Origin of the sequence: Bacillus cereus (assembly GCF_007678085.1) — a bacterium.
Classification (GTDB): domain Bacteria; phylum Bacillota; class Bacilli; order Bacillales; family Bacillaceae_G; genus Bacillus_A; species Bacillus_A cereus_BE.
Window position 1 is genome coordinate 1 of record NZ_VEDW01000005.1, and the last position, 57,671, is coordinate 57,671.

The following is a 57,671-nucleotide window of genomic DNA, read 5'->3' on the forward strand; positions in this document are numbered from 1 at the left end:
GGATCAAACTCTCCAATAAAGTTAGTTTGTCTAGCATCTAAAAATAAAAATTGACGTTTCACGTTGTTTGTTTCGTTTAGTTTTCAAAGTTCAACATCGCGTTTCAGCGACTTTTATAATATATCATAGTATATTATTTTCGTCAACAAGTTTTTTAAGATAACTTGTATCTCTCATTTGCTGACTCTGCCTATTATATAGACTTTCTCTTTTCTATGCAAGTATTATTATAAAAAAATAAAGAGGGGAGAAATTCCCCCTCTTATTCTTCTGAAGAAACTTCTTCGCTCGTTTCTTCCTCATCATCTTTTTGTGCTTTTGCTACCGTCGCTACCTCTTGCTCATCCTCTAATCGAATTAGACGAACACCTTGTGTATTACGTCCCATTTGAGAGATTTGATCAACTGGCATACGAATAATAACACCTGCTGCCGTAATTAACATAATATCTTCTTCACCTGTTACAGATTTAACAGCTACTAATTTACCGTTTTTATCTGTAATATTACAAGTCTTCAGACCTTTACCACCACGGCTTTGTAAACGGTATTCATCAATTGGTGTACGCTTTCCATAACCATTTTTCGTTACAATTAGAACATTTACATCCTCTTCGACAATTTCCATACCTACAACTTGATCTTCATCACCTAATGTAATTGCTTTTACACCAGCCGCGTTACGTCCCATAGAACGCACATCTTGCTCGTTAAAGCGAATTAACATACCATTGCTTGTTCCTACAATAATATCCTTATCACCAGATGTTAAACGTACAGATATTACTTCATCCTCTTCACGAAGAGAGATTGCAATTAAACCATTCGTACGTATATTCGCAAATGATGAAAGTGGCGTTCTCTTAGAAATACCTTGTTTTGTTGTGAAGAATAAGAATTCATCGTCACCAAATTCACGAATTGGAATAATGGCATTAATCCATTCACCCTTATCTACACCTAATAAGTTAATAATAGGTATACCTTTTGCTGTACGACTATACTCTGGGATTTCATATCCTTTCGTACGGTATACTTTCCCCTTATTAGTAAAGAATAAAATGTGATCATGCGTAGAAGTAGTTAATAAATGCTCTACGAAATCATCATCATTTGTTCCCATTCCTTGCACACCACGTCCACCACGGTTCTGTGTTTTGTACGTAGAAGCTGGTAACCTCTTAATATAACCATTATGAGTTAACGTAATAGCGATGTTTTGCTCTGGAATCAAATCCTCATCTTCAATAAATTCCATGCCACCAATTGTAATTTCCGTTCGTCTCTTATCATTGAAGCGCTCTTTTACTTCCGTCAATTCTTCACGGATAATCTCAAGAACTTTCTCTTCATCTGCTAAGATTGCTTTTAATTCAGCTATTAACTTCATTAAGTCTTGATATTCTTGCTCAATTTTTTCACGTTCTAACCCTGTTAAACGTTGCAGACGCATATCTAAAATTGCTTGTGCTTGTTTCTCACTTAAACCGAAACGTTCCATTAAGCCTTGCTTTGCGATATCTGCTGTTTTCGAACTACGAATTAACGTAATAACTTCATCAAGATGATCTAGGGCAATTCTTAATCCTTCTAAAATGTGAGCACGTGCCTCTGCTTTTTCTAATTCATAAGCAGTACGTCGACGAATTACTACCTTCTGATGCTCCAAGTAATGATATAAATTTTGTTTTAAATTCAATACTTGTGGCTCTCCATTTACAAGAGACAACATATTAATACCGAAACTTGTTTGAAGTGCTGTATGTTTATATAGATTATTTAATAGTACATTGGCATTGGCATCACGGCGTACTTCCATAACAATACGCATACCGTTTCGATCTGACTCATCACGTAAATCCGTAATACCTTCAATTTTCTTGTCACGAACTAATTCTGCAATTTTTTCAATTAATCGCGCCTTATTAACTTGATAAGGTAGTTCAGTTACGAGAATAGATTGTTTGCCATTTGACTTCTCCTCAATTTCAACTTTAGCTCGAAGCATAATAGAGCCTCTACCTGTTTCATAAGCTCTTCGAATACCACTTCGTCCCAAAATTAAACCTGCTGTTGGAAAATCCGGTCCTGGAATAAACTCCATTAATTCCGCAATAGTAATGTCGGGATTATGACTTAATGCCAATACACCATCAATTACTTCACCGAGTTGATGTGGTGGAATATTTGTTGCCATACCAACCGCAATACCCGTCGTACCATTCACTAATAAATTAGGGAAACGCGCTGGCAATACAATTGGCTCTCTTTCAGAACCATCATAGTTATCTTGATAATCAATCGTATTTTTTGAAATATCACGTATTAATTCCATAGAAATCTTAGACATTCTTGCTTCTGTATAACGCATTGCTGCTGCTGAATCACCATCAACAGAACCAAAGTTACCATGCCCATCAACAAGCATATAACGTTGACTGAAATCTTGTGCCATACGTACCATCGTCTCGTAAACAGCTGAATCACCATGAGGGTGATACTTACCGATTACTTCACCGACAATACGCGCTGATTTCTTATACGCTTTATCAGCTGTAATTCCTAAATCATTCATCGCATATAAAACCCTACGATGCACAGGCTTTAATCCATCACGAACATCTGGTAATGCACGAGATACGATAACACTCATTGCGTAATCTAAAAATGAGGTACGCATTTCATGACTAATATTAATTTCTCGAATTCGTGCTTGTTGTTGATTGTCTGACATCAACGAGCACCTCCTCTTACATTTCCGTTACACATACATTGATTTATATGTAGAAGACAGGAATACTTAGATTCCTGTCATTACCCATTTAAATATCAAGGTTTTTCACGTATTTTGCATTTTCTTGGATAAAGTTACGACGTGGCTCTACTTTATCTCCCATTAAAATTTCAAATGTTTCATCCGCTTCAATTGCATCTTGAAGGGAAACTTGAAGTAATGAACGGACTTCTGGGTCCATTGTCGTCTCCCAAAGCTGAGTTGGATTCATTTCCCCTAGACCTTTATAACGCTGAATCCCTGGCTTAGGTTGCGCTGGTAATTCCGCTAAGATTTTTTCAAGCTCCTTATCGTTATAAGCATATTGAATTTTTTTACCTTGTTGTATTTTAAACAAAGGTGGCTGTGCAATATAGATATAACCACACTCAATTATTTGACGCATATAACGATAGAAGAACGTTAATAATAGGGTACGAATATGTGCACCATCAACATCGGCATCAGTCATAATAATAACTTTATGATAACGTGCTTTTTCAATATCGAAGTCTCCACCGATATTTGTACCAATCGCCGTAATAATTGTACGAACTTCATCATTTGATAAAATCTTATCTAAGCGTGCCTTTTCAACATTAATAATTTTACCCTTCAGCGGTAAAATTGCTTGGAAATGACGATCGCGCCCTTGTTTTGCAGATCCACCGGCAGAGTCACCCTCTACGATATAAATTTCACTAATTGCTGGATCTTTAGAAGAACAGTCTGCCAATTTCCCTGGTAAACTTGAAACTTCTAAAGCACTCTTTCGGCGAGTCAACTCACGAGCCTTTTTAGCTGCTACACGCGCACGCGCTGCCATCGTCCCTTTATCTATAATTTTACGTGCAACATTGGGATTTTCCAGTAAGAACTTTTCAAATGCCTCTGAGAATACTGACTCTGTGATCGTTCTTGCTTCACTATTTCCAAGTTTCGTCTTCGTTTGTCCTTCGAATTGCGGATTCGGATGTTTAATTGACACAATTGCTGTTAAACCTTCACGAACATCTTCACCAGTTAAATTACTATCCGCATCTTTTAAAATATTATTTTTACGACCATAATCATTGATCACACGAGTTAAGGCTGTTTTAAATCCTACCTCATGTGTACCACCTTCATACGTATGGATATTATTTGTAAACGAGTAAATATGATTTGTATATCCTTCGTTATATTGAAGCGCAACCTCAACTTGAATACCATCTTTTGATCCTTCTACATATACAGGTTCTTCATGGATTGGTTGTTTTGAGCGATTTAAATGCTCAACATATGATTTAATCCCACCTTCATAATGGAATTCTTTCTTTTGCTTATGTTCACGTTTATCTTCAATCGTTAATTTAATATTACGATTTAAAAATGCTAATTCACGCATACGAGTTGCTAACGTATCAAATTCGTATACTATTGTTTCCTGAAAGATTTCTGGATCTGGTTTAAATCGAGTTATCGTTCCCGTTTGATCTGTATCACCAATGACTTTTAAATCCGCAACCGGAATACCTCTTTCGTATTTTTGATAATGGATTTTACCTTCACGGTGTACAAATACCTCTAGTTCTGTTGATAGAGCATTTACTACAGATGCCCCAACACCATGCAAACCACCAGAAACTTTATAACCGCCACCGCCAAACTTACCACCAGCATGAAGAACGGTCATAATAACTTCTACAGCAGGACGTCCCATTTTTTCTTGTATCCCAACTGGAATACCACGTCCATTATCCGTTACACGAATACTATTATCTTCTTCGATACTAACGTTAATTTCATCACAATACCCCGCAAGTGCTTCATCAATACTATTATCGACGATTTCCCACACAAGATGGTGAAGTCCTTTTCCACTTGTAGATCCAATATACATCCCAGGGCGTTTTCGAACTGCTTCTAGTCCTTCAAGTACCTGTATCTGACTTTCATCATATGAATTTTCTTCCATCTGCTTTTGTTCCATTGACACAAAGATCACCTACTTTTCCATTTAAACAGGGGTTACGCCCTATCTATTTCACAATCTACCGTGCCGTTCGTTACATGAATTGTTTTCGCTTCTTTTAATGTTTCGTGTTCAATTCCGTCGACACTCGTCGTTGTCACAAATGTTTGCACTTTTCCTTGAATTGTATTTAACAGATGTGATTGACGATAATCATCTAATTCTGATAATACATCATCCAATAAAAGAATCGGATATTCTTTAACTTCTGAGTAAATCAATTCAATTTCAGCTAATTTTAGGGACAGTGCGGTTGTTCGTTGTTGCCCTTGCGAACCAAAGACTTGAACATTTTTACTATTAACGAAGAATTGTAAATCATCACGATGAGGACCAATTAAAGTCGTACCACGGAAAATTTCACGTTGTTTCACAGATTGAAAATTTTCATAGTATACTTCTTTTATTTTCGACAAATCCATTGATTCTGATACATCTACACTTGGTTTATAGACAATTTCTAATTCTTCTAATCCACGGCTTATACCGCGATGAATTGGGGCTGCCCATTCTTGTAGTAAATGCAAAAATTCAAACCGTTTTTGCAATATTTTTGTACCATGCTCAATAAGTTGAAGCGTAAATACATCCAACATCGTTTCCTCATTCTTACTATTCCCTTGCATCTTTTTCAGCAAGTGATTTCGCTGCGTGAGCACCTTTTGATATTGACTCAATTCATACAAATAGACCGGAGCTATTTGACCTAATTCCATATCTAAAAAGCGTCTTCTTACTTGAGGGCTTCCTTTTACAAGATTTAAATCTTCTGGGGCAAACATGACAACATTCATCACGCCAATATATTGACTCAATTTTTGTTGTTCAAGTTGATTTAATTTTGCCTTTTTACCTTTTTTCGAAATATTTAATTCCAAAGACAAAGAACTATTTCTCTTTTGTAATTTCCCTTTAATTTGACCGAAATCTTCATCCCAACGGATAAGCTCACGATCATTAGAGGTTCTATGAGATTTCGCCATCGCTAAAACATAAATAGCTTCCATCAAATTCGTTTTCCCTTGTGCGTTTTCACCGATAATGACATTCACTTTATCTTCAAAGGAAAGCTCTAACTTTTCATAATTGCGATAGTTTTTTAATTGTATTTCTGAAATAAACAAAGGGCTCCCCCTTTATGCCTGAACTTGGAAACTTCCGCTTCCCGGTATTTCAATAATATCGTTCGCATATAATTTGCGACCTCTTCTATTTTCAAGTTCTTGATTCACGTACACTTCATATTCTTGTAAAAACCATTTTACAGCGCCACCTGTATCGATTATATCGGCTAACTTTAAAAATTGTCCTAGTGTAATATACTCTGTTGAAATTTTAATACGTTTCATAAAATCGCTCACTTTCTGAAAGTGTTCATTCTTTCATTGTACTAAATAAACTAACATTAGGAAAGTAATACCCAAAAATCAAATAAGGGCTACTAGCATCTGAAAACTAGCAACCCTTATTTCTTACTTAGTAAGTACGAACCGGTAAAATTAATTGAATAATGGACTCATCATTTACTGTACGAATTAAGAATGGTCTCATTGCTCCAGTAAAGCTAATTTTAATTTCAGTACTATCTAAGGCTTTTAGTGCATCCATCATATATTTTGCACTAAAAGATATTTTTAACTCTTCCCCATCTACTTTTTCACATTGAACTTCTTCTACTACTTTTCCGATTTCTGGTGAATTCGAAGAAATTTCTAGCATTTCTTGTTCCAAAGTTGATAATTTCACAACATTGTTACGACCATCTCTTGCTAATAGAGATGCACGATCAATTGCTTGTAAAAATTCTTTTGTATTTACAAAAATATCTGTTTTACTCTCCGCTGGAATCAAACGAGTTGTATCAGGATAATTTCCTTCTAACAATCTTGAGAAGAATAATAAATGCTTTGTACGGAATAATACTTGATACTCCGTAATAACGATATCTACCATTTCTTCAGACTCATCTAGAATTTTGCTTAATTCATTTAAGCTTTTACCTGGAATAACAACATTCGCTTGGAATTCATCTGCGATTCCTTCGATTTTTGCTTTTCTAAGAGCTAATCTGTGACTATCTGTAGCAATGCAAGTCAATTCGCTGTTATATACTTTCCAGTTTACACCTGTCAAGATCGGTCTTGTTTCAGAAGTGGAAACTGCAAATACAGTTTGCCTGATCATATGTTTAAGTAAATCCGTTGGAATCTTAAAAACATGATGTTCTTCAATTTGTGGTAACAATGGATATTCAGCAGAATCTAAACCATTTAAATTAAACTCTGATTTTCCAGACGTTATTTTTGTCATAAAATGATTTTCTACAGAAATTTCAACAGTCTCTTTAGGTAATTTTTTTACAATCTCACTAAAATATTTTGCTTGTAAAACAATACTTCCTGATTGTGCTACTTCTACAATTTCTTTTCCATCTTCTTCAACTGGGATAAAAGATTCGATAGAAATATCAGCATCGCTTCCTGTTAACGTAACTCCTTCTTCCGTAGCGACAACTTTAATTCCTGTAAGGATCGGAATTGTTGTACGAGAAGAAACAGCCTTCATTACATCTTGCACACTTCTTACAAGATAGTCTTTTTGTATTGTAAAACGCATAAAGAAAAACCTCCGGTAAGTATAAGATTTTATTTAATTAATAAAGATAAAAAATAGTAGTAATAGTAATAGGGCTTGTGGATATGTGGATAACCCCGTTAAAGGATGTAAAAACAGTCTATCTACATGTGGATAGACTGTGCGTAAAACAAGGGAAGTTATTCACACTATTCAGCTACTACTTTAAAATATCGTTAATTTCTTCAACTTGCTTTTGTAATTGCGTATCCGTTTTAAGCAACTTAGAAATTTTTTCATGGGCATGGATAACTGTTGTATGATCACGTCCACCAAATTCTTCACCTATTTTAGGTAAGGAGGAATCTGTAAGTTCGCGTGATAAATACATTGCAATTTGGCGAGGGAAGGCAACTGATTTTGTTCGCTTTTTCGCCTTGAAATCTTCCAATTTTATTTGATAAACATCCCCGACAGCCTTTTGAATATCATAAATGGAGATAATTTTTGGTTTAGAATTTGGAATAATATCTTTAAGTGCTTCAGCCGCTAAATCAGCATTAATATCTTTGTTAATTAAAGATGAATAAGCTACAACTCGGATGAGTGCACCTTCTAGTTCACGAATGTTTGAATCAATTTGATTTGCAATATAAAGCATAACCTCATTTGGTATATCGAGTCCTTCGGCCTTTGCTTTTTTACGTAAAATTGCAATTCGTGTTTCTAAATCTGGTGGCGTAATATCCGTAATGAGTCCCCATTCAAAGCGAGAACGAAGACGATCTTCTAAAGTTGGAATTTCTTTTGGTGGCCGATCACTTGAAATTACAATTTGTTTACTTTCTTCGTGTAATGCATTGAATGTATGGAAAAACTCTTCTTGAGTTTGTTCTTTTCCTGCTAAAAATTGAATATCATCTATCAATAAAACATCTACATTACGGTATTTATTTCGAAAATCGACCGCTTTATTATCACGAATAGAATTAATGAATTCATTTGTGAATTTTTCAGATGATAAATATACAACCTTCGCGTTTGGGTTATGTTCAATCACATAATGACCAATTGCATGCATTAAATGGGTCTTTCCGAGTCCAACTCCCCCGTAAATAAAGAGGGGATTATATGCTTTAGCTGGCGCTTCGGCTACGGCCAATGAAGCAGCGTGAGCAAAACGGTTACCAGAGCCAATAACAAATGTATCAAACGTATATTTTGGATTGAGCATACTCTGTGGTAAATGATTAGAATCATCTTGTGCTGAATTTGGTTTAGAAGGAGGAAGATCAATCTCCTCTTCAGCTTGACTTTGGGGAATAATAAATCGAATAGCTAATTTTGCCCCTGTTAAATCATAAAGTGTTTCCGAAATTAGCTCTGAATAATGAGATTCTAACCAATCACGAGCGAATTCATTTGGAGCTGTAATTGTTAATACGTCTTTCTTTAAATTATGTGCGGTTGTTGATTTTAACCATGTTTCATAACTTGGTTTACTGACCTTTTTTTCTAGTTCTTTTAAGGCACTGTTCCATAAATCAGAGATGTTTTCCAAAGGTGTCCCTCCTTTACTAAGATGGTAAAAGAATAAGGTTGCGCAACAAATGTACAACCTAAATAAATATAAAATGTATATTTATACGAAACGTATTTTAAAACCTAAAAACGTCGTTTGTATATGAGATAGGGTTTTCGACAAAAAAAGCAAATGTGGATAATCATTTACCCACATGTGATTAAAACTGTCCACATGTTATACACAAATTGTGGATAAGATAGAGATGTGGAAAACTTATTCAAAGTGAAAACACAACTATAATATCAAAAAAAAGTAGCTATAGCAATGAAATTAAGAAAGTTATCCACAAAATCAATACCTTGTGGAATAAACTTGTCCACAACACGATATACTGTGTAAAAGTGTGAAAAGAGTTTGTGGATATAAAAAACAAGAAAAAACATTTATCCACAAGGAAATATAGGTTCTGTGAAAAAGTATGTGAATAGGTTCAAAATGAATATTTGATGAAAATTTCGAGAACCATTGACATTTTCCTAGTTGATTAACTATAATTTATAGGACTGTCTTTAACAGATATTCCTCAGGGAGGTGTCATATAATGAAAAGAACTTACCAACCAAATAAACGTAAGCGCAGCAAAGTACATGGTTTCCGCAGCCGTATGAGCACAGCGAACGGACGTAAAGTGCTAGCAGCTCGTCGTCGTAAAGGAAGAAAAGTATTATCTGCGTAGACCACTGATCGTTCAGTGGTCTTTTTTTCTAATAATAGTGAATTTCCGCTGATGAACTACAGGAGTGTCAATTGATATGAAGAAAAAACATCGTATAAAAAAGAATGATGAATTCCAGACGGTTTTTCAAAAAGGAAAATCGAATGCTAATCGTCAGCTTGTTGTCTATCAACTAGATAAGGCAGAGCAGCCAAACTTTCGTATTGGTCTTTCTGTCAGCAAGAAAATAGGAAATGCAGTAGTGCGTAACCGAATTAAACGTATGATTCGCCAGTCGATCACGGAATTAAAAGATGAGATAGATTCTGGAAAAGATTTTGTTATAATAGCAAGGAAGCCTTGTGCAGAGATGACATATGAAGAATTAAAGAAAAGCTTAATTCATGTCTTTAAACGCTCTGGTATGAAAAGAATAAAAAAGTAGCGTAAGGAAATGAATTACACTATATACATACCGATACAAGGAGGAGTAGGCTTTGAAAAAGAAATTAGGTTTACTAGCCATGGTTGTTGTATTAATGGCGATTACTGCTGGCTGTAGTGAAGTAAATCAGCCAATTACACCAAAAAGCACTGGAATTTGGAACGAATACTTCGTATACCCGCTTTCTCAGTTAATTACGTATTTTGCCAACTTATTTGGTAGTAATTACGGTTTAGCGATTGTTGTTACAACTCTTATTATTCGTTTTGCATTATTACCATTAATGATTAAACAAACGAAGAGTACGAAAGCAATGCAAGCGTTACAACCAGAAATGGTGAAGTTAAAAGAGAAATATAGCTCTAAAGATCAAGCAACACAGCAAAAACTACAACAAGAAATGATGCAGTTGTATCAAAAAAATGGTGTAAATCCATTAGCAGGATGTTTACCAATCTTTGTTCAGATGCCTATTTTATTCGCGTTTTACCATGCGATTATGAGAACATCAGAAATTAGTAAGCATACATTCTTATGGTTCGACTTAGGACAGGCAGATCCGTTCTATATCTTACCGGTTGTTGCGGCAATTACAACATTTATTCAGCAAAAGCTTGCAATGGCAGGAACAGCTGGTCAAAATCCGCAAATGGCAATGATGCTTTGGTTAATGCCAATCATGATCTTAGTCTTTGCAATTAACTTCCCAGCTGCATTATCACTTTACTGGGTTGTTGGTAATATCTTTGGTATCGCTCAAATGTACTTGATCAAGGGGCCGGAAATTAAGGCTAGTAAGGCAGGAGGATCAAGCAAGTGAGTATAATTACTGCTAAAGGACAAACAGTCGAGCTGGCAGTACAAGATGCTTTAAGGCAACTAAATGTTCCAAAAGACCGAGTAGATATAAATATTATCGATGAGGGTAAAAGAGGGTTCCTAGGTTTATTTGGGAATCGACCTGCAGTAGTAGAAGTTGTATTGAAGAAAGATCCGATTCAAGAATGTGAAGAATATTTAAAAGATGTTATTCACGATATGGGTGTGGAAGCTAAGATTAGTAAAATTGTAAAAGGACGCGAAGTTGAATTTACAATTTCTGGCGAAAATATAGGTGTTTTAATTGGTAAAAGAGGAAACACCTTGAATTCTTTACAGTATTTAACAAAACTTGTGGCGAATCGTAATACGAAGCAGTATATTGGCATCACACTAGATGCTGAAAATTATCGTAGTAAAAGAAAAGGTACGTTAGAAGCACTTTCTTATCGATTAGCAAAACAAGTAGTAAGTACGAAAAAAAGAGTTGTGTTGGAGCCTATGCCATCTTTTGAACGAAAGATTATCCACCAAGCATTATCTAATCATCAAAATATCATTACAACTTCTGAAGGAAAAGAACCACATCGACATGTTGTAATCTCTTCCAAGTGACCGGTTACTCAATTGAGTGCCGGTTTTTTTGAGGGGAAAATAGGTGTGGATAACTGAAAAACACTAAACTTATCCACTGTGAATAAGTTTAGTGTTTTTCACATGAGGACATAATAAAATGAGTTATTATTCTTTTGTAGATAGGTTCGTTATGGTATTCTAATAATTTAGTGAAGAAAATAATCATGTTGAAATAGAGATAAATAAGCAAGTGAGGTGAAAGGACATGGAATTTGATACAATTGCCGCGATTTCCACAGCGCTTGGAGAGGGTGCAATTGCCATTGTTCGAGTAAGTGGGGATGATGCGGTTGAAAAAGTTAATCGTATTTTTAAAGGGAAGGATTTAACAGAGGTTCCTTCTCACACAATTCATTATGGTCATATTGTTGATTTAGATACAAATCAGGTTATTGAAGAAGTGATGGTGTCTATTATGCGTGCACCAAGGACTTTTACACGTGAAAATATAGTTGAAATTAACTGTCACGGCGGACTTGTTTCGGTAAATAAAGTATTGCAGCTTATTTTAGCGCAAGGAGTACGATTAGCGGAGCCTGGTGAATTTACGAAACGTGCTTTTTTAAATGGACGTATTGATTTATCACAAGCAGAAGCAGTTATGGATTTAATCCGCGCCAAAACAGATCGTGCAATGAACGTAGCGATTAATCAAATGGAAGGGCGATTATCTAAATTAATTGGCCGTCTGCGTCAGGACATATTAGAAACATTAGCTCATGTTGAGGTAAATATAGATTACCCGGAATATGATGATGTGGAAGAAATGACACATAATATTTTAATTGAGAAAGCTACACATGTTCGTGTTGAAATTGCAAAAATATTAGAAACATCAAAGCAAGGAAAGATTTTACGTGAAGGTATTGCTACTGCAATCATTGGTAGACCTAACGTTGGGAAATCATCGCTATTAAATAGTCTCGTTCAGGAGAAAAAGGCAATTGTAACTGATATTGCAGGAACAACTCGTGATGTTATTGAAGAGTACGTTAATGTGCGTGGTGTACCACTTAAACTTATAGATACAGCCGGAATTCGTGAAACAGAGGATGTTGTGGAACGAATTGGTGTAGAGCGTTCAAAAGAAATGATGAGTCAAGCTGATTTAGTGTTAGTTGTCGTTAATTATAGCGAAGCTTTAACGAATGAGGATGAAGATCTATTCCGTGCCGTACAAGGAAAAGATTTCATTGTTATTGTAAATAAGACAGATTTACCGCAAGTAATTGATATGGAACGTGTTACAGAATTGGCAGCGGGAAATCGTGTTATTACAACGTCGTTAATTGAGGAACAAGGAATAGATGAGCTTGAAAAAGCAATTGCTGATTTATTCTTTGAAGGAACAATTGATTCTGCAGATGTAACATATGTTTCTAACGCAAGACATATTGGATTATTAACACAAGCAGGAAAAACAATTGGAGATGCAATTGAGGCGATAGAAAATGGTGTTCCAATTGATATGGTGCAAATTGATTTAACAAGAACGTGGGAAATACTTGGTGAAATTACTGGTGATACAGTTCATGAAAGCCTAATTGACCAGTTGTTCTCTCAATTTTGTTTAGGAAAATAATATAGTGATGTTTCAGAAAGATAGAGATTATTAGGAGGAATAAACAATGGGATACAATGCCGGTTCTTACGATGTCATAGTAATCGGTGCAGGTCATGCAGGATGTGAAGCTGGTCTTGCGGCAGCACGAATGGGTTCCAAAACATTAATGTTAACAATTAATTTAGATATGGTAGCGTTTATGCCATGTAACCCTTCTGTTGGTGGACCAGCAAAAGGGATTGTTGTTCGTGAAATTGATGCCTTAGGCGGAGAAATGGGACGCAACATCGATAAAACACATATTCAAATGCGTATGTTAAATACGGGTAAAGGGCCAGCTGTACGCGCACTTCGAGCACAAGCAGATAAGTTCTCTTACCAGCATGAATTAAAGAAAACAATTGAAGAAACACCAAACTTAACGTTGTTCCAAGGAATGGTAGAGCGTTTAATCATTGAAGATGGCGAATGTAAAGGAGTAGTTACGCAAGCTGGAGCTGAATATACAGCAAAAACAGTTGTAATTACGACTGGTACGTTTTTACGCGGTGAGATTATTATGGGAGAGTTAAAGTATTCGAGCGGTCCGAATAATCAACAACCATCTATTACTTTATCTGAACATTTAGAGGAGCTTGGATTTGATCTTGTTAGATTTAAAACAGGTACACCTCCGCGTGTAAATAGTAATACGATTGATTATAGTAAAACAGAAATTCAGCCAGGTGATGATAAACCAAGATCTTTCTCTTTTGAAACGACAAAATTTATTACGGATCAAATTCCATGTTGGTTAACGTATACAAGTACGGAAACACATCGTTTAATAGATGACAACTTACATCGCTCAGCTATGTATTCTGGTATGATTAAGGGAACGGGGCCTAGATATTGTCCGTCAATTGAAGACAAAGTAGTAAGGTTTAATGATAAACCACGTCATCAAATTTTCTTAGAGCCAGAAGGACGTAATACACAAGAAGTGTACGTACAAGGTTTATCTACAAGCTTACCAGAAGACGTACAGCGTGATATGCTTAGAACAATCCCTGGTCTAGAAAATGTTGAAATGATGCGTACAGGTTATGCAATTGAATATGATGCAATTGTGCCAACGCAACTATGGCCAACACTTGAAACGAAAAAAATTAAAAATTTATATACAGCAGGACAAATTAACGGAACTTCTGGTTACGAAGAGGCAGCAGGGCAAGGGCTTATGGCTGGAATTAATGCAGCGTGTCGTTCTTTAGGTAAAAAAGAAGTTATTTTAGGTCGTGAGGATGCTTATATCGGTGTTTTAATTGATGATCTTGTAACGAAAGGGACGAATGAACCGTATCGTTTATTAACGTCTCGTGCAGAATATCGTCTATTATTACGCCACGATAATGCGGATCTTCGTTTAACTGAAGTTGGTCGTGAAATTGGATTAATTAAAGAAGATCGCTATGAGCGATTTACAAATAAAAAATTACAAATTGAACAGGAAAAGGAACGTTTAAGCAGCATTATTATTAAACCACGTCCTGAAGTTCAAGAGTTAATTCGCAGTATTGGTGGAAGTGAATTAAAAGATGGAATACGTGCAAGCGACTTATTACGTCGTCCGGAGATGACATATGAGCATATTCATCTTTTAGTACCAAGTGAAGTAGAATTAAGTGATGAAGTTACAGAACAAGTTGAAATTCAGATTAAGTACGAAGGCTATATAGAAAAGTCTTTACAGCAAGTAGAGCGTATGAAGAAAATGGAAAACAAAAAAATCCCTGAGGATATTGATTATGATGCAATTTCTAGTCTTGCCTCTGAAGCTAGACAGAAATTGAAAGATGTTCGTCCACTATCAATGGGGCAAGCTTCACGTATTTCTGGTGTAAATCCAGCGGATATTTCCATTTTACTTGTGTATATCGAACAAGGAAAAATTGCGCGAGTATCGAACCAATAAATAGTAAGGAGATATTGTTAGATGAACATAGAACAATTTCAATCTATGCTAGAAGAGAAGGGTATCACCCTCTCTTCTAGACAGTTAGAGCAGTTCGAAATCTACTTCGAAACATTAGTAGAGTGGAATGAAAAAATGAACTTAACGGCTATTACGGAGAAAGAGGAAGTATATTTAAAACACTTTTTTGATTCCATTACAGCTGCTTTTTACTATGATTTTTCAAAGCCATTCTCAATTTGTGATGTTGGCGCAGGAGCTGGATTCCCAAGTATTCCTTTAAAAATCTGTTTCCCGCACTTAAAGGTGACAATTGTAGACTCATTACAAAAACGTATTAATTTCTTAAATCATTTAGCACAAAAGTTAGAATTAAGTGACGTTGCATTTTGTCACGATCGTGCTGAAACATTTGGCAAAAAAGAAGGTGTACGTGAATCGTACGATATTGTAATGGCACGTGCAGTTGCGCGTCTTTCAGTATTAAGCGAGCTATGTTTACCACTTGTAAAAGTTGGGGGAACATTTATTGCAATGAAAGGTGCCGCAGCAAACGAAGAAATTGAAAATGGCAAGTATGCTTTAGAGGTGCTAGGCGGAGATCTAAAAGAAATGTCTACGTTCCAATTACCGTTTGAAGAAAGCGAACGTAATATTTTATTAATCGAGAAAAAGCGCAAGACACCAAAGAAATATCCACGCAAACCGGGAACACCCAATAAATTACCTATTGAAAAATAAATCTTATTAGACGTAAGATTAAATTATATAAATGAAAACGTAAATGTTTCATAGGAAACATTTTATGGAGAATAGTCAATAGGCCTAAAAGGTGGTGGAATATGTATGAAAAATACGTTTTCTCGTTTATTTGGCTTTGGAGATAAAGAGAGCGAATTCGAATTACAAGACGAAAGCCATGAAGAAATAGATAAAAAGGTATATGAAGAAATACAAGAAATTCCGATAGTAAATATTACTCCTAACCGTTATCAACCACGAACAGTTTTTGATGATGCGCGTATTGAGGAACTAGCATTAACGATTCGTACACACGGACTTATTCAGCCAATTGTTGTGAGGCAATATGAGGATGATAAGTACGAGATTATCGCTGGAGAAAGACGTTTCCGTGCGGCAACAAAGTTAGGTTGGGAAAAGGTTCCTGCAATTATAAAGAATTTAAATGATACAGAGACAGCTTCTGTAGCTTTAATCGAAAACTTGCAACGTGAGGAACTAACAGCAATCGAGGAAGCTGTGGCATATCAAAAGCTAATTGAGTTACATAATTTAACACAAGAAGCATTGGCACAACGACTTGGAAAAGGACAATCGACAATCGCAAATAAGTTGCGATTGTTAAAGTTGCCTGAAGAAATAAAAAGTGCGTTATTAGAAAAAAGCATTACAGAACGCCATGCCCGCGCACTCATTCCTTTGAAGAATGAGGAATTACAACTGAAGGTTTTACAGGAAATTGTAGAGAAACAACTGAATGTAAAGCAAACAGAGGAACGAATTGCGAAATTATTAGAGGAAGCAAAACCGAAACGTAAGGCAAAGCAAAAAGCAGTAAGTCGAGATACGAGAATTGCCATGAATACAATTAGGCAGTCATTACAAATGGTGGCTGACAGTGGTTTAAATGTTAATTCTGAGGAAGAAGAGTTTGATGAGTACTATCAAATTACAATTAAAATTCCGAAGAAAAAATAATAATGGCGTGTTAGAGACCTTATCCTATTGGATAGGTCTCTTTTACTATATTTTCTTGTTAGATGAAGAAGGAGTTTAGAAATAAATTTTGAAGTTTAATAAGGACGTAAAAGAAAAACTTTTATTTCATGTTACAATAAACGTAATTGTTACTAGAATAAGATAGAAAGGTTGAAAGTAGGTGACATCATGGGAAAAATCATTGCTATTGCCAATCAAAAAGGTGGCGTTGGGAAAACAACAACATCTGTTAATTTAGGGGCTGGATTGGCACAAGTAGGTAAAAAGGTCCTTCTTGTAGATATTGACGCTCAAGGAAATGCAACGACTGGTGTGGGAATTGAAAAATCCGAATTAGATCAATGTATTTACAATGTTCTCGTGGAAGATGCAGATGTTCAAGGGGTTATACGTAAAACCGCAACTGAAAACTTAGATGTTCTACCCGCTACAATTCAATTGGCAGGTGCTGAAATTGAATTGGTACCGACTATTTCCCGGGAAGTACGTTTACAAAGGGCATTACAGCCAGTTCGTGATGAATATGACTATATTATTATCGACTGTCCCCCGTCCTTAGGGTTATTAACGATTAATGCATTAACCGCAGCAGATTCTGTTATTATTCCTGTTCAATGCGAATATTACGCACTAGAAGGATTAAGTCAGCTATTAAATACAGTTCGACTTGTGCAAAAGCACTTAAATAAAAATCTAGCAATTCAAGGTGTATTGCTAACAATGTTGGATGCCCGTACGAATTTAGGGATTCAGGTTATAGATGAAGTGAAAAAATACTTTAGGGATAAAGTATACCGTTCGATTATTCCTCGTAATGTTCGTTTAAGTGAAGCGCCAAGTCATGGGAAACCAATTATGCAGTATGACGCTAAATCAAGAGGGGCAGAAGTATATATAGATTTAGCAGAGGAAGTGATTGCAGGTGGCTAAAGGATTAGGAAGAGGAATCAACGTGTTTTTTCCTGATTTAGATGTGAAGGAAGAAGAGACAATTCAGGAGATTACGATAACTGAATTAAGACCGAATCCATATCAACCACGTAAACACTTTAATAAAGAGGCAATTCAAGAATTATCGGCTTCTATTAAAGAGCACGGCATATTGCAACCTTTAATTGCTAGAAAGAGTATTAAAGGATATGAAATTGTCGCAGGTGAAAGAAGATATCGTGCAGCCAAAGAGGCGGGGCTTGAAAAGGTACCAGCTGTTGTAAGGCAATTAAATGAGCAGCAAATGATGGAGTTTGCATTGCTTGAAAACTTACAACGAGAAGATTTAAATCCAATGGAAGAAGCAATGGCATATCAAATGTTAATGAATGAGCTAAATGTAACACAAGAACAATTAGCAAAACGTCTTGGTAAGAGCAGACCTTACATTGCAAATTATACGCGGTTATTAAGCCTCCCTTCTTTTGTGCAAGATATGATTGCAAATGGCCAACTTTCAATGGCTCATGGGAGAACTTTACTTACGATAAAAGATGAAGAACAATTGAAATCTTTATTAAAACGAATCGAAAAAGAAGGATTAAACGTTCGTCAATTAGAGAGAATTGTTCAGGAGATTAACCAACGCGTTTCACGTGAAACAAAACAAGTGAAAAAAGAGAGAAACATATTTTTCGTAGAACGCGAAACGTTCTTAAGGGAAAAGTTTGGCACAGATGTGAAAATTAAAGAAACGAAAAAAGAAAAAGGTAAAATCGAAATTGAATTTTTTAATAAAGAAGATTTAAATCGTATTTTAGAATTATTAGCAGAGAAAAACTAAAAAGCAAACCATCTTATTGTTTATAGATGGTTTGCTTTTTTTAATACAGATAATTTTTGGTCTGTTTCTTTTATGCTTTGTGCAATTACATCAGCCATTTTCATGACTAAACTTAATCTTGTATTTTGTAGGACGAAAAACTCCATAAACCCGTTTAGGTTTACGATGCCATGAATATGCAAATCACCAACTGCAGGTAATTTCTTATTCATCGCAGCTCCCGGTTTACTAGGTCCCATTCCGGTAGTGATGGAACCGATACTCTGAGATTTTCCTAAACAGGCATCAACCGCAATTATAAATGAAGTCGGATTATCTTTCTGTATATTCTGAATTTTTTCTTCTAAATTTAACGCATGTACTGGTTCATCTAGTGTGCCGAACACTTGGAAGTTTGTAATTCCTACTTGTTCCAATTTCGTACCAACTAATGGACCGAGTGCATCACCTGTAGAACGATCTGTTCCGATACAGACGAGAATAATTGGTATATGGGTTTTAATAGGGATATGGGAAAGTAAGAAGTTACTAATTGTCTCGGAGGCTTCTAAATCTTGGTGCATAACATTTTGAGTTTCTTTTTCGAAAAAAGGTAAGCGAAAACTTCCAATATTCATGAAGCACCCATCCTTTTAATAAATTTTCAAAATATGTTATATAGTGAGTAAAATGGAAAACTATAAGTGCGTACTTGCTGTAAAACTTAAGTGGAAACGGAAATAATAGTACTAGTATATATATATTTGTTCCATTTTATACCTGTATGGAGGTTAACAAATGTAATTAAAGTCATAAAAATTTTTCAGCAATTAGAAGACTTCTGATACAATAAGAAGGATAACTAAAAAGAAATTTTGGCTGGAGAGGTAGAGGTACATGGATTTATTAACAAAGTGGTTTAATGCCACGAAGCAGTATTTATTAAATGCTGATCGTTGGGCTGATATTGGAACAGCAACATTGAAAATATGTATTATTTTAATAATTGGTGCAGTTGTTGTACGAGTCGCGCGTGCAATTGTACGAAATGCGTTTCGTATGGGAAGTCGTTCGCCAATTCAAATTTCAGAGCGTCGTACAGTTACAGTAGCGAAGTTACTTGAAAATATTGTGGCATACGTTGTTATGTTCATTATGCTAATTGCGATTTTAGGTGTGTTTAATATTAATGCATCTGGTTTATTAGCGGGTGCCGGGGTAATTGGTTTAGCAGTCGGATTTGGTGCCCAAAGTTTAGTGAAAGATGTCATTACAGGATTATTTATTTTGTTAGAAGATCAATTTTCAGTCGGTGACTATGTAAAAATTGGTCAGTTTGAGGGAGTCGTTTTAGAAATTGGACTTCGTACAACGAAAGTAAAGAGTTGGACAGGCGAAATTCATACTTTACCAAATGGAAGTATCATTCAAGTTACGAACTATTCAGTTAGTAATAGTGTAGCATTTGTTGATGTATCCATTTCTTATGAAGCTGACATAGCGAAAGCGGAGCAAGTCATCGAGGAGTTATTAGAAGAATTGCCTGCACAGTATACGCAAATGGTAACAACGCCTCAGTTATTAGGTGTGCAAACATTGGCTGCATCAGAGGTTATATTACGTGTTATCGCGGAAGTAGAGCCGATGCAACATGCGGTTATTGCAAGAGCACTTCGTAAAGAAATTAAAAATCGTCTAGATTTACATGGAATTGAAATTCCATATCCACGTATGGTTTTATATAATCGTGAAGAATTGGTTAGTGGAAAAGCAATTTAGTATGGAGAGGGGTTTGGAGAATGGAGCAAAAGCAATATAACTTGTACGATGTTGTGGAAATGAAGAAAGCCCACCCATGTGGTGAGAATCGCTGGAAGATTATTCGTATGGGAATGGATATCCGCATTAAGTGCGAGGGATGTGACCATTCAGTAATGATTCCTCGAAGAGAGTTTGATCGTAAGGTGAAAAAAATACTTGTGAAGCACGAAGAATAGAGAGAAAGTAACAGTTGCGATGGGTAGCTGTTACTTTTTTTCGTTTGGAGGAAACTTGTCATTTTTTTCGTTACTATCTATAATGATGAAAGATTGAGACATAGGAGTGAAAAATATGGGATTAACGGCTGGGATTGTTGGATTACCTAACGTAGGGAAGTCAACTTTATTTAATGCAATTACACAAGCAGGAGCAGAATCTGCAAACTATCCATTCTGTACAATTGATCCAAACGTAGGGATTGTAGAAGTACCAGATGAGCGTTTAAATAAATTAACGGAATTAGTAGAACCGAAAAAAACTGTTCCGACTGTATTTGAGTTTACTGATATTGCAGGTATCGTAAAAGGTGCTAGTAAAGGTGAAGGGTTAGGAAATAAATTCTTATCTCACATTCGCCAAGTAGATGCAATTTGCCAAGTTGTTCGTTGTTTTGAAGATGAGAACATTACACACGTTTCAGGGAAAGTAGATCCAATTGATGATATTGAAACAATCAACTTAGAGTTAATCTTAGCGGATCTAGAATCTGTTGATAAACGTATCGAACGTGTTGCGAAATTAGCAAGACAAAAAGATAAAGAAGCAGTATATGAGCATGAAATTTTAGTTCGCCTAAAAGAAGCTTTTGAAGAGGGAAAACCAGCTCGTACTGTTGAATTTACAGAAGAGCAAATGAAGATTGTTAAAGGTCTTCATTTACTTACAACGAAAGAAATGTTATACGTAGCAAACGTAAGCGAGGATGATATTATCGATCCTTCTGAAAACAAATACGTACAAATGGTAAAAGAATTCGCTGCAAATGAAAATTCTCAAGTAATCGTTGTATGTGCAAAAATCGAAGAAGAAATCGCTGAGCTAGACGAGGAAGAGAAAAAAGTATTCCTTGAAGAACTAGGCATTGAAGAATCTGGTTTAGATCAATTAATTCGTGCTGCATATGATTTATTAGGACTTGCTACGTACTTCACAGCAGGTGTGCAAGAAGTACGTGCATGGACGTTCAAACAAGGTATGAAAGCACCACAATGTGCTGGTGTAATTCATACAGACTTTGAGCGTGGATTTATTCGTGCAGAAACAGTTTCTTACGAAGACTTAATGACAAATGGTTCTATGACAGCTGCAAAAGAAGCTGGTAAAGTTCGTTTAGAAGGAAAAGAGTATATCGTAAAAGACGGAGATGTTATGCACTTCCGTTTCAACGTTTAATTTAATATTTCCTAGGAAAAATAAAGATATAAGCTTGGCAAATATATTATGTGTTTGCCAAGTTTTTTATGTATGGGTGAGTTGATTCATCTAACTTACTATGATATAATCTAAACTCGTGAGTAATTACTATAAATTAATTGCTCCTTGCCCATTACGGGCCGTTTAGACCAAAAGGAGGTGAAAGTGTAATGAGAAAGTACGAAATTATGTACATCATTCGTCCTGGCGTTGAAGAAGAAGCTCAAAAAGCTTTAGTTGAACGTTTTGCAGGTGTTTTAACAAACAATGGTGCAGAAATCATTAACACGAAAGAGTGGGGTAAGCGTCGTTTAGCTTACGAAATCAACGACTTACGTGAAGGTTTCTACATGATCTTAAACGTGAACTCTAACGCAGAAGCGATTAACGAATTCGACCGTTTAGCTAAGATCAACGAAGACATCCTTCGTCATATCGTTGTTAAAGAAGAAGAAAAATAATTGATATATAAGGGAGAGTGGTTCGATTGATGAATCGTGTTATCCTCGTTGGTCGTTTAACTAAGGACCCTGACTTACGTTACACGCCCAATGGTGTTGCAGTAGCTACTTTTACGTTAGCTGTGAATCGCGCATTTGCGAATCAACAAGGTGAGCGTGAAGCTGACTTTATTAATTGTGTAATATGGCGTAAACAAGCAGAAAACGTAGCAAATTATTTGAAAAAAGGTAGCTTAGCAGGCGTAGATGGACGTCTTCAAACTCGTAATTACGACGGACAAGATGGTAAACGTGTATATGTAACAGAAGTTCTTGCGGAAAGCGTACAATTTTTAGAGCCGCGTAATGGCGGTGGGGAGCAACGTGGTTCATTTAATCAGCAACCATCAGGAGCTGGTTTCGGTAACCAAAGCTCTAACCCATTTGGTCAATCTAGTAATTCAGGTAACCAAGGTAATCAAGGAAACTCTGGATTTACGAAGAATGACGATCCATTTTCAAATGTAGGTCAACCGATCGACATTTCCGACGACGATTTACCGTTCTAATACAGTAAATTTGTTAGTTTTAACAAAGAATGGAGGGAAATAGACATGGCAGGACGCAAAGGTGGACGTGCGAAACGTCGTAAGGTGTGTTTCTTCACAGCTAACGGCATCACTCGCATCGATTATAAAGATGTTGATTTATTAAAACGTTTCGTTTCTGAGCGTGGTAAAATTTTACCTCGTCGTGTAACAGGAACAAGCGCAAAATACCAACGCAAACTTACAGTTGCAATTAAACGTGCTCGTCAAATGGCACTTTTACCATATGTTGGTGAATAATAGCGTATGAAATGCACAGTAGAGTCCGACTCTACTGTGCATTTTGCTATGCTTTTCTTTTTTTGAAAGAGAGGTTAGATGATGAAAAATACGAAATTTATTACTGAGGGTGCAGCATTGTTAGCGATATATGCAATGTTATTGCTTATATCTATGTATGTTCCAATTTTAGGTACAGTTGTAACGTTTGCGTTGCCATTACCATTTATATTGCTAACGATACGACATAGAATATCTAACGCCTTTGTAATTTTTACGGCGGCGCTTTTTATTACTGTAATTGTCAGTCAACCGATGAACTTAGTAAAGACAACTATGTTTGGATTGATAGGTATCGTTTTAGGATATATGTATAAAAAACGAAAAAAGCCGGTAGAAATTTTGCTGGCGGGTATGCTTGCGTACTTAATTGGTATTATGCTCATTTATGTTGCAAGTATAAAGTTTTTTAACATAGATTTAATGAAGCAAATGCAAAATATGTTTAATGAAAGTATGGCGCAAAGTGAAAAGATAGTCACTGCTGCTGGTATGCCGATTAGTAAAGAGCAAAAAGAGTTATTTGCACAATTTAATGATGTGTTACAAACGTTATTCCCAAGTTTACTTGTAATGGTCTCGGTATGTTTTTCTTGGATTACAGTTATGATATCAGGTAGTGTTTTGAAAAAATTAAAGCATGACGTTATACCTTGGCCTAAATTTAAAGATATACAGTTACCAAAGAGTATTGTTTGGTATTACGTTATATTTATTTTGCTATCAACTTTTATAAAAGTAGAACCGACATCATATTTACATATGGTATTTTCTAACCTATATGTCATATTTGCTTTACTACTAGTACTGCAAGGTCTAACATTTATCGCTTTTCTAGCGCATAGAAAAGGTTTTACGAAAGGGGTTCCTATTATTAGTTTTATTGTCTGCATGTTTATTCCGATGCTGTTTCCTCTTGTGACAATCTTAGGTATAATTGATTTAGGGATTTCATTGCGTTCTAAAATAGGAGGATAAAGTAATATTCCTTATACTATTTTAATCTGTTTAACTAACTGGAAGATGAGTTAGTTTTACTTTATAGGAGTTGTATACATGCCTGAATTTTATAAGAAACAGTGGTTTTTATATCCTGTTTACGTATTGGCATTTTTTGTGTTTGTGCTTATTTCGATCCTCTGTTATTTTCATTTAATGATGGGGATAGTCTCCTTTTTAATTTTTTGTATCGTCCTTTTTGTTGTTGTACGATTTGAACTTACCTTTCAAAAGAACTTTGAAAAACATACGACAGAGATGATTACAAGGGTAAAGAAAGTGAGTAATGAGGCATTTAACCAAATGCCGATTGGTATTTTGTTATACAATAAGGATTATGGGATTGATTGGGCGAATCCTTATTTATCTTCATGCCTAGGACAGCATGCATTAGCTGGATGGCACCTTTATGATGTATCAGAAACGTTACTTCTTTTTATTAAAGGAGAAACTTCCGATGATATAGTCTCTTTAAATAATCGAAAGTTTCGTGTCTTTGTAAGGAAGGAAGAAAAGTTAATTTATTTCTTTGATGTAACAGAACAAACTGAAATTGAAAAGATGTACGAGGATCAACGTACCGTTTTGGCTGTCATTTATTTAGATAATTATGATGAAGTTACACAAGGATTAGATGATCAATTACGTACGAATATAACAAGTCTTGTAACATCACGCCTAAATGAATGGGCCGTTAAGTATGGGGCATATTTAAAACGTGCATCTTCAGAAAGATTCTTCGTTGTGCTAAATGAAAGTATTTTGGCGCAAATGGAGAAAGGGAAATTTAGTATTTTAGATCAAGTGCGTGAAGAAACATCTAAAAGGAATATACCACTCACCTTAAGTGTAGGTGTTGGATCAGGTGATTTACCTTTATCAGAGCTTGGGGCAATGGCTCAGTCTGGCTTAGACCTTGCACTTGGCCGTGGTGGAGATCAAGTAGCTATTAAGCAAGCGACAGGTAAAGTTAAGTTTTATGGTGGTAAGACAAATCCAGTGGAAAAACGTACTCGTGTACGTGCTAGAGTTATTTCGCACGCATTAAAGGATTTAGTATTAGAAAGTAGTAATGTCATGATAATGGGACATAGGGCTCCTGATATGGATGCAATTGGTGCTGCGATTGGTATTTTAAAGGTAGCGCAATTAAATGAGCGCAAAGGATATATTGTGCTGGATGAAAATGATTCTGATAAGGGAATTAAGCGTTTAATGGATAAAGTGAAACAGAATGAAGAGTTATGGTCTCACTTTATTACACCAGAACAAGCGATGGAATTTGCAAATGATGATTCCTTACTTGTTGTTGTTGATACGCATAAACCTTCAATGGTGATGGAAGAAAAGCTGTTACGCAAAATTGAAAACGTAGTTGTTATTGACCATCATCGCCGAGGAGAAGATTTTATTGAAGACCCATTGCTTGTTTACATGGAGCCTTACGCTTCTTCCACGGCAGAACTTGTTACAGAATTACTTGAATACCAACCGAAAAATTTAAAAATGACAATGTTAGAAGCGACAGCGTTGTTAGCAGGTATTATTGTTGATACGAAAAGCTTTACATTCCGTACGGGTGCCCGTACGTTTGATGCCGCTTCTTATTTACGCTCACATGGTGCAGATACTGTACTTGTACAGGAGCTTTTAAAAGAAGATATGGATCAGTATTTACGGGTTGCAAAAGCTATTAAAAATGCGTACATTTATACAAATGGAATTGCGATTGCAAAAGTTGATAGTGATGATTACTACGATCAAGTGCTTATTGCGCAATCAGCGGACACATTATTAACAATGACAGGAATTATTGCATCATTTGTTATTGCAAAACGTGGCGAGAATTTCATTGGAATTAGCGGCAGGTCTTTAGGTGAAGTGAATGTGCAGCTAATTATGGAAAATTTAGGTGGTGGCGGGCATTTAACGAATGCAGCCACACAAATGAAAAATGTTACAGTAGATGAAGCTGAGGAGAAGCTTCGATTTGTTATTGATGACTATTTACAGGGAGGCACACAATCATGAAAGTAATTTTTCTAAAAGACGTAAAAGGTAAAGGTAAAAAAGGAGAAGTAAAAAATGTACCAGATGGCTATGCAAATAACTTCTTACTAAAACAAGGATTAGCTGCTGAGGCGACAAATAGCAGTATGAAAACTTTAGAAGCTCAAAAACGCAAAGAAGAAAAAGATGCAGAGGCAGAGCTTGAAAGTGCAAAACAATTAAAAGAAACGTTAGAGAAACTAACTGTAGAAGTAAAGGCTAAATCTGGAGAAGGTGGCCGTCTATTCGGTTCAATCACAAGTAAACAAATCGTAGATGCAATGCAAAAATCACACAAGATTAAACTTGATAAGCGTAAATTTGAAATGGATGATGCAATTCGTGCATTAGGCTATACAAACGTTACTGTGAAATTGCATCCGCAAGTAACAGCAACAGTAAAAGTTCATGTTAGTGAACAATAAAAATAAGTTAAGCAAGGAGGATTGCGTATGAGTGATGTAATGGCTGATCGTACCCCTCCGCATAATATAGAAGCTGAGCAGGCAGTCCTAGGTGCTATATTGATTGATCAGGATGCGTTAACGTCAGCATCGGAACTATTGGTACCTGACTCATTTTATCGAACGAAACATCAAAAGGTTTTCGAAGTCATGCTTGGTTTGTCTGATAAGGGAGAGCCAATCGACTTAGTAATGATGACGTCAGCGATGGCGGATCAAGGGTTACTAGAAGAAGTTGGTGGGGTTTCTTACTTAGCAGAATTAGCAGAAGTTGTTCCGACTGCTGCTAACGTAGAGTATTATGCACGAATCATCGCTGAAAAAGCGCTCTTACGTCGTTTAATTCGAACAGCGACTCATATCGTGTCAGATGGATATGAGAGAGAAGATGATGTGGATGGCCTTTTAAATGAGGCTGAGAAAAAAATATTAGAAGTGTCTCATCAAACGAATGCGAAAGCATTCCAAAATATTAAAGACGTTCTTGTAGATGCTTACGATAAAATCGAACTTTTGCATAATCAAAAAGGTGAAGTTACGGGGATACCAACTGGATTCACTGAATTAGATAAGATGACAGCAGGGTTCCAGCGAAATGATTTAATTATCGTGGCGGCACGTCCATCGGTAGGGAAAACGGCATTTTCATTAAATATCGCACAAAACGTGGCGACGAAAACGGATGAAAATGTAGCGATTTTTAGTCTAGAGATGGGTGCTGATCAGCTTGTTATGCGTATGCTTTGTGCAGAAGGGAATATTGATGCACAAAGACTTCGTACTGGGTCATTAACTTCTGATGATTGGGCGAAATTAACGATGGCAATGGGTAGCCTTTCTAATGCCGGTATCTATATTGATGATACACCAGGGATTAAAGTAAATGAGATTCGGGCAAAATGTCGTAGATTAAAACAAGAACAGGGTCTTGGTATGATCTTGATTGACTATTTGCAGCTTATTCAAGGAAGCGGGAAATCAGGAGAGAACCGTCAGCAGGAAGTATCTGAAATTTCTCGTACACTAAAAGGGATTGCACGTGAATTGCAAGTTCCTGTTATTGCCTTGTCACAGTTATCTCGTGGTGTAGAATCTCGCCAAGATAAACGTCCGATGATGTCTGATATTCGTGAATCGGGAAGTATCGAGCAGGATGCCGATATTGTAGCCTTCTTATATCGTGAAGATTACTACGACCGAGAAACAGAAAATAAAAATACGATTGAAATTATTATTGCAAAGCAGCGTAACGGTCCTGTAGGCTCAGTAGAACTCGCATTCGTTAAAGAGTTCAATAAGTTCGTTAACTTAGAACGTCGCTTCGAGGATGGACATGCGCCGCCTGCATAAAGATAGTATAAAAAAGAAACACATTTCTTATAATAAGATGTGTTTCTTTTTTTTTATAGGAAAGATAAGGCTTTCATAATGTAAAAATATAATTCTTACGAACGAAAATGTTTTTTAATAAAAAAATGTTCGCTTTTTGGTTGACTTCTTTTTCCGTTTTGGTACAATTATATTGTTTGAATAGATCGTTTGAAAATTGCGGAGGTGCTTTAATAATGTCTTCAGTAGTAGTTGTAGGAACACAATGGGGCGACGAAGGAAAAGGTAAAATCACTGATTTTCTTTCTGAGCATGCGGAAGTAGTTGCAAGATATCAAGGTGGAAATAACGCGGGACATACAATTGTTTTCGGCGGAGTTAAATATAAATTACACTTAATTCCATCTGGTATTTTCTATAAAGAGAAAATTTGTGTAATCGGAAATGGCTTAGTAGTAGATCCGAAAGCATTACTTGAAGAGTTAAAATACTTACACGATCGTGGTGTAAGTACTGATAATTTACGTGTAAGTAACCGTGCGCACGTTATTTTACCTTATCACTTAAAACAAGATGAGTTAGAAGAAGCAAGTAAAGGTGATAACAAAATCGGTACAACGAAAAAAGGTATCGGTCCTGCATATATGGATAAAGCTGCTCGTATTGGTATTCGTATGGCTGATCTTTTAGACCGTGAAGCATTTAAAGAGAAGCTTGAGCGCAATTTAGTAGAAAAAAATCGTTTATTTGAAAAAATGTACGATACAGAAGGTTTCAGTGTAGAAGAAATCTTCGAAGAGTACTTCGAGTACGGACAGAAAATCGCACAATATGTATGTGATACGTCTGTTGTATTAAATGATGCGCTAGATAACAATCACCGTGTACTATTTGAAGGTGCACAAGGGGTTATGCTTGATATCGACCACGGTACGTACCCATTCGTTACATCTTCGAACCCGATTGCTGGCGGTGTAACAGTTGGAACTGGAGTTGGTCCTGCGAAAGTTACTCGCGTTGTGGGTGTATGTAAAGCATATACAAGCCGCGTAGGTGATGGTCCGTTCCCTACTGAGCTTCATGATGAAATTGGTCATCAAATTCGTGAAGTTGGTCGTGAGTATGGAACAACAACTGGTCGTCCACGCCGTGTAGGTTGGTTCGATAGCGTTGTTGTAAGACATGCACGTCGTGTTAGTGGTTTAACAGATCTATCATTAAATTCTATCGACGTTCTAACAGGTATTCCGACTCTTAAAATTTGTGTTGCTTACAAATGTAATGGCGAAGTTATCGATGAAGTTCCAGCAAACTTAAACATTTTAGCGAAATGTGAGCCTGTATACGAAGAGCTTCCAGGTTGGACAGAAGATATTACTGGTGTAAGATCATTAGACGAGCTTCCTGAAAATGCACGAAAATACGTAGAACGTGTGTCTGAGTTAACAGGAATTCAATTATCTATGTTCTCAGTTGGACCAGATCGTAACCAAACAAATATCGTTCGTAACGTATACGAAGCTTAATTAATATTTTTAAGAAAAAACTCATGTCCACATGAGTTTTTTCTTATCTTTTATAAAAAAAATAAAAAAGGTATTGCAAAAAATAAAGAAAACATGTTATGATACATCTTGTCGTCACGAAAATATGACGTTGGTGAGTATGAGCCATTAGCTCAGCTGGTAGAGCATCTGACTTTTAATCAGAGGGTCGAAGGTTCGAATCCTTCATGGCTCACCATTTTATTTTTCGTGGCCCGTTGGTCAAGTGGTTAAGACACCGCCCTTTCACGGCGGTAACACGGGTTCGAATCCCGTACGGGTCATGTTTTTTTATGTTCATTTTTGGTCCCGTGGTGTAGTGGTTAACATGCCTGCCTGTCACGCAGGAGATCGCCGGTTCGACCCCGGTCGGGACCGCCACTTTTGTTTATACCACCATTAGTGGTTTTATATATAGTTTTGGCTCGGTAGCTCAGTCGGTAGAGCAGAGGACTGAAAATCCTCGTGTCGGCGGTTCGATTCCGTCCCGAGCCACTCTCAGGATATTAAGTGGGCCCACTTAATATCCTTTTTATTTGTGTAATTTTACAAAATTGAGTAGTTATTTTAAAATAGAATGAGGAGCCTCTAGCAGTTGAAGCTAGAGGTTTTTCTATAGATCGTATAGGATTCCGTGTAAAAGTGGATCATACATGAGTCTGTGAGAATAGAGGAGAAAGTACTTAAGCAAAAGATGCGGTCATATAGGGACATACTATGTAGACATCAATGTGTTTAGGGATATTGACCATATTTTTACCCCGCTTTTGGCGGGCAGTAAGCCCCTATCTCAAAATTCAGCAAAGGCAAAGAAGTTAGGTGCGGGATCAACTGCCCGTAGATGCCCAATTGGTGAGGGCTAATACTCGGTGGGGGATGAAGCCCCCTGTCGATTAAAGTTTCACTTTATAAGGAGGAAATAGACGATGATGGGAAAGAAAATTTTAGTAGTTGATGATGAAAAGCCGATTGCGGATATTTTAAAGTTCAACCTAGAAAAAGAAGGTTTTGAAATTGTAATGGCGCATGATGGTGACGAAGCGATTGAAAAAGCGAATGAAGAACAGCCAGATATGGTCTTATTAGATATTATGTTACCAGGTAAGGATGGCTTAGAGGTTTGTCGTGAAATACGTAAAAGCTCAGAAATGCCGATTATTATGCTTACAGCAAAGGACTCTGAAATTGATAAAGTATTAGGGCTTGAGCTTGGCGCAGATGATTATGTAACGAAGCCATTTAGTACGAGGGAATTACTTGCTCGTGTGAAGGCAAATTTACGCCGTCATCAACAAGGTGGTTCTGCAGAAAAAGAAGAAAACACGGAAATGGTTATTGGACCAATTGTTATCAATCCAAATGCGTATAGTGTAACGAAACGTGAGGAAAATATTGAACTTACACATCGTGAATTTGAGCTACTACATTATTTAGCAAAACATTTAGGACAAGTTATGACTCGTGAACATTTATTGCAAACGGTTTGGGGTTATGATTATTTTGGAGATGTACGTACAGTGGACGTAACAGTGCGTCGCTTACGTGAAAAAATTGAAGATAATCCAAGTCATCCTACTTTAATTGTCACTAGACGTGGAGTAGGGTATTACTTGCGTGACCCAGAGCAGGAATAGTATATGAAGAAAGTCGGTTTTTTTCAATCTATTCATTTAAAATTTGTGCTCATATATATGCTATTAATATTAATAGCTATGCAAGTTATTGGGGTATATTTCGTTAGGGAGTTAGAAAAGAGTCTTGTACAAGGTTTTAGAGATTCTTTAACGCAGCAAACGAACTTATTAGCATATAACTTGAAACAAGAGTTTAAAAAAAGTCATACAAAAGCAGAAACAGAATCAACAGATGAAACGATTAAAACTTCAATTCGAAAATTTGCCTCTGATCGAAAGAAAGATATCCAAGAGGTAAGTGTATTTGATTCGAATAGAAAGTTACTTGCTATTTCAGATGAGTCAAAGCAAAACAAGGTAAATAGAACATCAACTGATATAGCTGTTCAGCGGGTATTGGTACAAAAAAAGCCAGAAGTAAAAATTGAGAAGGATGGTCGTACAGGCCATCGTGTACAAGTTATGCTTACTCCGATTATAGATGATAACGGCAAGGATGCACTGGGTGTTATTTACATTGTTGCATCTATGGAAGATGTTTATAAACAGATGAAGGATATTAATCAAATTTTTGCGACTGGAACCGTTATTGCATTACTCGTAACAGCTGTACTTGGAATTTTGTTAGCTCAAACGATTACGAGACCAATCTCAGATATGCGAAGACAAGCGATTGAAATGGCAAAAGGAAACTATTCAAGAAAAGTAAAAGTGCATAGCCATGATGAAATTGGACAATTAGCATTATCTTTTAATAATTTATCAAAAAAATTACAACAAGCTCGTTCTTCAACGGAAAGTGAAAGACGTAAATTATCATCCGTTTTATCACATATGACAGATGGAGTAATTGCTACTGACCGAAAAGGGGACATTATTTTATTAAATGATCCTGCGGAGAAGATGCTAAATGTTTCGCGTGAAACGGCGCTCGATCAATCTGTTTTAGAAGTATTAGGGATACAAGAAGAATTTACGCTCGATCATTTATACGAAGAGCCTGATTCCGTTTTATTAGATTTTAGTACGAGAAATGAGCCATATATTCTACGTGCTAGTTTCTCTGTTATTCAAAAAGAAACAGGGAAAGCAAATGGTTTAATAGCCGTATTATATGACGTAACTGAGCAGGAGCGTATAGAAAGGGAACGCCGTGAGTTTGTGGCAAACGTTTCCCATGAATTAAGAACACCATTAACAACAATGCGCAGTTACTTAGAGGCACTTACGGACGGTGCGTGGCAAGATCCGAATATTGCACCACAATTTTTAACAGTTACACAAGAAGAAACAGAAAGAATGATTAGACTTGTAAATGCATTATTGCAACTTTCTAAACTCGATAGTACAGAACATCGTTTAATGAAAGAATGGGTCGACTTTACTGACTTCTTTAATAACATTATTGATCGTTTTGAAATGTCTAAAGAGCAAAACGTAAGTTTCAAACGATCTTTCTCTAAGAAATCCCGATTTATTGATATGGATACGGATAAAATTACGCAAGTTTTGTATAACATTATTTCGAATGCATTAAAGTATTCACCAGAAGGTGGAACAGTAACATATCGCTTACGTGATCGTGGGGAATTATTAGAGATTAGTGTAAGTGACCAAGGAATGGGGATTCCAAAAGAAAATGTCGATAAAATCTTTGAACGTTTTTATCGCGTAGACAAAGCACGTTCAAGACAAATGGGTGGTACAGGACTTGGATTAGCAATTGCAAAAGAAATGATTGAGGCACATGGTGGCTCAATTTGGGCGAAGAGTGAGGAAGGAAAAGGGACAACTATTTACTTCACATTGCCAATGGCAGCGGATGAAGAGGACGAATGGGAATGAGTATGGAAAATGTTAAAACGATAGTTTTAATTAATTTAGTTGTAATTAGCCTATTTCTTACTTTTAACTTATGGACGTATGTGCCAGATTCCACGTCTATGCAAAACGCAAAATTTGTGCAGGGGAATGAAGGAACTACTCAAACTAAAATTGCTGATGTTGTCCGCCCTACTTCTATCATCGTGCATAAAGATAAAAATCATTACGGGAGCGAAAGAGAGGGAGATATAGAATCAATCTATAAACCTTTGGAAGCAGGGGAATTATATGATTTCAAAGAGATATCGATTGCTAAAGCTGATTTCCTTTCTTATGTGCATGGTGAGGGGAAAATTGAACTTATTTTTCCTACCAACATCCCATTTGATGCAGTTAAATCTATGTTTAATATGAAAGAAAAAAGTATAAATAAGCCTAAACATTTTAATCGAATTATTCTCGATCCTTCTAGAAGTAGGGATCAAGAAATTAAAATTAATTTTGTTTCTGATGGTGATAACTCTAGAATATATGAAGCAAAATTAAGTGGTGTGTATTTAAAAGATATTGTAAATGCACAAAATCAATTTATAGTATCAGCAAAACCTTATTTTGACTATCAAATTAATGATGTGAAAAAGCTATTTTTACCAGATGGAACGACAGAGTTAAGTAATATAACATATATTTCATCTAATTTAGCGGTTGATACATTTAAGAATGCTCTTTTTAGTGACCCACGTTATTTAAGCCCTATTACCGAGAAATCAAAAGAAACATTTACAGATGGTATTAGGTCCATGGAGATTGAAAACGATCATCATATGCTAAAGTATAAAAATTCTTCTGTTTCAAGTGAGAAAACGACAGATAATTTAATGCTTTTACAAAAAAGCTTTGATTTTGTAAATGGTCACAGTGGGAGTTTAGATTCATATCGTTTGGACTATATGAATAAAGGACAGACGGTATTCCGTTTACATGAAGATGGATATTCCGTATTCAATACAGATGGATTAGCTGAATTGAGACAAGTAAGGGGATCAGAAGAAGTAATGGAATATGAGAGACCTTTGTTGTCTTTAAATACGAAAGGCATAGAACAGAAGGCTACTCTTCCATCGGGTCACGTTGTAATAGCATCCTTAGAAAATAATGCCGCGGTAGATAAACGATTCATTAAAGACATTGGTATTGGATACAAATTATCACTAGATGGGCAAGTGGCTCGACTACAGCCAATTTGGTATGTAAAGTTTGTTGAAGATGAAACGGGCAAACAAAAAATATATGAGTGGAGTGAGGGAGGACTAAATGGATTGGGATCGGATTAAAACCATATTTATTGTGACCTTTTTTGTTTTGGACCTCTTTCTCATTTTTCAATTCATTCAAAAGCAGGATAGTAATCAATTGGAGCTTATTGCAGAAACAAAGATAGATCAAGAATTAAAAGCAAACAAAATTACTATGGGTAATTTCCCTAAAGAACCGAAAAAAGAGTCATTTATTAGGGCCGAAAACAAGGCATTTAAAGAAGAAGATGTACAGTCTTTAAAAAATCAAACGGCGCATATACAAAATATGTACAAGATAGAAAGTAAGCTAAAAGAGCCCTTTTTGAATACAAAATCATTATCGAAAGATAAGTATAGTGATTTTTTGAAGAACTATGTATTGGATGGACAAAAGTATGAGTTTGGAGCGATGAAAGACTCTAAAATTTACTTCTTCCAAAAATATAAAGATAAACCTATTTTCTATAACGATCAGGCAATGATTGTTGTGGAATTAAATGAAAAAAATGAACTTGTGTCATACACGCAGACGATGCTAACGGATTTAAAAGAAATGGGCGAAAGTGAAAAAACGAAACAGCAAGAAATTATTACTGCCCAAACGGCCTTAGAAAATCTGTATTTAAAAAATAAAGTTCATGGAAATACACATGTAAAAGAAGCACAAATTGGTTATGCCAACCTTACCGCATCTACTTCTAATAACCAAGTACTTGCTCCAACATGGAACTTAAAAACGGAGCAGAAGCAGGACTTCTTTGTAAATGCAATTGAAGGACAAGTTATGGAATTAGGGGAAAGGGAAAATCAAGTGGTTGATGAACATACTGGAGTGAGAAAGAATGGGGTTGCATTTTAGCGTACTTGCAAGTGGAAGTACAGGGAATATGCTATATGTAGGAACAGATGAAAAGAAATTACTGGTCGATGCAGGTTTAAGTGGTAAAGCAACAGAGGCTTTATTTAAACAGGCAGAACTAAATATAAATGATGTATCGGGTATTCTTGTAACACATGAACATAGCGATCATATTAAAGGATTAGGTGTATTAGCACGTAAATATGATTTGCCTGTTTATGCAAATGAGAAAACATGGAATGCAATGGAACACTTAATAGGAAATATCCCAACAGAGCAAAAGTTCATTTTCTCAGTTGGGGATGTGAAAACATTCGGTGATATCGAGGTCGAGTCATTTGGAGTTTCTCATGACGCCGCAGAGCCGATGTTCTATGCTTTTCATAACAATAATAGAAAGTTAGCCCTTATTACAGATACGGGATACGTGAGTGACCGTATGAAAGGTGTTATTAAGGGAGCTAACGCTTTCGTATTTGAAAGTAATCATGACGTGGAAATGCTTCGTATGGGACGTTATCCATGGAGTATTAAGCGACGTATTTTAAGTGATGTGGGGCACGTTTGTAATGAGGACGCTGCATTAGCGATGGCGGATGTAATTACAGATGAGACAAAACATATTTATTTAGCCCATTTAAGTTTAGATAATAACATGAAAGAACTAGCACGTATGTCAGTATCACAAGTACTAGAGGAAAAAGGATTTGGAGTGGGAGAAGCCTTTGAAATTCACGATACAGATCCAAAAATGCCGACAAAAATTCAATACGTATAATTCTTCATTTTAGTAAACAATAAAGGTGAATATAGTTGTTTTCAGGAAGATGGGTGAACAAATATGTCCTTTATTGATGAAGAAAATTATCGTATGAAACGTGCAAGAAAAAAGAAGCATAAAGGTATAGTCATTTCTAGTATAGCAGGAACAATTGTAGGAGCTTCGTTATTTGCATTTGGAGCTCCTTTGTTTTCAAATGATGCGGGCGCGTTTCCACAAGCTGAAGCAAGTGGAAGTAATATGGCCGAAGCGCAAGGAATTAAACAGATTAGTTTTGTGGATGCTGTTGATCGTGCGTCTGAAGCTGTTGTTGGCGTTATTAATATTCAACGAGATAATTTTTCAGAGGCAGATTCAGAAGCTGGTACAGGATCAGGTGTAATTTATAAAAAGGCAGATGGCCAAGCTTATATCGTAACGAATAATCATGTTGTTGCTGGAGCAAATCGTATTGAGGTAAGTTTAAGTGACGGTAAGAAGGTTCCTGGTAAAGTATTAGGAACGGATGTAGTCACCGATTTAGCTGTACTACAAATAGATGCAAAGCATGTAAAAAAAATAATTGAAATTGGTGATTCTAATACTGTTCGTAGAGGAGAACCGGTCATTGCGATTGGAAACCCGTTAGGACTGCAATTTTCTGGGACTGTCACACAAGGCATTATTTCAGCTAATGAACGTATTGTTCCTGTAGATTTGGATCAAGATGGACATTACGATTGGCAAGTAGAAGTATTGCAAACAGATGCAGCAATTAATCCAGGTAATAGTGGTGGTGCGCTTGTAAATGCGGCAGGTCAATTAATTGGCATTAACTCAATGAAAATTGCAGCAAAAGAAGTAGAAGGAATTGGACTAGCCATTCCAGTTACTAGAGCTGTTCCCATTATGAATGAATTAGAGAAGTACGGAAAAGTAAGGAGACCGTATGTTGGAATTGAACTTAGATCGTTAAATGAGATTCCAAATTACCATTGGTCAAAAACATTGCATTTACCGGGCAATGTAACAGAGGGAGTTTGCATTTTAGATGTGAAAAGCCCTTCGCCAGGTGTAGATGCTGGTTTACGTGAACATGATGTGATTGTAGCAGTAGATGGAAAACCGGTTCGCGATATTATCGGATTCCGTACGGCCTTATATGATAAAAAAATTAATGATAAAATGACTCTTACGTTTTATCGTGGTACAAAACGAGCAACAACAACGGTTAAATTAGGCATTCAAAAGTATTAAAAACAGGAGGGCCTACCTCCTGTTTTCTATTGTAGAAAAGTGAGGTGAAGAATATGAATTTACCTTGTTGTTTAGAGCATGTTGAATTAGCTTTAGATATTATTGTGGATGAGTGTGAAGTTGCGCCGGTTATCAACAATGTGGATAACTCGGAAAAAGAGAAAAAAACATGTGAATTTTGTCAAAATGAGGCGACATATGTTGTATCGAACACAGATTCTCACACAATATGTGGGTAACATTTGTGGATATGTGGATAAGTTATGTGGATAACATGTTTGTAAGGTGGGGAATACGTGTGAATATCTCGATTATTTCAATTGGGAAATTAAAAGAAAAATATTTAAAACAAGGTATAGCAGAATACTTAAAACGATTATCTGCATACGCAAAAGTAGAAGTAATTGAATTGCCAGATGAAAAGGCACCAGAAAATTTAAGTGAAGCAGAAATGTTAATTGTAAAAGAAAAAGAAGGTATACGTATACTGGATAAAATTTCTGACGATACACATGTCATTGCGTTAGCGATAGAAGGAAAGCAAAAATCATCAGAAGAATTTGCAGTAAGCTTAGATCGTCTTGCTACATATGGAAAGAGTAAAGTTGCATTTGTAATTGGTGGATCACTTGGACTAAGTTCAGAAGTAATGAAGCGTTCAAACGAATCTCTTTCTTTTTCAAAAATGACATTACCACACCAATTAATGCGTTTGGTATTGCTTGAGCAAGTATATAGAGCATTTCGTATTAATCGTGGTGAACCGTATCATAAATAAGTGAGGTTTATCTGTGAAGATACTATCAGCACCATATCCTATTAGTGGTAAGATGCTGGTTATAGTGATATAAGTAAATGTTCATTTAAAAAAGGTGCCTGTTATCCACTTGAATAATTTCGATTATTCGGGAGTGACAGGCATTTTTTATGAATTGTTTGACAATTTCAGAGGGGTATTAGATTATCTATTCTTATAGGTCAAATGGTCAGTTGCAATGTTCACCATCTTGTTTTTGTGTATTGCTGATTTAGAGCGGTTTTGTAATAGATAATACGATAGAAATATAAACATATTTTCCATCTCCCACTAGAATTAGTTGGATAAGGGATCCTGCAACCAATTAATAATATAATATCAATTTTCTTAGTTAGAGTGTTTTTCGAAAAAAAGGGATAAATATGGAAGTAATCATACTTCCTTTTTAATTTTTATAGTAAAATATTCCTGATATTTATTTTGGAAAGGAACTAGCTAACAAATGTTATATATTATTGGTGGAATTATTTTATTTTTAATTTTTGCGAGATTTGGATCAGAGGGTATAGGTTGCTTCTTTTTTCTTGTTATTGCATTTCTTCTCTGGAGAATTGGGGTCTTGTCGTTTATTATCCGAGGTATATTAAAAATTGGGGAATGGATTTTAGTTCGCGTGGCCTACTATTACTATAAGTTTTTCGGGGACGATGCCAGCACAGGATTTATTTTAAACAAACTTGGCAATATATTATTTAACTAACTCAATATTAAGATTAACACTGAAGAAGTGTAAAGCTAAACATCAGTGAGATTTTAGTAGATATTAAGAATAACCCAAAATCTGAACTAGGATTGAAGCAGGATATACTGAGGAATTTTATGAAACGGAACAAGTAGAACAAGTTCAAGGAGATAAATTAGTTTCTAGGTCAGATTTAAATAGTATTGAGTAATTGATTATTAAGGAAGCAAATGGTTCAATACTATAAGGAAAGATTCTTCTAGGAAAAATGCAATTATATGTGTATATCATAAATAATTGTACAATAGTGCATTCAAACGGCTACAGATGTGGCCGTTTTCTATATTTCCTAAAATAAGTATGTTTCTATTTCTAAAAAAGTGTGATGTAATATGAAGAGGAAAAAAGTACAAGTAGTCATAGAAGTGAGGAATTAAAGGTGAAGAAGTTTAAAAAGTTTTACTTGGAGATTACGAGTGTATGTAATCTTGCGTGCAGCTTTTGTCCGCCGACGGAAAGGCAGAAGCAGTTCATTTCTGTGGAGGATTTTGCGAAAAGATTAGACCAAATTAAACCTCACACAGACTACATTTATTTGCACGTGAAGGGTGAGCCATTGCTCCATCCGAAAATAGATCAATTGTTAGATTTAAGCCACGAAAAAGGGTTTAAAGTTAATATTACAACGAACGGAACGTTAATTAATAAGAGAAGGCATAGACTGTTAAATAAACCTGCATTAAGACAAATGAATTTTTCATTGCACAGTTTTGATGGACATCCAGGTTCGCAAGATAAAGAAGGTTATGTAAGGAGTATACTTTCCTTCATTAGAGAGGCGACAAGTCAATCAGATTTAATTGTTTCACTTAGATTATGGAATTTAACGCAGGATAATAAAACGAATGCTGAAATCCAGAAAAATAGAGATTTATTATCCATCATTGAAAATGAGTTTGGTCTATCTTATCAAATCGAAGAGAAGCTTACACCAGGAAAAGGTATAAAAATTGCGGAACGTGTCTTTATTAATCAAGACTATGAATTCCAGTGGCCGGCATTACATGAAGAAGAGGATGATGGAAAAGGATTCTGTCACGGTCTTCGAAATCAGGCTGGAATTTTAGCAAATGGAACAGTTATTCCTTGCTGTTTAGATGGTGAGGGGATTATTAACCTTGGGAATATTAATAATGACTCATTTTCTAACATTATAGAAGGTGAAAGAGCAACAAACATTGTCGATGGATTTTCGAAAAGGGTTGCAGTCGAAGAGCTATGCAGGAAATGTGGATACCGTAAAAGGTTTGGAAAATAAATATGAAATAAGCCCTCGTAAAGCGAGGGCTTATTTTTTATCCTGCTATTTGCCGGGCAGTAAGACCCCCACCTCAAAATTCAGCGGAAGCAAAGAAGTTAGGTAGGGAGCGGGCTGCCCGTAAAAGCCCGATTGGTGAGAGCTAATAATCAGTGGGGGATGGACACCCCCCACTGATTAAAGTTTCACTTTATTCTTGATAAGAGCGTTCTAATTCATCGATTAAGGAACCGACGTAAGAAACAGCTTTACGGATTGCATCTGGTTTTGACATATCTACTCCGGCATGTTTCATTAATTCAAGTGGTTTCATCGTACCACCAGCGCGAAGTACATCTAACCAGCGATCCACGGCAGGTTGTCCTTCCTCTTTAATCATTTGGGCTACCGCAGTAGATGCAGTTAGGCCTGCGGAATAGGTGTAAGAATATAAGCCCATATAATAATGAGGTTGACGCATCCAAGTTAAGCCAGCATCTTCGTCAATTTCTACAGAATTTCCCCAGAATGTCGAAAGTACATTTGTTTTTATTTCAGTTAAAGTTGTAGCTGTAAGTGCTTCTCCTTCTTCTGCTAGCGTATATACTCTTCTTTGATATTCTCCCTCAAGTAAGTGAGTAACAAAGTTATGATAATATGTGCCAAGTAGTTGCAGAATCACCCATCTACGCATTCTCTTATCTTCAGTCGTCGCTAATAAATGCTGGGCTAATAGTAATTCGTTCATCGTAGATGGTGCTTCGACAAAGTACATAGATGGACGTACATTCATAATACGCTGATTTTTATTTGCTAAATAAAAATGACCAGCATGTCCAAATTCATGGGCTAATGTGAAGCATCCACGCATCGTATTTTGCCACGTAATTAAAATGTATGGATGAGAACCATATGGGCTTGAACAAAATGCTCCAGTTGATTTGCCTACGTTATCTGCAAGATCAACCCATCTTTCTTGGAATCCTTTTTGGATAATGGAACTATATTCATCGCCTAATACTTTTAAAGAATCTTGAATTAATTTACCAGCCTCCTTGTATGTGATGGTTGGATTAAATTCGGGATCTAAAGGTGCATGTAAGTCGCAGAACAGCATTTCATCGAGTCCTAATACTTTCTTTTTTAAATCTGCAAAACGGCGCATATGAGGCGCTAATTCCTTGTATATAATATCAAGTTGATTGTTATACATTTCAAGTGGAACTTTTTGAGGTTCCAAAAGCATATGAGTAACAGATTCAAATTTGCGTAAACGAGAGAGTGTTACTTGTTTTTTTACTTCAGTCGCATATGTTGTTGCCACGGTATTCTTATATCGTTTCAAGGTGGAAACAAATGATGAGTATGCTTTTCTACGTATGTCTACGCTTGGAGAGAACTCATATTTACTTTCAAATAATGCAAATGATACAGGGAGTTCGTTTCCTTGTTCGTCTTGTATGGAGGTAAAATCCATATCGGCTAATTTAGTCATACCGTAAATTTTGTATGGAGAATTATGTACTTCGCCAAGTGCAGCAAGAGCTTCTTCTGTTTCAGGAGAGAGTGTATTCAGCCTTTTTTGCAGTATGTCTAGTAATGATTTACGGAAAGGTTCGAGTTTTGTTTCTTCAGCTAAATATTTTTCAATTGTTCCTTCGTCGAATGAGAGGATTTCATTATGGATAAAGGATAGTGCAGTATGTACTTTTGTCCACAAGGCAGCAATTTTGGAAGAGTTCGCTTGAATAACTGGGTTTGTACGATCAGTGGATTCTTTTAAATTGGCATAGGAGTATAGTTTTGTTAACTCCATTAAAAGCTCTTCTTCTAAAAGTAGGCAATGTAATAAGGTAGTGGCGTTAGTGTGTAATTTTCCTTTAAACGCATCAAGTTTTTTCATATCGTCTGTTAATACAAGTAATGCAGTTTCCCACTCTTTATCAGATTCGTATAAATCAGAAAGGTCCCATGTTAGTTCAGTAGGGACTTCTGCGCGAATATGGCGTTTCTCAATTACATTTTTCATTTGTTATATCCCCCTTATTATAAGTATCTAAAAATATGATACTAGAAAATTCAGTAAAATGAAAATTTTTTACATTTCTATACATGAAAAAAAAGGACAAGCATAAAAATGCTTGTCCTTCGAGTTAAATTTAAAAATTAATATACTTTATCACCGTTGAAAATAGAGTTTTTCACGACTACATAATCTACAGTACGAATAGAGTCTAATTTTGTTCCACCAGCGTAAGAAATAGAAGATTGAAGATCTTGTTCCATTTCGATTAAAGTGTCTTCTAAAGAACCTTTATGCTCAACGAACATTTTCTTACCTTCAACGTTTTTCTTCTCGCCTTTTTGGAATTCAGAAGCTGAACCGAAGTACTCTTTATAAAGTTTGCCATCTTTTTCGATTGTTTCCCCTGGAGACTCTTCATGACCAGCGAATAGAGAACCGATCATAACCATAGTCGCCCCAAATCGAATAGATTTAGCTACGTCGCCGTGTGTACGAATACCACCGTCAGCGATAATTGGCTTACTTGCAGCTTTTGCACACCAGCGAAGTGCAGCTAGTTGCCAACCGCCAGTTCCAAAGCCTGTCTTAATTTTAGTAATACAAACTTTACCAGGTCCAATACCAACTTTTGTTGCGTCAGCACCAGCATTTTCTAATTCTCTTACCGCTTCTGGAGTTCCAACGTTTCCAGCGATAACGAAGCTTTCTGGTAAATGCTTTTTAATATGTTGAATCATGTTGATTACAGCATTGGAATGTCCATGTGCAATATCAATCGTGATATATTCAGGTGTAAGTTGCTCAGCAGCTAATTGTTGTACGAATTCATACTCATCCTCTTTTACACCAACGCTGATAGAAGCGATTAATCCACGTGATTGCATATCTCTAATGAATGAGATACGTTTCTCTGGTTGGAAACGATGCATGATATAGAAGTAATTGTTTTCAGCTAAATAAGTTGCGATTCTTTCATCAATAATCGTTTGCATATTTGCAGGTACGACAGGTAATTTAAATTTATGTTTACCTAAAGTGACAGTTGTATCACATTCAGAGCGGCTGTTTACAATACATTTTGCAGGAATTAATTGAATATCTTCATAGTCGAATACGTTTTCCATCATTTACACCCCTAAAATACGAATATTTTATTTAGTTTGTTTAAAAATGTTCGTCCAAAAGATAATTTACATTATTTTCACTCATAAGTCAAAGGTTTTCATATTTATATTTAAAAATTTAAATTTATCCGCCTATGTTGTAAGTTCATATTACTAAAATGTGTTTAAACATAGCATTATTTGATGTAAAATTATGTTTGGAAAAGAAAAGTTAAATAGGTAAATTTAGGAGGGCTATTAATGAAGCGCTTAGTATATATGGATTGGTTGCGTGTATTAGCAACAATCGCAGTAGTTACAATTCACGTTTCAGCGGGTTATGTTTCTATGTTAGATGCAAATAACGTATCACGCTGGATGGCTGGTAACTTGTTTGAATCGATTTCACGTGCAAGTGTTCCGATTTTTGTGATGATTAGTGGAGCTTTATTGTTAAAAGGAACGAAAGATATTTCGGTCGGGGAATTTTTACAGAAGCGTGCAAGTAAAGTAATTATACCTTTTGTAGCTTGGAGTGCTATATTTTATGCATATGGAGCATATGCAGGATATTTCCCGGCATCTTTAAAGCAAGGGATAAAGCACTTTTTAACGGATACAATCGGGGGACATTTATGGTTCTTATACATGATTGTAGGGATATATTTAATTACACCTTTACTGAAAATCTTTGTGAAGAACGCTAAAAAAAGAGAGATAGAATACTTTTTAATTTTATGGCTATATGCGTCTGTTGTAGTCAATGTAGTTAAATATTATTATCCTATCAACTTTAATATTGAGTTATTTTACGTTACAAATTATGTAGGGTATTTCTTACTTGGTTATTACTTATCCAATTATGATATTACGAAAAAGTGGAGAAATATTTCTTACATTGGAGGACTTGTAGGATTTATTAGTACATTCTTTATTACATATCACTATACAGTAAAAGCAAATGGACAGTTAGAGCAGTTTTGGTACGGATATTTTGCGCCAGGCGTTGTACTGATGGCGATTGGATTATTTGTATTTTTCAAATATGCTTTCCAAAAATCAGAAAGAGAATTACCATTGTTATTCCGTTTTATAAATCAAGCAAGCCTTGGAATCTATATTCTTCACTTCTTCTTATTAAATAACTTGTTGTACATGGTTTTCCCTAAGGTAAATGAGCGTGTGCATGCAATATTGGCAATACCTATTAATGTAACGATTACAATTGTTCTTAGTCTGGTTATTACGTTAGTATTGCAAAGAATACCAGTTGTGAAAAAATTGGTTCCATAAAAATGAATACAGTATAGATAGGGCAGACTTATTATTAAGGCTGCCCTTTACTATTTTAAAATTATACTTAGATAAATTTAGGTTGAAACGAATTAAAAACAGTGGATTAATATAGTATCTTACTATAGTCTAAAGTGAGGTATGAAGAACATAATAGGTTAAATATAAAATCAAATGAGGTTAATATATGAGTAAAAAAAGCTTTAGTAATTATGCATTAAGTAAAGAAGTAAGACGAGCACTTACTGGTTTAGGATATGAGCATCCAACAGAAGTGCAAGGAGAGGTCATTCCAGTTGCATTGCAAAAGAAGGATCTTGTTGTAAAGTCGCAAACGGGAAGTGGAAAAACGGCTTCTTTCGGAATACCACTTTGTGAAATGGTAGAGTGGGAAGAGAATAAACCACAAGCATTAGTTTTAACACCAACGAGGGAACTTGCTGTTCAAGTGAAAGAAGATATTACGAATATAGGGCGATTCAAACGAATTAAAGCTGCTGCAATTTATGGTAAATCTCCATTTGCACGTCAAAAATTAGAGTTAAAACAAAAGACGCATATTGTAGTAGGGACTCCAGGGCGTGTGTTGGATCATATTGAAAAAGGGACTCTGTCTTTAGAGCGATTGAAATATTTAGTGATTGATGAAGCAGATGAAATGCTAAATATGGGCTTTATCGATCAAGTAGAGGCAATTATTGATGAATTACCTACAAAAAGAATGACAATGCTATTTTCAGCAACCTTACCGGAAGATGTTGAAAAGTTATCCCGTACATATATGAATGCACCAACTCATATTGAAATTAAAGCAGCTGGGATTACAACAGAAAAAATTGAACATACCCTTTTTGAAGTAAGGGAAGAAGAGAAGCTTTCACTTCTTAAGGATGTAACTATGATTGAAAATCCAGACAGTTGTATTATTTTTTGTCGTACACAAGAAAACGTAGATCATGTATATAGACAGCTAAAACGAGTTAATTATCCTTGTGACAAAATACACGGTGGTATGGTACAGGAAGATCGTTTTGAAGTTATGGATGATTTTAGAAAAGGAAAGTTCCGTTATTTAGTAGCAACTGATGTAGCTGCGAGAGGAATTGATATTGATAATATTACACATGTTATTAATTACGATATTCCATTAGAAAAAGAAAGCTATGTACACCGTACGGGAAGAACGGGACGAGCTGGTAATAGTGGAAAAGCTATTACATTTATAACGCCGTATGAAAATAGATTTTTAGAAGAGATTGAGGAATATATCGGATTTGAAATTCCAAAGGAACTGGCACCTTCAAAAGAAGCAGTTATAAAAGGGAAAGCAGTATTTGAAGAAAAGATATATGCTAAACCAATTATAAAAAAGGATAAAAATGCAGACCTAAACAAAGGAATTATGAAATTGTACTTTAATGGCGGAAAGAAAAAGAAAATTAGGGCGGTAGATTTCGTTGGAACAATTGCTAAAATTCAAGGTGTTTCTGCTGATGATATAGGTATTATTACAATACAAGACAATGTTTCTTATGTTGAAATATTAAATGGAAAAGGACCACTTGTTTTAAAGGTTATGAGAAATACAACGATAAAAGGTAAACAATTAAAAGTTCATGAGGCAATTAAATAAATGAAAATATCCACTTTAAAGGTGGATATTTTTTTGAGGCTTACTTATAGAGTGGATAATGTGAATGGACTTTAACTAATACGTGATTGACGATTGTTTTTTTGTATGTTAGTATTTTTATTTGATTTTTTCTACCGTTTAATGGGAAAATTGTTAATTCATTTAGGGGTATATTTTTATATAAGTAAATCAATTTTATTTTAATTGTTGTAAGCTATAAAAAGTAAGGACGGTGTTTATGAAATGAATTTTACTCAAGATAGGTGGAGTTTTAAATGGCTTCATTTTTATTTGATTGTAGTAGTTGTTGCATCTCTTTTATTACGAATATATTTAGCATTTCATTTAGAAGGATATGAACGAGATCAACTATTTTTCGTGGATTGGATGGACACGGTAGGTAAATATGGATTAGGTGATGTGTATGCACATGGGGATTTAGTAAACTACCCTCCGTTTTTCTTAGCTCTTTTAGGTATTTATGGGGTGATATTGTCATTTTTTAATATATACGTAGATGCTGCTGGTGTTTTAATTCGAGTCCCATCAATTGCATTTGAAGTAGTAGCTATAATTATTTTTGCTATAGCTTCTAAAAGGATAAAAAATTCGATTGTGAGAGCAGCATTAGTGACATTTTTTGCATTTAGCCCAGCGGTTATAGTGGATGGGACTATTTGGGGTCAAGTAGACATGTTACATAGTATATTGATGGTTAGTTCTATTTTATTGCTAATGTCTAAGCCAGCTTGGTCTGGTGCTATTTACGCTATAGCGTTACTAGCTAAATTTCAATCAATCGTAATTGCGCCTGTATTTGCTATGTATTTCCTAAAAATTATTTTTGAAAAAAGAGAAGGTAAGCAATTAATTAAATTTATAATAGGGTTCTGTATCCCGTTATTAATATTCGGCCTTTATTTTGCAGCCTATGGAACATTTATTACTATGTTAACACAAGCATATTTAAATGCGGTGGGTACTTTCCCAACGGTAACTGTATTTGCTATGAATATTTGGTATTACGCGATTGGTACCGATCCTAATACGGTAGATACTATTCAAGTTTTACCACATATTACATTGAAAACAGTCGGATTAATACTCTTGTCTATTGCAGCGGCATTAACTTGTTTATATGTCTTTTTCCATCGCCATATGAATACAGCAGTACTATTAAAAGCAGCAACTTTTATAAGTTTTGCGTTCTTTATGTTACCTACGCAAATGCATGAGAGATATGCTTTCCCAGCATTAGTATTTGTTATCTTTTTATTGCTATATGAAATGAAGTGGACAGGAATAGCTTTAGGATTAACGTTAACAATCTTTTTAAATATAGTAATGGTTCTGTATGCGGGCTCTAATACGAATATGGGAATGTTTATCGTTACTATTAATGTTTTTATTTTCTATGCTATGTGTAAATTATTAGTAAAAGAGTATTGTGATCGCTTTGAATTGCTAATAAAGAAACAATAAAAATTATAATTTTAGAGAGAAGTACATTTTGCGAGTATGCAAAATGTACTTTTTTATTTTGAAAGAGTAAAATCCCAATAGAAAAATAAACAGGAGAGGATACTTAGAAAATATAATTTCTAAAATACTACAATCATTCGGATAGTTATTAGGACTCTTTTAAATCATCAATTAACTTCTCAGCTAAGCGTCTATACATATTACTCATCGACACAAATGATGTTAGTAATAAAAATTTCTCTAGGTTCGGATCTTCTAAGGAAGAAATCTCACTTACTTCTGAAACACGGTTATTTACGTCTTGTGTAAAGTTTTCGACGTTGTTTTCGGTAAGGGTAAGATAATCTTTGTATAGCGTATTTAATTCGAAGGAACCATCGCCTAATAAGGATTCATTTATATTTTCTAAGGAGCTTTTTATGTCATTAATGGAAAGGGCCCCTTTTAATTGATAAATTAGGCTAATTAAAATCATATGCTCTTTTGAATATTTTTTATTTTTGATTGGAATAAACAGTTTACCTTTTGCATAATTGTTAATCATTGTTTTTGTTAATACTTTTTCATCATCGGTTCTTGTTGTATCCGCATAAGTATTTTCAAATAGTTGGACAACCTGGTCTACATACAAGTCGACATTTGGAATATCCTCAAGCGTAATATTTTTTTCTAAATGTAATGTTTCAAGCAATTTATTTATATTTTCCACGTAGAACCCCTCACTTTTATAACTTAGTGGAGCATAAAGTTAAATTTATCTCTAAATATGGTATTACGAAACAAATGAATTGTAAATGTTGACCTCTAATAATAATGCGTATATAATTACATGTAGTTATCAAAACTACATGTAATTATATGAGGGGTGTTTATATGAATGCTTATATAAGGGAACCGGTTAATGCTTTTACCCACTTGGGAGGAGCTGTATTATCATTTATTGCATTATTAGCTATGCTTGTAAAAGTTTCTATTAAGATGCCATCTTTTGCGGCAATTACAGCTGTTATTTTGTTTGGCATCGGAATGATGGTTCTGTATACAGCATCAGCTGTATATCATAGTGTGGTAGCCAGTGAACGAGTTATTTATTTCTTTCGAAAGCTTGATCACTCTATGATTTTTATATTGATTGCAGGTACATATGCACCATTTTGTTTAATTACATTACATTCCGCAAACGGTTTATTATTATTTTGTTTAGTGTATGCAACGGCCATTTGTGGTATTGTTTTTAAAATGTTTTGGTTTAGTTGCCCGAGATGGTTATCAACAGCAATTTATATTACAATGGGCTGGTTAATTGTTCTGTTCTTTGCACCGTTAGCTGCTAACTTAAGTGCAGGAGGTATCGTGCTTCTAGTGCTTGGAGGCATTCTTTATACAATTGGTGGATTTATTTATGGAACAAAGCCAAAATGGTTAGAGTTTAAACATATGGGGCATCATGAAATTTTTCACGTGTTCGTGTTGTTGGGAAGCCTTGCCCACTTTTTAAGTGTATATTGCTATGTAATTTAACAATATGAAATTTCCGATTGATTTTTACTTTTCTTGGTTAATAGATAAAAATATAGGCGCATATGTATGTTGAAGAGTTGCATAACGTAAAGGTTATGTGGCTCTTTTTTATATAAATAATAATTCAAAATAAAATTTTAAGAATTATCAGTCTTTTTATGGTAGGATAGATGTGTATTAAGGTTATAAAATTTTATAATTAATAATAAGTGGGGGACTCTATATATGGCGATACTTATAACGGGTGGAGCAGGATATATTGGCAGTCATACGTGTATAGAATTATTAAATAATAATTATAAAATTATAGTCGTAGATAATCTTTCAAATAGTTCAATCGAATCTTTAAACCGAGTAAAAGAAATAACAGGAAAACAATTTGAATTTTATAAAGAAAGTGTTTTAAATCGTGAAAAAATGAATGAGATTTTTTTGGGAAATAACATTGAAGCGGTTATACATTTTGCTGGATTTAAAGCCGTAGGAGAATCAACTGCAATTCCTCTTACATATTATTATAATAATATAATAAGTACAATCATACTATGTGATGTGATGCAGAAACATAATGTTAAAAAATTTATTTTTAGTTCATCTGCAACTGTATATGGAATTCCAAAAACATCACCAATTACAGAAGAATTTCCGCTAAGTGTGACAAATCCGTATGGGCAAACAAAATTAATGATTGAGCAAATTATGCGTGATGTAGCAAAAGCTGATGATGAATGGAGTATTGCATTACTTCGTTATTTCAATCCATTTGGAGCACATAAAAGTGGCCGTATTGGAGAAGATCCAAATGGGATTCCGAATAATTTAATGCCATATGTAACGCAGGTGGCGGTAGGTAAGTTAAAGGAACTAAATATATTCGGAAACGATTATCCAACAAAAGACGGGACAGGTGTCCGTGATTATATTCACGTTGTTGACCTTGCAAAAGGACATGTAAAGGCACTTGAGAAAGTACTTGAGACGAAAGGAATTGAGGCATATAATCTTGGCACAGGTAAAGGTTATAGCGTGTTGGAGATGGTAAAGGCTTTTGAGAAGGTTTCAGGTAAAAAAATACCTTATAAAGTGATAGGGCGTCGTCCTGGTGATGTAGCAATGTGTTTTGCTGATGTATCTAAAGCAAAACGAGAATTAGGATGGGAAGCGGAATATGGGTTAGAAGAGATGTGTGTAGATTCTTGGAGATGGCAGGTAAATAATAAAAATGGCTACCAAATGATTTAAGGTAGTTAGTAAAGCATTCTCTTATTATTTTGTAGGATATTTTATGTATATAATAAATTGTATTCTTTATTATGTTGCTTGAGGTCAGTAATATATTCAATGTAGGAAAGAGAATGTAATAAAATATTACTGACCGTAGCATTTGAATAACAACCGGTTCAATTGAAAAGTATTCCAATACTTGTATCATTGTTAAAGTACGTTTATAATCAAATAATCTTATTAGCTTTTTGATTGAATTACGTATTATTGAAAGCGTTTTTATTATGTGGTACATTTCGATTGACATCATTACTGTATGACATGTATGAAAAGCTTTTTTTATTGTTTTTTAAGGTAGGAAGTCTGACTTATTTTCAAAAAACTTTGTATGTAGTTGTAAGTAAGAAGGAGAATAAGGAATAATATAATTTTTATAAGACGGGGAGGGTACAGTGTGAAAATGTAAGGTTTTCACATGATGATATATGGGTTACGTAGGATTATTACTTTCGGGTGCAGCTTTATTTTTAAATAGTCTTGTTATATTAGGAAAAGCAGAGATGAAAAGTGCGGGTGTTTTTAATTTATTTGTGGGTGCACTACAAATTATTATTCCGTTCTATTTGATTATGATTTCTGACCAAAGTAATTGGACAGTGTATTCATATGCAGCTACTTTCTTATTTGGATTAACCTATTTATATGTAGGTGTTACCTTTATAAAAGGAATGGATAGTAGCGGTCTAGGCTGGTTTTGTATGTGGGTAGCAGTTATTGCTTTATTCTATATGGTTGTTTCATTTGTTCAATTCCACGATGTTGTTAATGCGTTAACGTGGTTTATGTGGGCATTACTTTGGTATTTATTCTTTGTATTGAATACACAAAAGAAGAATATCAATCAATATCTTGGAAGAATTGCCTTCGTACAATCATGGGTAACGTTGACGTTGCCTTCACTCTTTTATTTTATGGGAGTATGGGGAGAGGGATTCGTATATGATCTATGGGTTTATGTATCCGTAATTTCTATTTTATACTTCAGTTATTGTATTTATAAATATCGAGTACGTTAATATACTTTCTGTAGAAAAGCATGGAATCGTTAAACGAATTCCATGCTTTTTATATATTAGCATTTATAATAGAGAGGTAGTATTTTACAATTTATCAAAATGGGGATGATAAAGTTGGAAAAAGTATTAGTACTAGGGGGAACAAGATTTTTTGGTAAACATTTAGTAGAAGCACTTTTGCAAGAGGGACACGATGTAACGATTGCGACGAGAGGGATTACAGAAGATCCTTTTGGAAGTGCAGTAAAAAGGCTGATTGTCGATAGAGAAGATGAAAAACAACTAGCAGAGCGTCTAGAAGATAAAAGTTATGATATCGTATACGATAATTTATGCTATAGCTCGAATGCAGCGAAGGTAATATGTGAATTGTTACGAGGAAAAACGAAGAAATACGTTTTGACATCTTCAATGGCTGTTTACGAGCCAGCAATAGGCTTGTTAGAAGAGAACTTTAATCCATACGAATATGCCATTACGTATGGTGGTAGGAAGGATTTTGCTTATAGTGAAGGAAAGAGATTAGCCGAAGCGGTTTTATTTCAACAAGCAACATTCCCAGTTGTTGCAGTGCGTTTTCCGGTTGTTATTGGAGAAAACGATTATACGGAAAGGTTACAATTTTACGTTGAACATATTGTGAAGCAAGAGCCTGTCGCGGTGAATCATTTAGATGGAGAGTTGTCATTTATACATGAAGAAGAAGCAGGCCAATTTTTAGCTTGGTGCGGGGTGGAAAGTATAGAAGGGCCAATCAATGCTTGTAGTAATGGAGTAGTTTCTACTAGAGAAATCATTCATTTCATAGAAGAAAATACGGGAATAAAAGCACTCGTTCAAGAAGTAGGAGATAATGTAGCACCTTACAATGAAGTGATTAATTGTACATTACACAATGGAAAGGCTGGTGAATTAGGATTCCCGTTTCGAGAGTTGAAAATAGACATAGAGCAAGTATTACGTTATTACATACATACAATGAAATAATCATAAATCCCCCGGTGGCAATCCGGGGGATTCTGGAGGATTTCGACAATACTAATTTTACATTACCAAATTTACCTTATACGCACGACTAATGTTTTTGTGATTGAATTGCTTGTAAATACTTTTCGTTTACCCGGTCCCAATTCACTGTATGCCACCAATTGGTAACAAATTCTGGACGCCGATTTTGATACTTTAAATAATAGGCGTGTTCCCATACATCGATAACGAGTAATGGAATTTTACCTTCTTGCAAAGGTGTATCTTGATTGGGTGTACTCATAACGGAAAGTTCCTCACCGTCCATAACAAGCCATCCATAGCCACTTCCAAAACGACTAATAGCTGCTTTGGAAAGTTGATCTTTTAAGTTGTCAAAGGTATTGAAATAATAATCAATTACTTTTGCAACGTCTCCATTAGGCTCACCGCCACCTCGCGGGCTCATTACTTCCCAAAAAAGACTATGACAATAGTGACCACCACCGTTATTTCTTACAGTTGTAACAATTTCCTTTGGTAAAACGTCTAAATTACATAGTAACTCTTCTAAAGATTTATTATGTAATTCCGTATAGTTTTCTAAAACGGCATTCAAGTTATTTACGTATGTCGCATGATGTTTTCCGTGATGAATGGAAAGCGTGTTGCTGTCGATATATGGCTCTAGTTCATCGTAGTCATATGAAAGCTTTGGCAATTGAAATGAAGACATAACATTACCTCCTTTCTTTTTTAAAAGTTGGTCTAGGTAAAAACAATTTACCTGAGTCAAAAATACACCTATTTTTTATGTAAGTCAATAGTAATGTCTTTAATTTTCTGAAAAATATTACAATAAAAGTAACACTTCGACTTTCATTTGTGACTCGTATTCTTTTTGCTTATACTGTAAAGTAGAACGTTTTGTTGAAATAGAAGGAGATCGTTTATGAGTAAAACGAAACAATTAATAGAGGAAGCGAGTCAGTTTATTACGATTTGCTATAGAGAGCTTGATAAAGAGCAATTCATAGAAGAGCGTGTGAAAGAAATTCAAGTTGAGATAGAGAAGACGGGGACGTATGAGCATACATTTGAAGAACTTGTTCATGGATCGCGCATGGCATGGCGTAATAGTAATCGATGTATCGGAAGACTATTTTGGAGTAAGATGCATATATTAGATGCACGTGAAGTAAATGATGAGGAAGGTGTATACAATGCATTAATTCATCATATTAAATATGCAACGAACGATGGAAAAGTGAAACCAACAATTACAATTTTTAAGCAATATCAAGGTGAAGAAAATAATATACGAATTTATAATCACCAATTGATTCGATATGCAGGCTATAAAACAGAAATGGGAGTGATTGGTGACTCTCATTCCGCTGCATTTACGGATTTTTGTCAGGAACTTGGGTGGCAAGGAGAAGGTACCAATTTCGATGTATTGCCACTTGTTTTTTCTGTCGATGGAAAAAAAACTGTATATAAAGAAATCCCTAAAAAAGAAGTGAAAGAGGTACCGATTGAACATCCAGAGTACCCAATCTCATCTTTAGGAGCAAAATGGTATGGGGTTCCAATGATTTCAGATATGCGCTTAGAAATTGGCGGTATTTCCTATACAGCCGCTCCGTTCAATGGATGGTATATGGGGACAGAGATTGGGGCGCGTAACTTAGCGGATCATGATCGTTATAATTTACTGCCAGCTGTTGCGGAGATGATGGAGTTAGATACATCGAGAAACGGTACGTTATGGAAAGACAAGGCACTAATTGAGTTGAATATTGCTGTATTACATTCCTTTAAAAAACAAGGAGTTAGTATTGTGGATCACCATACAGCTGCACAACAATTTCAACAATTTGAGAAGCAAGAAGCCGCATGTGGTCGTGTTGTAACGGGCAATTGGGTGTGGCTCATTCCACCGTTGTCGCCAGCTACCACTCATATTTATCATAAACCGTATCCGAATGAAATTTTGAAGCCGAATTTCTTTCATAAATGATATTTAGTATAGTTTTTTTATGGCAAATATAATTTTTTTTAATTACTGTTACGTAGCAAATGGAAGCCTTTACTCTCGGTTATTTTTGGAAGGAGCTTTTTGAACGAAGGAGTTCCTTATGTTATAATCAAATTTCTGTTTCGAAGACCTTATAGAAATATAAGGTCTTTTGTTTTGCTTTTTTATGTAATAGGAATAGAAATTTTCTTTTAAATAAAGGATTTAGCATATTTTTAGGGACAACATAAGTGTGTAGAAAATTTATGAATTATTATGCTTATATAATCATTGTGTTTTGGGTTTAAACAAGAAAACATAATAAAGTTGTTTTTTTAGATTGCTGAGGAAGGAGGAAGTGTAAATGAGAATGAAGAGTCGAAAAACGGATTGGCCTGTATTTCTTATTAGTGGTGGCTCACTTTTATTATTTGTAATTGCAGTTATTTTAAATAAAAGTTACGTAGAGGGAGTCATTAATAGCAGTTTTGCAGCTTCAATTAAATATTTTGGTGCCTTTTGGCAGGTTTTATTAATTGGTACATTTGTTGTTGCAATGTGTATGGCGTTTTCGAAATATGGGAGAGTTAAACTTGGGGGGCTAGAAAAACCTGAGATTAGTACGACAAAATGGCTCGCTATTATTATGTCTACATTACTTGCCGGAGGTGGCGTTTTTTGGGCAGCGGCAGAGCCAATGTACCATTTGATGACGGTGCCACCAATACATGAAGGTATATCTGCTGGGACGCAAGAAGCAGTCATGCCTGCTTTAGCACAAAGCTATATGCACTGGGGTTTCCTTGCTTGGACGATTTTAGGTACAATTAGTGCGGTAGTTATGATGTACGGACACTATCATAAAGGTATGCCGTTAAAACCTCGAACGCTTTTATATCCTATTTTTGGGGAGAAATTGCGAAAGAGTTGGCTTGGAACAATAATCGACGTATTTGCCATTATTGCAGTAGCTGCAGGGACGATTGGTCCAATCGGATTTTTAGGACTACAAGCAAGTTATGGATTACAAGCATTGTTTGACATTCCTGATGTGTTTACTACTCAATTAGCCATTATTGTTTGTGTAGTAGCTGTTTCTACTATATCTGCGGTAACGGGAATTGATAAAGGGATTCAAATTATAAGTAATTTAAATGTTAGACTGGCAGTTTTATTAATGGCATTCGTATTACTGTTTGGACCAGGTGGATTTATTATTGATTCATTTGTTTCTTCATTTGGATTTTATATAAATGAATTTATTCCAATGAGCACATATCGTGGTGATACAACTTGGTTAGGATCATGGACAATCTTTTTCTGGGGATGGTTTATTGGATACGGACCGATGATGGCAATTTTAGTGAGCCGTATTTCAAGAGGAAGAACAATCCGAGAAATCATCGTTGCAATTGGAATTATTGCACCTATTATTACAACGTTTTGGTTTACTATACTAGGGGGATCAGGTGTGTTTTATGAGTTAATGAATCCTGGTTCTATCTCGACCGCATTAAGTGAATCTGGTATGCCAGCGGCTATGATTGCAATTACAGAGCAACTGCCACTATCTAATATTATTGGACCGGCATTTCTTTTATTAACAATTTTATTTGTAGTCACAACAGGAGATTCAATGGCGTATTCGATTTCAATGGCAGTGACTGGAGATGGAGATCCTAGAATTAGTTTGCGAGTGTTTTGGTCGCTTATTATGGGCGCAGTTGCAGCGATTCTTTTATACATGGGTGAGGGAAGTATTAACGCCTTACAATCATTCATCGTAGTAACAGCTGTCCCAGTATCTATTCTGCTATTCCCAATGCTATGGCTAGCGCCTAAAGTTGCAGGAGAATTAGCGTTAAAACAAGGTATTGTAAAAGAAGAAGAGAAAACTTCCTTCTTGTTCCAAAAAGCTAGTAAATCAAAATAAAGAATTGTATTTATATAAAAAGAGGAAGCATTTCATTTGAGATGCTTCCTCTTTACTATTTATTTAACTACTTTTCTCGAAGGGGATAATACTCTGTACAGTTTCAATCTATTCTAATACTTTATCTTTCGTTTCTGGGACACATAATAGCATTGTAATTAAACCGATTGGATAGATAATGAAGATGAGAGATAATGCTCCCATTAAGTTACCACCTGCAGCAAGTAAGCCGATAATAACAGGTCCAAATCCAGCTAACCCACGTCCTGTACCGAAAATAAAGTTCTCTGCTGTCGATCGAGCTTCAGCAGGATAGTTTTCAGCTAAAACTGCTCCGAATCCTCCCATCATGCCATTTGCAAAGAATCCAAGCAATGCACTTCCCCATAATAATGATGTGGAGTCTGTGAATAAGAAGAAGTAAATGAGACAGTATATAGTACCACCGACATAATAGATTGTAAAAGTTTTACGGCGACCAATTTTATCGGCTAGAATGCCAAACGTTGCAATTCCAATTAGCATGCCGATCGTAGAGATGAACATCCAACCGCTCGCTTTTGCTAATGTGTAGTTATATTTATTCGCTAAAATAGTTGGCATCCACGTGAAAATTCCATAATATCCGAAGTTCTGGATAAATGACATAATAATAAGACCAATGGTTGTTATCGTTACTTTTTTATTGGCGAATAATTTTCGAAGTGGGAACTTTTTCATTTGCTTTAGTTGTTCTGCCTCAGTAGTTGTTAAATTACCTTCAGCTTCTTTTTGTAACAACTCTTTTTTGTATCGTTGTTTTTGTTCCCATATTTTCGGTTCACTTAAACTTTTGCGTACATAGACAGCTAGTAGAGCGGGAATGAGTCCAAATAAGAAAACAGCTCTCCATCCAAAATGCGGGACGATAAATGCTGGAAGGAGTGAAGCGACTAGTACGCCAAATTGCCATCCCAGTGCAACAACGGATGTCGCCTTAGCGCGCATTTCTTTAGACCATGTTTCAGTTACGATGGCCATCCCAATCCCGAATTCACCACCAACTCCCATTCCAACTAAAAAGCGAAGAATTAATAATTGCCAATAATCTGTTGCGAAATAAATAAGTGCTGTTGCTAGTGAGAATAGTAAGATTGTGAAGGCCATCGTACGGATACGCCCAAATAAATCAGCAATAAATCCAAATAAATAAGACCCAATTAGCATTCCTATTGTGGTAGCTAATGTTAAGTTTCCACCTTCAACAGAGCTTAAATGAAATTCTTTTAAAATGTAGACGAGTACGAAAGATAAGAGCAACATATCTAAACCTTCTGCTGCATATCCTAGCGCAGAGCCAAACAATGTTTTATATCTTTTCTCTTTCGTCTCCTCTGTTGTTGATTGTACATCAGTAGTGACGTTCATCATTACTCCTCCTCATTTTCTTCTACAGTCGCTATGGAAGAATAACAAAAGGCCTTCTCACCTGATATGATGAGAAGGCCAAAAAGTCATACGTATTCCTA

General features: G+C 35.5%; 51 protein-coding genes and 4 tRNA genes. 43 read left to right on the forward strand and 12 right to left on the reverse strand.

Annotated features, from left to right (window positions below; genetic code table 11):
• Nucleotides 1–262: 262 nt before the first annotated feature.
• The 6 genes from gyrA to dnaA all read right to left on the reverse strand — a co-directional run bounded on the left by gyrA (nucleotide 263) and on the right by dnaA (nucleotide 8,922).
• Nucleotides 263–2,734, reverse strand: a complete 2,472-nt coding sequence (gyrA, locus tag FS742_RS20430; RefSeq protein WP_016085333.1) for a DNA gyrase subunit A — start codon at nucleotides 2,732–2,734, stop codon at nucleotides 263–265.
• Nucleotides 2,735–2,822: 88 nt separating this feature from the next.
• On the reverse strand, nucleotides 2,823–4,745 hold the full coding sequence (gene gyrB / locus FS742_RS20435; RefSeq protein WP_144615367.1) for a DNA topoisomerase (ATP-hydrolyzing) subunit B: 1,923 nt from the start codon (nucleotides 4,743–4,745) through the stop codon (nucleotides 2,823–2,825).
• A gap of 38 nt (nucleotides 4,746–4,783) precedes the next feature.
• Complete coding sequence (gene recF, locus FS742_RS20440; protein ID WP_144614720.1) at nucleotides 4,784–5,911, reverse strand: DNA replication/repair protein RecF; 1,128 nt, start codon at nucleotides 5,909–5,911, stop codon at nucleotides 4,784–4,786.
• 12 nt (nucleotides 5,912–5,923) lie between these two features.
• Nucleotides 5,924–6,136 carry a S4 domain-containing protein YaaA gene (gene yaaA / locus FS742_RS20445; RefSeq protein ID WP_073519043.1) on the reverse strand — a complete coding sequence of 71 codons (213 nt, stop codon included), beginning with the start codon at nucleotides 6,134–6,136 and terminating at the stop codon, nucleotides 5,924–5,926.
• 127 nt (nucleotides 6,137–6,263) lie between these two features.
• The gene (dnaN, locus tag FS742_RS20450) at nucleotides 6,264–7,403 is read right to left on the reverse strand and encodes a DNA polymerase III subunit beta (RefSeq protein WP_144614722.1); all 1,140 of its coding nucleotides are present in this window, start codon (nucleotides 7,401–7,403) and stop codon (nucleotides 6,264–6,266) included.
• 178 nt (nucleotides 7,404–7,581) lie between these two features.
• Nucleotides 7,582–8,922 carry a chromosomal replication initiator protein DnaA gene (dnaA, locus tag FS742_RS20455; protein WP_016085337.1) on the reverse strand — a complete coding sequence of 447 codons (1,341 nt, stop codon included), beginning with the start codon at nucleotides 8,920–8,922 and terminating at the stop codon, nucleotides 7,582–7,584.
• Nucleotides 8,923–9,487: 565 nt separating this feature from the next.
• On the opposite strand from dnaA, the gene rpmH reads away from it, so the two are divergent.
• From rpmH to spo0J, 10 genes are all read left to right on the forward strand, one after another.
• On the forward strand, nucleotides 9,488–9,622 hold the full coding sequence (rpmH, locus tag FS742_RS20460; protein ID WP_000831901.1) for a 50S ribosomal protein L34: 135 nt from the start codon (nucleotides 9,488–9,490) through the stop codon (nucleotides 9,620–9,622).
• Between the two features lie 76 nt (nucleotides 9,623–9,698).
• On the forward strand, nucleotides 9,699–10,046 hold the full coding sequence (gene rnpA, locus FS742_RS20465; RefSeq protein WP_144614724.1) for a ribonuclease P protein component: 348 nt from the start codon (nucleotides 9,699–9,701) through the stop codon (nucleotides 10,044–10,046).
• Between the two features lie 52 nt (nucleotides 10,047–10,098).
• Entirely contained in the window at nucleotides 10,099–10,866 is a 768-nt protein-coding gene (gene spoIIIJ / locus FS742_RS20470) for a YidC family membrane integrase SpoIIIJ (protein ID WP_144614726.1), read from the forward strand.
• The gene (gene jag, locus FS742_RS20475; protein ID WP_144614728.1) at nucleotides 10,863–11,480 is read left to right on the forward strand and encodes an RNA-binding cell elongation regulator Jag/EloR; all 618 of its coding nucleotides are present in this window, start codon (nucleotides 10,863–10,865) and stop codon (nucleotides 11,478–11,480) included. Before spoIIIJ ends, jag begins: the two co-directional genes overlap by 4 nt.
• A 226-nt stretch (nucleotides 11,481–11,706) precedes the next feature.
• Nucleotides 11,707–13,083 carry a tRNA uridine-5-carboxymethylaminomethyl(34) synthesis GTPase MnmE gene (mnmE, locus tag FS742_RS20480; RefSeq protein ID WP_144614730.1) on the forward strand — a complete coding sequence of 459 codons (1,377 nt, stop codon included), beginning with the start codon at nucleotides 11,707–11,709 and terminating at the stop codon, nucleotides 13,081–13,083.
• Between the two features lie 46 nt (nucleotides 13,084–13,129).
• Complete coding sequence (gene mnmG / locus FS742_RS20485; protein WP_144614732.1) at nucleotides 13,130–15,019, forward strand: tRNA uridine-5-carboxymethylaminomethyl(34) synthesis enzyme MnmG; 1,890 nt, start codon at nucleotides 13,130–13,132, stop codon at nucleotides 15,017–15,019.
• Between the two features lie 21 nt (nucleotides 15,020–15,040).
• On the forward strand, nucleotides 15,041–15,760 hold the full coding sequence (rsmG, locus tag FS742_RS20490) for a 16S rRNA (guanine(527)-N(7))-methyltransferase RsmG (RefSeq protein WP_001019622.1): 720 nt from the start codon (nucleotides 15,041–15,043) through the stop codon (nucleotides 15,758–15,760).
• 105 nt (nucleotides 15,761–15,865) lie between these two features.
• Nucleotides 15,866–16,738 (forward strand): nucleoid occlusion protein, encoded by an 873-nt coding sequence (gene noc, locus FS742_RS20495; RefSeq protein WP_000799026.1) that lies wholly within the window; start codon nucleotides 15,866–15,868, stop codon nucleotides 16,736–16,738.
• A gap of 189 nt (nucleotides 16,739–16,927) precedes the next feature.
• Nucleotides 16,928–17,689, forward strand: a complete 762-nt coding sequence (gene soj / locus FS742_RS20500) for a sporulation initiation inhibitor protein Soj (RefSeq protein WP_000516117.1) — start codon at nucleotides 16,928–16,930, stop codon at nucleotides 17,687–17,689.
• Nucleotides 17,682–18,533 (forward strand): stage 0 sporulation protein Spo0J, encoded by an 852-nt coding sequence (spo0J, locus tag FS742_RS20505; protein ID WP_186327198.1) that lies wholly within the window; start codon nucleotides 17,682–17,684, stop codon nucleotides 18,531–18,533. The genes soj and spo0J overlap by 8 nt, the downstream gene beginning before the upstream one ends.
• A 20-nt stretch (nucleotides 18,534–18,553) precedes the next feature.
• Here spo0J and yyaC read toward each other — a convergent pair whose 3' ends face one another.
• Entirely contained in the window at nucleotides 18,554–19,150 is a 597-nt protein-coding gene (yyaC, locus tag FS742_RS20510) for a spore protease YyaC (protein ID WP_001020729.1), read from the reverse strand.
• Nucleotides 19,151–19,409: 259 nt separating this feature from the next.
• Between yyaC and FS742_RS20515 the strand changes: the two genes are divergently transcribed.
• From FS742_RS20515 to FS742_RS20635, 24 genes are all read left to right on the forward strand, one after another.
• Nucleotides 19,410–20,291 carry a mechanosensitive ion channel family protein gene (locus tag FS742_RS20515; protein WP_144614736.1) on the forward strand — a complete coding sequence of 294 codons (882 nt, stop codon included), beginning with the start codon at nucleotides 19,410–19,412 and terminating at the stop codon, nucleotides 20,289–20,291.
• Between the two features lie 20 nt (nucleotides 20,292–20,311).
• Entirely contained in the window at nucleotides 20,312–20,509 is a 198-nt protein-coding gene (locus FS742_RS20520; RefSeq protein ID WP_000436051.1) for a DUF951 domain-containing protein, read from the forward strand.
• 115 nt (nucleotides 20,510–20,624) lie between these two features.
• Nucleotides 20,625–21,725: a redox-regulated ATPase YchF gene (ychF, locus tag FS742_RS20525; RefSeq protein ID WP_000524656.1), complete on the forward strand. Its 1,101-nt coding sequence runs from the start codon at nucleotides 20,625–20,627 to the stop codon at nucleotides 21,723–21,725.
• A gap of 191 nt (nucleotides 21,726–21,916) precedes the next feature.
• Entirely contained in the window at nucleotides 21,917–22,207 is a 291-nt protein-coding gene (gene rpsF / locus FS742_RS20530; protein ID WP_001233781.1) for a 30S ribosomal protein S6, read from the forward strand.
• Nucleotides 22,208–22,233: 26 nt separating this feature from the next.
• Nucleotides 22,234–22,755, forward strand: a complete 522-nt coding sequence (gene ssb, locus FS742_RS20535; RefSeq protein ID WP_000981963.1) for a single-stranded DNA-binding protein — start codon at nucleotides 22,234–22,236, stop codon at nucleotides 22,753–22,755.
• Nucleotides 22,756–22,800: 45 nt separating this feature from the next.
• Entirely contained in the window at nucleotides 22,801–23,034 is a 234-nt protein-coding gene (gene rpsR, locus FS742_RS20540; protein ID WP_000918873.1) for a 30S ribosomal protein S18, read from the forward strand.
• A gap of 81 nt (nucleotides 23,035–23,115) precedes the next feature.
• On the forward strand, nucleotides 23,116–24,051 hold the full coding sequence (locus tag FS742_RS20545; protein ID WP_144614738.1) for a YybS family protein: 936 nt from the start codon (nucleotides 23,116–23,118) through the stop codon (nucleotides 24,049–24,051).
• A gap of 78 nt (nucleotides 24,052–24,129) precedes the next feature.
• The gene (locus FS742_RS20550; RefSeq protein ID WP_144614740.1) at nucleotides 24,130–26,103 is read left to right on the forward strand and encodes a DHH family phosphoesterase; all 1,974 of its coding nucleotides are present in this window, start codon (nucleotides 24,130–24,132) and stop codon (nucleotides 26,101–26,103) included.
• Nucleotides 26,100–26,546: a 50S ribosomal protein L9 gene (gene rplI, locus FS742_RS20555; protein ID WP_000864239.1), complete on the forward strand. Its 447-nt coding sequence runs from the start codon at nucleotides 26,100–26,102 to the stop codon at nucleotides 26,544–26,546. The genes FS742_RS20550 and rplI overlap by 4 nt, the downstream gene beginning before the upstream one ends.
• A 27-nt stretch (nucleotides 26,547–26,573) precedes the next feature.
• A complete protein-coding gene (gene dnaB / locus FS742_RS20560) occupies nucleotides 26,574–27,935 on the forward strand; it encodes a replicative DNA helicase (RefSeq protein ID WP_144614742.1) in 1,362 nt (453 codons plus the stop codon).
• A gap of 215 nt (nucleotides 27,936–28,150) precedes the next feature.
• The gene (locus tag FS742_RS20565; RefSeq protein WP_144614744.1) at nucleotides 28,151–29,440 is read left to right on the forward strand and encodes an adenylosuccinate synthase; all 1,290 of its coding nucleotides are present in this window, start codon (nucleotides 28,151–28,153) and stop codon (nucleotides 29,438–29,440) included.
• Between the two features lie 141 nt (nucleotides 29,441–29,581).
• Nucleotides 29,582–29,657: transfer RNA gene (locus FS742_RS20570), tRNA-Lys, on the forward strand.
• A 13-nt stretch (nucleotides 29,658–29,670) separates the two neighbouring features.
• Nucleotides 29,671–29,742 (forward strand) — tRNA-Glu (locus FS742_RS20575).
• 21 nt (nucleotides 29,743–29,763) lie between these two features.
• A tRNA-Asp gene (locus FS742_RS20580) sits at nucleotides 29,764–29,839 on the forward strand.
• A 41-nt stretch (nucleotides 29,840–29,880) separates the two neighbouring features.
• Nucleotides 29,881–29,953: transfer RNA gene (locus FS742_RS20585), tRNA-Phe, on the forward strand.
• Between the two features lie 431 nt (nucleotides 29,954–30,384).
• Nucleotides 30,385–31,092 (forward strand): cell wall metabolism DNA-binding response regulator WalR, encoded by a 708-nt coding sequence (walR, locus tag FS742_RS20595; protein WP_000971869.1) that lies wholly within the window; start codon nucleotides 30,385–30,387, stop codon nucleotides 31,090–31,092.
• Nucleotides 31,093–31,095: 3 nt separating this feature from the next.
• Nucleotides 31,096–32,937 carry a cell wall metabolism sensor histidine kinase WalK gene (walK, locus tag FS742_RS20600; protein ID WP_144614748.1) on the forward strand — a complete coding sequence of 614 codons (1,842 nt, stop codon included), beginning with the start codon at nucleotides 31,096–31,098 and terminating at the stop codon, nucleotides 32,935–32,937.
• Nucleotides 32,934–34,250, forward strand: coding sequence for a YycH family regulatory protein (locus FS742_RS20605; RefSeq protein WP_144614750.1), 1,317 nt, complete (start codon nucleotides 32,934–32,936; stop codon nucleotides 34,248–34,250). The genes walK and FS742_RS20605 overlap by 4 nt, the downstream gene beginning before the upstream one ends.
• Complete coding sequence (locus tag FS742_RS20610) at nucleotides 34,231–35,073, forward strand: two-component system regulatory protein YycI (RefSeq protein WP_144614752.1); 843 nt, start codon at nucleotides 34,231–34,233, stop codon at nucleotides 35,071–35,073. The genes FS742_RS20605 and FS742_RS20610 overlap by 20 nt, the downstream gene beginning before the upstream one ends.
• On the forward strand, nucleotides 35,057–35,851 hold the full coding sequence (locus FS742_RS20615) for an MBL fold metallo-hydrolase (RefSeq protein ID WP_000522836.1): 795 nt from the start codon (nucleotides 35,057–35,059) through the stop codon (nucleotides 35,849–35,851). Before FS742_RS20610 ends, FS742_RS20615 begins: the two co-directional genes overlap by 17 nt.
• Nucleotides 35,852–35,914: 63 nt before the next feature.
• Nucleotides 35,915–37,090, forward strand: coding sequence for a S1C family serine protease (locus FS742_RS20620; RefSeq protein ID WP_144614754.1), 1,176 nt, complete (start codon nucleotides 35,915–35,917; stop codon nucleotides 37,088–37,090).
• A gap of 53 nt (nucleotides 37,091–37,143) precedes the next feature.
• Nucleotides 37,144–37,329: a CxxH/CxxC protein gene (locus FS742_RS20625; protein WP_001052827.1), complete on the forward strand. Its 186-nt coding sequence runs from the start codon at nucleotides 37,144–37,146 to the stop codon at nucleotides 37,327–37,329.
• Nucleotides 37,330–37,388: 59 nt separating this feature from the next.
• Nucleotides 37,389–37,868, forward strand: a complete 480-nt coding sequence (gene rlmH / locus FS742_RS20630) for a 23S rRNA (pseudouridine(1915)-N(3))-methyltransferase RlmH (RefSeq protein WP_001027003.1) — start codon at nucleotides 37,389–37,391, stop codon at nucleotides 37,866–37,868.
• A 1,160-nt stretch (nucleotides 37,869–39,028) separates the two neighbouring features.
• Nucleotides 39,029–39,907: a radical SAM/SPASM domain-containing protein gene (locus FS742_RS20635; RefSeq protein ID WP_000713629.1), complete on the forward strand. Its 879-nt coding sequence runs from the start codon at nucleotides 39,029–39,031 to the stop codon at nucleotides 39,905–39,907.
• Nucleotides 39,908–40,097: 190 nt separating this feature from the next.
• Here FS742_RS20635 and pepF read toward each other — a convergent pair whose 3' ends face one another.
• Nucleotides 40,098–41,915 carry an oligoendopeptidase F gene (pepF, locus tag FS742_RS20640; protein WP_144614755.1) on the reverse strand — a complete coding sequence of 606 codons (1,818 nt, stop codon included), beginning with the start codon at nucleotides 41,913–41,915 and terminating at the stop codon, nucleotides 40,098–40,100.
• A gap of 137 nt (nucleotides 41,916–42,052) precedes the next feature.
• The gene (gene guaC / locus FS742_RS20645; protein WP_000432444.1) at nucleotides 42,053–43,036 is read right to left on the reverse strand and encodes a GMP reductase; all 984 of its coding nucleotides are present in this window, start codon (nucleotides 43,034–43,036) and stop codon (nucleotides 42,053–42,055) included.
• 240 nt (nucleotides 43,037–43,276) lie between these two features.
• Between guaC and FS742_RS20650 the strand changes: the two genes are divergently transcribed.
• The 3 genes from FS742_RS20650 (at nucleotide 43,277) to FS742_RS20660 (ending at nucleotide 47,423) form a co-directional block, all read left to right on the forward strand.
• Complete coding sequence (locus FS742_RS20650; protein ID WP_144614757.1) at nucleotides 43,277–44,308, forward strand: acyltransferase; 1,032 nt, start codon at nucleotides 43,277–43,279, stop codon at nucleotides 44,306–44,308.
• A 187-nt stretch (nucleotides 44,309–44,495) separates the two neighbouring features.
• Entirely contained in the window at nucleotides 44,496–45,941 is a 1,446-nt protein-coding gene (gene dbpA, locus FS742_RS20655; RefSeq protein ID WP_144614759.1) for an ATP-dependent RNA helicase DbpA, read from the forward strand.
• 243 nt (nucleotides 45,942–46,184) lie between these two features.
• The gene (locus FS742_RS20660) at nucleotides 46,185–47,423 is read left to right on the forward strand and encodes a hypothetical protein (protein ID WP_144614761.1); all 1,239 of its coding nucleotides are present in this window, start codon (nucleotides 46,185–46,187) and stop codon (nucleotides 47,421–47,423) included.
• Nucleotides 47,424–47,571: 148 nt separating this feature from the next.
• On the opposite strand, the gene FS742_RS20665 is transcribed toward FS742_RS20660, so the two are convergent.
• Nucleotides 47,572–48,132, reverse strand: coding sequence for a DUF1836 domain-containing protein (locus FS742_RS20665; protein ID WP_144614763.1), 561 nt, complete (start codon nucleotides 48,130–48,132; stop codon nucleotides 47,572–47,574).
• Nucleotides 48,133–48,296: 164 nt separating this feature from the next.
• On the opposite strand from FS742_RS20665, the gene trhA reads away from it, so the two are divergent.
• The 4 genes from trhA (at nucleotide 48,297) to FS742_RS20685 (ending at nucleotide 52,231) form a co-directional block, all read left to right on the forward strand.
• Complete coding sequence (trhA, locus tag FS742_RS20670) at nucleotides 48,297–48,944, forward strand: PAQR family membrane homeostasis protein TrhA (protein ID WP_088022545.1); 648 nt, start codon at nucleotides 48,297–48,299, stop codon at nucleotides 48,942–48,944.
• Between the two features lie 225 nt (nucleotides 48,945–49,169).
• Nucleotides 49,170–50,186 (forward strand): UDP-glucose 4-epimerase GalE, encoded by a 1,017-nt coding sequence (gene galE / locus FS742_RS20675; protein WP_144614765.1) that lies wholly within the window; start codon nucleotides 49,170–49,172, stop codon nucleotides 50,184–50,186.
• A 467-nt stretch (nucleotides 50,187–50,653) separates the two neighbouring features.
• Nucleotides 50,654–51,244, forward strand: coding sequence for an AmiS/UreI family transporter (locus FS742_RS20680; RefSeq protein WP_144614767.1), 591 nt, complete (start codon nucleotides 50,654–50,656; stop codon nucleotides 51,242–51,244).
• Between the two features lie 99 nt (nucleotides 51,245–51,343).
• Nucleotides 51,344–52,231, forward strand: coding sequence for an NAD-dependent epimerase/dehydratase family protein (locus FS742_RS20685; RefSeq protein WP_144614768.1), 888 nt, complete (start codon nucleotides 51,344–51,346; stop codon nucleotides 52,229–52,231).
• Between the two features lie 88 nt (nucleotides 52,232–52,319).
• Here the strand turns inward: FS742_RS20685 and sodA are convergent, their stop codons facing one another.
• Nucleotides 52,320–52,946 carry a superoxide dismutase [Mn] gene (gene sodA, locus FS742_RS20690; RefSeq protein ID WP_144614770.1) on the reverse strand — a complete coding sequence of 209 codons (627 nt, stop codon included), beginning with the start codon at nucleotides 52,944–52,946 and terminating at the stop codon, nucleotides 52,320–52,322.
• Between the two features lie 216 nt (nucleotides 52,947–53,162).
• Between sodA and FS742_RS20695 the strand changes: the two genes are divergently transcribed.
• Both FS742_RS20695 and FS742_RS20700 read left to right on the forward strand, forming a co-directional pair.
• Entirely contained in the window at nucleotides 53,163–54,233 is a 1,071-nt protein-coding gene (locus tag FS742_RS20695) for a nitric oxide synthase oxygenase (protein WP_144614772.1), read from the forward strand.
• 361 nt (nucleotides 54,234–54,594) lie between these two features.
• Nucleotides 54,595–56,163, forward strand: a complete 1,569-nt coding sequence (locus FS742_RS20700) for a BCCT family transporter (RefSeq protein WP_144614774.1) — start codon at nucleotides 54,595–54,597, stop codon at nucleotides 56,161–56,163.
• 108 nt (nucleotides 56,164–56,271) lie between these two features.
• Here FS742_RS20700 and FS742_RS20705 read toward each other — a convergent pair whose 3' ends face one another.
• On the reverse strand, nucleotides 56,272–57,570 hold the full coding sequence (locus tag FS742_RS20705; RefSeq protein WP_144614775.1) for an MFS transporter: 1,299 nt from the start codon (nucleotides 57,568–57,570) through the stop codon (nucleotides 56,272–56,274).
• Nucleotides 57,571–57,671: the final 101 nt, after the last annotated feature.

Excerpts from the sequence above, each read along its gene's own strand:
- gyrA (WP_016085333.1), bottom strand. The coding sequence starts at position 2,734 with ATGTCAGACAATCAACAACAAGCACGAATTCGAGAAATTAATATTAGT.
- gyrB (WP_144615367.1), bottom strand. The coding sequence starts at position 4,745 with ATGGAACAAAAGCAGATGGAAGAAAATTCATATGATGAAAGTCAGATA.
- yaaA (WP_073519043.1), bottom strand. The coding sequence starts at position 6,136 with ATGAAACGTATTAAAATTTCAACAGAGTATATTACACTAGGACAATTT.
- dnaN (WP_144614722.1), bottom strand. The coding sequence starts at position 7,403 with ATGCGTTTTACAATACAAAAAGACTATCTTGTAAGAAGTGTGCAAGAT.
- rpmH (WP_000831901.1), top strand. The coding sequence starts at position 9,488 with ATGAAAAGAACTTACCAACCAAATAAACGTAAGCGCAGCAAAGTACAT.
- rnpA (WP_144614724.1), top strand. The coding sequence starts at position 9,699 with ATGAAGAAAAAACATCGTATAAAAAAGAATGATGAATTCCAGACGGTT.
- mnmE (WP_144614730.1), top strand. The coding sequence starts at position 11,707 with ATGGAATTTGATACAATTGCCGCGATTTCCACAGCGCTTGGAGAGGGT.
- mnmG (WP_144614732.1), top strand. The coding sequence starts at position 13,130 with ATGGGATACAATGCCGGTTCTTACGATGTCATAGTAATCGGTGCAGGT.
- rsmG (WP_001019622.1), top strand. The coding sequence starts at position 15,041 with ATGAACATAGAACAATTTCAATCTATGCTAGAAGAGAAGGGTATCACC.
- noc (WP_000799026.1), top strand. The coding sequence starts at position 15,866 with ATGAAAAATACGTTTTCTCGTTTATTTGGCTTTGGAGATAAAGAGAGC.
- soj (WP_000516117.1), top strand. The coding sequence starts at position 16,928 with ATGGGAAAAATCATTGCTATTGCCAATCAAAAAGGTGGCGTTGGGAAA.
- yyaC (WP_001020729.1), bottom strand. The coding sequence starts at position 19,150 with ATGAATATTGGAAGTTTTCGCTTACCTTTTTTCGAAAAAGAAACTCAA.
- FS742_RS20515 (WP_144614736.1), top strand. The coding sequence starts at position 19,410 with ATGGATTTATTAACAAAGTGGTTTAATGCCACGAAGCAGTATTTATTA.
- FS742_RS20520 (WP_000436051.1), top strand. The coding sequence starts at position 20,312 with ATGGAGCAAAAGCAATATAACTTGTACGATGTTGTGGAAATGAAGAAA.
- ychF (WP_000524656.1), top strand. The coding sequence starts at position 20,625 with ATGGGATTAACGGCTGGGATTGTTGGATTACCTAACGTAGGGAAGTCA.
- rpsF (WP_001233781.1), top strand. The coding sequence starts at position 21,917 with ATGAGAAAGTACGAAATTATGTACATCATTCGTCCTGGCGTTGAAGAA.
- rpsR (WP_000918873.1), top strand. The coding sequence starts at position 22,801 with ATGGCAGGACGCAAAGGTGGACGTGCGAAACGTCGTAAGGTGTGTTTC.
- FS742_RS20545 (WP_144614738.1), top strand. The coding sequence starts at position 23,116 with ATGAAAAATACGAAATTTATTACTGAGGGTGCAGCATTGTTAGCGATA.
- FS742_RS20550 (WP_144614740.1), top strand. The coding sequence starts at position 24,130 with ATGCCTGAATTTTATAAGAAACAGTGGTTTTTATATCCTGTTTACGTA.
- rplI (WP_000864239.1), top strand. The coding sequence starts at position 26,100 with ATGAAAGTAATTTTTCTAAAAGACGTAAAAGGTAAAGGTAAAAAAGGA.
- dnaB (WP_144614742.1), top strand. The coding sequence starts at position 26,574 with ATGAGTGATGTAATGGCTGATCGTACCCCTCCGCATAATATAGAAGCT.
- FS742_RS20565 (WP_144614744.1), top strand. The coding sequence starts at position 28,151 with ATGTCTTCAGTAGTAGTTGTAGGAACACAATGGGGCGACGAAGGAAAA.
- walR (WP_000971869.1), top strand. The coding sequence starts at position 30,385 with ATGATGGGAAAGAAAATTTTAGTAGTTGATGATGAAAAGCCGATTGCG.
- walK (WP_144614748.1), top strand. The coding sequence starts at position 31,096 with ATGAAGAAAGTCGGTTTTTTTCAATCTATTCATTTAAAATTTGTGCTC.
- FS742_RS20605 (WP_144614750.1), top strand. The coding sequence starts at position 32,934 with ATGAGTATGGAAAATGTTAAAACGATAGTTTTAATTAATTTAGTTGTA.
- FS742_RS20610 (WP_144614752.1), top strand. The coding sequence starts at position 34,231 with ATGGATTGGGATCGGATTAAAACCATATTTATTGTGACCTTTTTTGTT.
- FS742_RS20615 (WP_000522836.1), top strand. The coding sequence starts at position 35,057 with ATGGGGTTGCATTTTAGCGTACTTGCAAGTGGAAGTACAGGGAATATG.
- FS742_RS20620 (WP_144614754.1), top strand. The coding sequence starts at position 35,915 with ATGTCCTTTATTGATGAAGAAAATTATCGTATGAAACGTGCAAGAAAA.
- FS742_RS20625 (WP_001052827.1), top strand. The coding sequence starts at position 37,144 with ATGAATTTACCTTGTTGTTTAGAGCATGTTGAATTAGCTTTAGATATT.
- pepF (WP_144614755.1), bottom strand. The coding sequence starts at position 41,915 with ATGAAAAATGTAATTGAGAAACGCCATATTCGCGCAGAAGTCCCTACT.
- guaC (WP_000432444.1), bottom strand. The coding sequence starts at position 43,036 with ATGGAAAACGTATTCGACTATGAAGATATTCAATTAATTCCTGCAAAA.
- FS742_RS20650 (WP_144614757.1), top strand. The coding sequence starts at position 43,277 with ATGAAGCGCTTAGTATATATGGATTGGTTGCGTGTATTAGCAACAATC.
- dbpA (WP_144614759.1), top strand. The coding sequence starts at position 44,496 with ATGAGTAAAAAAAGCTTTAGTAATTATGCATTAAGTAAAGAAGTAAGA.
- FS742_RS20660 (WP_144614761.1), top strand. The coding sequence starts at position 46,185 with ATGAATTTTACTCAAGATAGGTGGAGTTTTAAATGGCTTCATTTTTAT.
- trhA (WP_088022545.1), top strand. The coding sequence starts at position 48,297 with ATGAATGCTTATATAAGGGAACCGGTTAATGCTTTTACCCACTTGGGA.
- galE (WP_144614765.1), top strand. The coding sequence starts at position 49,170 with ATGGCGATACTTATAACGGGTGGAGCAGGATATATTGGCAGTCATACG.
- FS742_RS20680 (WP_144614767.1), top strand. The coding sequence starts at position 50,654 with ATGGGTTACGTAGGATTATTACTTTCGGGTGCAGCTTTATTTTTAAAT.
- FS742_RS20685 (WP_144614768.1), top strand. The coding sequence starts at position 51,344 with ATGGGGATGATAAAGTTGGAAAAAGTATTAGTACTAGGGGGAACAAGA.
- sodA (WP_144614770.1), bottom strand. The coding sequence starts at position 52,946 with ATGTCTTCATTTCAATTGCCAAAGCTTTCATATGACTACGATGAACTA.
- FS742_RS20695 (WP_144614772.1), top strand. The coding sequence starts at position 53,163 with ATGAGTAAAACGAAACAATTAATAGAGGAAGCGAGTCAGTTTATTACG.
- FS742_RS20700 (WP_144614774.1), top strand. The coding sequence starts at position 54,595 with ATGAGAATGAAGAGTCGAAAAACGGATTGGCCTGTATTTCTTATTAGT.
- FS742_RS20705 (WP_144614775.1), bottom strand. The coding sequence starts at position 57,570 with ATGAACGTCACTACTGATGTACAATCAACAACAGAGGAGACGAAAGAG.